Origin of the sequence: Pantoea sp. IMH (assembly GCF_000599885.1) — a bacterium.
GTDB lineage: Bacteria > Pseudomonadota > Gammaproteobacteria > Enterobacterales > Enterobacteriaceae > Erwinia.
In genome coordinates this window covers 1036302-1093262 of record NZ_JFGT01000002.1, presented here as the reverse complement: position 1 = coordinate 1093262, position 56961 = coordinate 1036302, and the positions used below count along the sequence as shown (strand labels likewise).

Annotated in this window: 52 protein-coding genes and 1 other RNA gene (2 of these 53 running past the window's edge); 25 read left to right on the top strand and 28 right to left on the bottom strand. The window is 55.7% G+C overall.

The features are described 5' to 3' along the window. A protein-coding gene (locus EA20_RS0105070) for a YggS family pyridoxal phosphate-dependent enzyme (RefSeq protein ID WP_024965803.1) crosses the window boundary here: on the bottom strand, positions 1-696 show its 5' portion. The gene continues 12 nt to the left of window position 1, outside the view; only the first 696 of its 708 coding nucleotides appear in the window; it begins with the start codon at positions 694-696; the stop codon falls past the left edge of the window. Positions 697-711: 15 nt separating this feature from the next. Between EA20_RS0105070 and EA20_RS0105065 the strand changes: the two genes are divergently transcribed. Next, a complete protein-coding gene (locus EA20_RS0105065; protein ID WP_024965802.1) occupies positions 712-1707 on the top strand; it encodes a type IV pilus twitching motility protein PilT in 996 nt (331 codons plus the stop codon). A 2-nt stretch (positions 1708-1709) separates the two neighbouring features. Here EA20_RS0105065 and exuR read toward each other — a convergent pair whose 3' ends face one another. The 4 genes from exuR to EA20_RS0105045 all read right to left on the bottom strand — a co-directional run bounded on the left by exuR (position 1710) and on the right by EA20_RS0105045 (position 5475). Further along, positions 1710-2501 (bottom strand): transcriptional regulator ExuR, encoded by a 792-nt coding sequence (gene exuR, locus EA20_RS0105060; protein WP_038381526.1) that lies wholly within the window; start codon positions 2499-2501, stop codon positions 1710-1712. A gap of 116 nt (positions 2502-2617) precedes the next feature. Next, positions 2618-3919, bottom strand: coding sequence for a TRAP transporter large permease (locus EA20_RS0105055; protein WP_024965800.1), 1302 nt, complete (start codon positions 3917-3919; stop codon positions 2618-2620). Further along, on the bottom strand, positions 3919-4440 hold the full coding sequence (locus EA20_RS0105050) for a TRAP transporter small permease (protein WP_024965799.1): 522 nt from the start codon (positions 4438-4440) through the stop codon (positions 3919-3921). The genes EA20_RS0105055 and EA20_RS0105050 overlap by 1 nt, the downstream gene beginning before the upstream one ends. Before the next feature lie 45 nt (positions 4441-4485). Beyond that, positions 4486-5475 (bottom strand): TRAP transporter substrate-binding protein, encoded by a 990-nt coding sequence (locus tag EA20_RS0105045; protein ID WP_024965798.1) that lies wholly within the window; start codon positions 5473-5475, stop codon positions 4486-4488. A gap of 423 nt (positions 5476-5898) precedes the next feature. Between EA20_RS0105045 and uxaC the strand changes: the two genes are divergently transcribed. The 4 genes from uxaC (at position 5899) to EA20_RS0105020 (ending at position 11021) form a co-directional block, all read left to right on the top strand. Next, entirely contained in the window at positions 5899-7311 is a 1413-nt protein-coding gene (uxaC, locus tag EA20_RS0105035; protein ID WP_024965797.1) for a glucuronate isomerase, read from the top strand. Between the two features lie 119 nt (positions 7312-7430). After that, complete coding sequence (locus EA20_RS0105030; RefSeq protein WP_024965796.1) at positions 7431-8882, top strand: tagaturonate reductase; 1452 nt, start codon at positions 7431-7433, stop codon at positions 8880-8882. Positions 8883-8892: 10 nt separating this feature from the next. Further along, entirely contained in the window at positions 8893-10383 is a 1491-nt protein-coding gene (locus EA20_RS0105025) for a UxaA family hydrolase (protein WP_024965795.1), read from the top strand. A gap of 77 nt (positions 10384-10460) precedes the next feature. Then, the gene (locus EA20_RS0105020) at positions 10461-11021 is read left to right on the top strand and encodes a YgjV family protein (protein ID WP_024965794.1); all 561 of its coding nucleotides are present in this window, start codon (positions 10461-10463) and stop codon (positions 11019-11021) included. 11 nt (positions 11022-11032) lie between these two features. On the opposite strand, the gene ruvX is transcribed toward EA20_RS0105020, so the two are convergent. The 8 genes from ruvX to metK form a co-directional block, all read right to left on the bottom strand. Next, the gene (gene ruvX / locus EA20_RS0105015; protein WP_024965793.1) at positions 11033-11455 is read right to left on the bottom strand and encodes a Holliday junction resolvase RuvX; all 423 of its coding nucleotides are present in this window, start codon (positions 11453-11455) and stop codon (positions 11033-11035) included. Next, complete coding sequence (locus EA20_RS0105010) at positions 11455-12018, bottom strand: YqgE/AlgH family protein (protein WP_024965792.1); 564 nt, start codon at positions 12016-12018, stop codon at positions 11455-11457. Before EA20_RS0105010 ends, ruvX begins: the two co-directional genes overlap by 1 nt. A gap of 94 nt (positions 12019-12112) precedes the next feature. Further along, positions 12113-13057, bottom strand: coding sequence for a glutathione synthase (gene gshB, locus EA20_RS0105005; RefSeq protein WP_024965791.1), 945 nt, complete (start codon positions 13055-13057; stop codon positions 12113-12115). A 202-nt stretch (positions 13058-13259) separates the two neighbouring features. Next, the gene (gene rsmE / locus EA20_RS0105000) at positions 13260-13991 is read right to left on the bottom strand and encodes a 16S rRNA (uracil(1498)-N(3))-methyltransferase (protein ID WP_024965790.1); all 732 of its coding nucleotides are present in this window, start codon (positions 13989-13991) and stop codon (positions 13260-13262) included. 74 nt (positions 13992-14065) lie between these two features. Continuing rightward, a complete protein-coding gene (gene endA / locus EA20_RS0104995) occupies positions 14066-14779 on the bottom strand; it encodes a deoxyribonuclease I (protein WP_024965789.1) in 714 nt (237 codons plus the stop codon). 106 nt (positions 14780-14885) lie between these two features. Continuing rightward, entirely contained in the window at positions 14886-15410 is a 525-nt protein-coding gene (locus EA20_RS0104990; RefSeq protein ID WP_024965788.1) for a SprT family zinc-dependent metalloprotease, read from the bottom strand. Positions 15411-15479: 69 nt separating this feature from the next. Beyond that, a complete protein-coding gene (locus EA20_RS0104985) occupies positions 15480-16877 on the bottom strand; it encodes a sugar porter family MFS transporter (protein WP_024965787.1) in 1398 nt (465 codons plus the stop codon). A 413-nt stretch (positions 16878-17290) separates the two neighbouring features. Further along, positions 17291-18445, bottom strand: coding sequence for a methionine adenosyltransferase (gene metK / locus EA20_RS0104980; protein ID WP_024965786.1), 1155 nt, complete (start codon positions 18443-18445; stop codon positions 17291-17293). A gap of 830 nt (positions 18446-19275) precedes the next feature. Between metK and speA the strand changes: the two genes are divergently transcribed. Next, positions 19276-21252: a biosynthetic arginine decarboxylase gene (gene speA, locus EA20_RS0104970; RefSeq protein WP_024965785.1), complete on the top strand. Its 1977-nt coding sequence runs from the start codon at positions 19276-19278 to the stop codon at positions 21250-21252. 387 nt (positions 21253-21639) lie between these two features. Continuing rightward, a complete protein-coding gene (gene speB / locus EA20_RS0104965) occupies positions 21640-22563 on the top strand; it encodes an agmatinase (RefSeq protein ID WP_024965784.1) in 924 nt (307 codons plus the stop codon). 62 nt (positions 22564-22625) lie between these two features. Here the strand turns inward: speB and EA20_RS0104960 are convergent, their stop codons facing one another. Beyond that, entirely contained in the window at positions 22626-23378 is a 753-nt protein-coding gene (locus tag EA20_RS0104960; protein ID WP_024965783.1) for a M48 family metallopeptidase, read from the bottom strand. Positions 23379-23660: 282 nt separating this feature from the next. Here EA20_RS0104960 and tkt point away from each other — a divergent pair, with 282 nt between their 5' ends. The 7 genes from tkt (at position 23661) to EA20_RS0104925 (ending at position 32222) form a co-directional block, all read left to right on the top strand. Beyond that, positions 23661-25652 carry a transketolase gene (gene tkt / locus EA20_RS0104955; RefSeq protein WP_024965782.1) on the top strand — a complete coding sequence of 664 codons (1992 nt, stop codon included), beginning with the start codon at positions 23661-23663 and terminating at the stop codon, positions 25650-25652. Between the two features lie 285 nt (positions 25653-25937). After that, complete coding sequence (gene epd, locus EA20_RS0104950; protein WP_024965781.1) at positions 25938-26957, top strand: erythrose-4-phosphate dehydrogenase; 1020 nt, start codon at positions 25938-25940, stop codon at positions 26955-26957. 50 nt (positions 26958-27007) lie between these two features. Continuing rightward, on the top strand, positions 27008-28168 hold the full coding sequence (pgk, locus tag EA20_RS0104945) for a phosphoglycerate kinase (protein WP_024965780.1): 1161 nt from the start codon (positions 27008-27010) through the stop codon (positions 28166-28168). 94 nt (positions 28169-28262) lie between these two features. Next, the gene (gene fbaA, locus EA20_RS0104940; RefSeq protein WP_024965779.1) at positions 28263-29342 is read left to right on the top strand and encodes a class II fructose-bisphosphate aldolase; all 1080 of its coding nucleotides are present in this window, start codon (positions 28263-28265) and stop codon (positions 29340-29342) included. 184 nt (positions 29343-29526) lie between these two features. After that, entirely contained in the window at positions 29527-30420 is an 894-nt protein-coding gene (gene mscS, locus EA20_RS0104935; protein WP_024965778.1) for a small-conductance mechanosensitive channel MscS, read from the top strand. A gap of 144 nt (positions 30421-30564) precedes the next feature. Beyond that, positions 30565-31185, top strand: coding sequence for an arginine exporter ArgO (argO, locus tag EA20_RS0104930; protein ID WP_024965777.1), 621 nt, complete (start codon positions 30565-30567; stop codon positions 31183-31185). Between the two features lie 326 nt (positions 31186-31511). Next, the gene (locus tag EA20_RS0104925) at positions 31512-32222 is read left to right on the top strand and encodes an oxidative stress defense protein (protein WP_255342930.1); all 711 of its coding nucleotides are present in this window, start codon (positions 31512-31514) and stop codon (positions 32220-32222) included. A gap of 67 nt (positions 32223-32289) precedes the next feature. Here the strand turns inward: EA20_RS0104925 and EA20_RS0104920 are convergent, their stop codons facing one another. Next, a complete protein-coding gene (locus tag EA20_RS0104920) occupies positions 32290-33186 on the bottom strand; it encodes a LysR family transcriptional regulator ArgP (RefSeq protein ID WP_024965775.1) in 897 nt (298 codons plus the stop codon). Positions 33187-33390: 204 nt separating this feature from the next. Between EA20_RS0104920 and rpiA the strand changes: the two genes are divergently transcribed. Together rpiA and serA are read left to right on the top strand one after the other, a co-directional pair. Further along, positions 33391-34050 carry a ribose-5-phosphate isomerase RpiA gene (gene rpiA / locus EA20_RS0104915; RefSeq protein WP_024965774.1) on the top strand — a complete coding sequence of 220 codons (660 nt, stop codon included), beginning with the start codon at positions 33391-33393 and terminating at the stop codon, positions 34048-34050. Positions 34051-34442: 392 nt separating this feature from the next. Next, on the top strand, positions 34443-35678 hold the full coding sequence (serA, locus tag EA20_RS0104905; RefSeq protein ID WP_024965772.1) for a phosphoglycerate dehydrogenase: 1236 nt from the start codon (positions 34443-34445) through the stop codon (positions 35676-35678). A 58-nt stretch (positions 35679-35736) separates the two neighbouring features. Here the strand turns inward: serA and EA20_RS0104900 are convergent, their stop codons facing one another. The 3 genes from EA20_RS0104900 to zapA form a co-directional block, all read right to left on the bottom strand. Further along, positions 35737-36375 carry a 5-formyltetrahydrofolate cyclo-ligase gene (locus tag EA20_RS0104900; protein ID WP_051516331.1) on the bottom strand — a complete coding sequence of 213 codons (639 nt, stop codon included), beginning with the start codon at positions 36373-36375 and terminating at the stop codon, positions 35737-35739. A gap of 98 nt (positions 36376-36473) precedes the next feature. Further along, positions 36474-36657: non-coding RNA, 6S RNA (gene ssrS, locus EA20_RS20100), on the bottom strand. 41 nt (positions 36658-36698) lie between these two features. Then, on the bottom strand, positions 36699-37028 hold the full coding sequence (zapA, locus tag EA20_RS0104895) for a cell division protein ZapA (protein ID WP_024965770.1): 330 nt from the start codon (positions 37026-37028) through the stop codon (positions 36699-36701). A gap of 171 nt (positions 37029-37199) precedes the next feature. Between zapA and EA20_RS0104890 the strand changes: the two genes are divergently transcribed. The 5 genes from EA20_RS0104890 (at position 37200) to yacL (ending at position 42352) form a co-directional block, all read left to right on the top strand. Then, positions 37200-37778, top strand: a complete 579-nt coding sequence (locus tag EA20_RS0104890) for a YecA family protein (RefSeq protein ID WP_038381486.1) — start codon at positions 37200-37202, stop codon at positions 37776-37778. A gap of 43 nt (positions 37779-37821) precedes the next feature. Next, a complete protein-coding gene (gene pepP, locus EA20_RS0104885) occupies positions 37822-39138 on the top strand; it encodes a Xaa-Pro aminopeptidase (RefSeq protein WP_024965768.1) in 1317 nt (438 codons plus the stop codon). Next, complete coding sequence (gene ubiH, locus EA20_RS0104880; protein WP_024965767.1) at positions 39135-40313, top strand: 2-octaprenyl-6-methoxyphenyl hydroxylase; 1179 nt, start codon at positions 39135-39137, stop codon at positions 40311-40313. The genes pepP and ubiH overlap by 4 nt, the downstream gene beginning before the upstream one ends. Positions 40314-40327: 14 nt before the next feature. Next, entirely contained in the window at positions 40328-41530 is a 1203-nt protein-coding gene (ubiI, locus tag EA20_RS0104875; protein WP_024965766.1) for an FAD-dependent 2-octaprenylphenol hydroxylase, read from the top strand. A 459-nt stretch (positions 41531-41989) separates the two neighbouring features. Beyond that, on the top strand, positions 41990-42352 hold the full coding sequence (gene yacL / locus EA20_RS0104865; protein WP_024965765.1) for a protein YacL: 363 nt from the start codon (positions 41990-41992) through the stop codon (positions 42350-42352). 75 nt (positions 42353-42427) lie between these two features. Here yacL and EA20_RS0104860 read toward each other — a convergent pair whose 3' ends face one another. The 5 genes from EA20_RS0104860 to EA20_RS0104840 form a co-directional block, all read right to left on the bottom strand. Further along, on the bottom strand, positions 42428-43774 hold the full coding sequence (locus tag EA20_RS0104860; RefSeq protein ID WP_024965764.1) for an Nramp family divalent metal transporter: 1347 nt from the start codon (positions 43772-43774) through the stop codon (positions 42428-42430). 131 nt (positions 43775-43905) lie between these two features. Beyond that, positions 43906-45225 carry an MFS transporter gene (locus tag EA20_RS0104855; protein ID WP_024965763.1) on the bottom strand — a complete coding sequence of 440 codons (1320 nt, stop codon included), beginning with the start codon at positions 45223-45225 and terminating at the stop codon, positions 43906-43908. Between the two features lie 84 nt (positions 45226-45309). Continuing rightward, the gene (locus tag EA20_RS0104850) at positions 45310-46260 is read right to left on the bottom strand and encodes a phosphoglycerate dehydrogenase (protein ID WP_024965762.1); all 951 of its coding nucleotides are present in this window, start codon (positions 46258-46260) and stop codon (positions 45310-45312) included. Between the two features lie 50 nt (positions 46261-46310). Continuing rightward, positions 46311-47195, bottom strand: coding sequence for a dihydrodipicolinate synthase family protein (locus EA20_RS0104845; protein ID WP_024965761.1), 885 nt, complete (start codon positions 47193-47195; stop codon positions 46311-46313). A 17-nt stretch (positions 47196-47212) separates the two neighbouring features. Next, positions 47213-48361, bottom strand: a complete 1149-nt coding sequence (locus EA20_RS0104840) for an iron-containing alcohol dehydrogenase (RefSeq protein WP_024965760.1) — start codon at positions 48359-48361, stop codon at positions 47213-47215. Between the two features lie 209 nt (positions 48362-48570). On the opposite strand from EA20_RS0104840, the gene EA20_RS0104835 reads away from it, so the two are divergent. Genes EA20_RS0104835 through EA20_RS0104825 form a run of 3 tightly spaced genes read left to right on the top strand, consistent with a single transcriptional unit; the run spans position 48571 to position 51619 of the window. After that, complete coding sequence (locus EA20_RS0104835; RefSeq protein ID WP_024965759.1) at positions 48571-49878, top strand: four-carbon acid sugar kinase family protein; 1308 nt, start codon at positions 48571-48573, stop codon at positions 49876-49878. Next, a complete protein-coding gene (locus EA20_RS0104830; RefSeq protein WP_024965758.1) occupies positions 49871-50851 on the top strand; it encodes a D-threonate 4-phosphate dehydrogenase in 981 nt (326 codons plus the stop codon). Before EA20_RS0104835 ends, EA20_RS0104830 begins: the two co-directional genes overlap by 8 nt. 6 nt (positions 50852-50857) lie before the next feature. After that, positions 50858-51619 carry a DeoR/GlpR family DNA-binding transcription regulator gene (locus tag EA20_RS0104825; protein WP_024965757.1) on the top strand — a complete coding sequence of 254 codons (762 nt, stop codon included), beginning with the start codon at positions 50858-50860 and terminating at the stop codon, positions 51617-51619. A gap of 49 nt (positions 51620-51668) precedes the next feature. Here the strand turns inward: EA20_RS0104825 and speD are convergent, their stop codons facing one another. From speD to EA20_RS0104810, 3 genes are all read right to left on the bottom strand, one after another. Beyond that, positions 51669-52478, bottom strand: a complete 810-nt coding sequence (gene speD, locus EA20_RS0104820; RefSeq protein ID WP_024965756.1) for an adenosylmethionine decarboxylase — start codon at positions 52476-52478, stop codon at positions 51669-51671. A 27-nt stretch (positions 52479-52505) separates the two neighbouring features. After that, complete coding sequence (gene speE / locus EA20_RS0104815) at positions 52506-53363, bottom strand: polyamine aminopropyltransferase (protein WP_024965755.1); 858 nt, start codon at positions 53361-53363, stop codon at positions 52506-52508. Between the two features lie 113 nt (positions 53364-53476). Continuing rightward, on the bottom strand, positions 53477-53824 hold the full coding sequence (locus EA20_RS0104810) for a YacC family pilotin-like protein (protein ID WP_024965754.1): 348 nt from the start codon (positions 53822-53824) through the stop codon (positions 53477-53479). 190 nt (positions 53825-54014) lie between these two features. Here EA20_RS0104810 and cueO point away from each other — a divergent pair, with 190 nt between their 5' ends. Continuing rightward, positions 54015-55625, top strand: a complete 1611-nt coding sequence (cueO, locus tag EA20_RS0104805; protein ID WP_024965753.1) for a multicopper oxidase CueO — start codon at positions 54015-54017, stop codon at positions 55623-55625. Positions 55626-55857: 232 nt separating this feature from the next. On the opposite strand, the gene EA20_RS0104800 is transcribed toward cueO, so the two are convergent. Together EA20_RS0104800 and EA20_RS0104795 are read right to left on the bottom strand one after the other, a co-directional pair. Continuing rightward, positions 55858-56313, bottom strand: a complete 456-nt coding sequence (locus tag EA20_RS0104800) for a hypothetical protein (protein WP_369699776.1) — start codon at positions 56311-56313, stop codon at positions 55858-55860. Between the two features lie 172 nt (positions 56314-56485). Next, positions 56486-56961, bottom strand: partial view of an amidase gene (locus tag EA20_RS0104795; protein ID WP_038381485.1) — the final stretch only. Its footprint extends 838 nt past the window's final position; the window shows 476 of its 1314 coding nt (coding positions 839-1314); its start codon lies beyond the right edge, outside the window; the stop codon is at positions 56486-56488.

The following is a 56961-nucleotide window of genomic DNA, read 5'->3' as shown; positions in this document are numbered from 1 at the left end:
GTGGGCGGCGCCATAGTCACGTGCGCCAAAAATCGCGGTGCCAATGCGCACCATCGTACTGCCTGCCGCGATTGCGGCTTCCATATCATCACTCATACCCAGTGAAAGCGTATCAACGGTCGGATACGCTTTTTTCAGCCGGTGGTACGTCTCCGCCATTTTCTGGCAAACGGCCAGCTGACGGTCATAATCCGCCTCCGGCGCAGGGATTGCCATCAGCCCGCGCAGCGTTAAGCGCGGCAGGCTGGCAATGCTCTCCGCCAGCCCGTCCAGCGCCTCCAGCATGATGCCAGATTTACTCTGCTCATCGCTGATATTTATTTGGATCAGCACATTGAGCGGCGGAAGCGACCCGGGACGCTGTTCGTTGAGTCTTGCCGCAATTTTCAGCCGATCGACGGTATGGCACCAGGCGAAGTTTTCCGCAACCAGTCTGCTTTTATTGGATTGCAGCGGTCCGATAAAGTGCCAGATAAGGGCGGGATTCGCCAGCGTCTGCACTTTATCAACACCTTCCTGCACGTAATTTTCACCAAAGCAGCACTGTCCGGCGGCGAACGCTTCTTCGACCGCGCCCGCAGGTTTTGTTTTGCTCACTGCAAGCAGCGTAATTTCTTGTGGATCGCGGCCGCAGCGTGCCGCCGCAGCTGAGATCCGCTCACGAACATACTGTAAGTTGTGCTGAATCGAAGTCATAGTCAGGGAGAAATTATGCGTATTGAGGAGTTAGTGGCCCTTAGTGTAAAGCATAACGCCGGGGATCTGCACCTTTGCAGTGGCCATTCTCCGTTCTGGCGGCGAAACGGCCGGCTGGAAAAGATCCCGTCACACCCCGCCATTGAGGGGAGCGCGCTGGAGGCGCTGGCTGCCGTCTGGCTTAACAGTGCGCAGCAGGCGCTGCTTGAACACGCAGGTCAGATTGACTTTGCCATCACATCAGGTGGTGAGACGCGTCTGCGCGCCAACTTCTTCCGGCAGCGAGGCGGGTTGTCGCTGGCGCTCAGGCTGATAGCCAGCCACACGCCATCACTGGCCGACCTTAAGCTGCCTCCGGTCGCCGGAGAGCTGCTCAGACTGGCAGATGGTCTGGTGCTGGTCACCGGCGCGACCGGCAGCGGAAAGTCCACCACCCTGGCCGCCCTGATCCATGCCCTGAATCAGCAGCAGGATCGTCACATTATCACGCTGGAAGATCCGATCGAATTTCTGCATCACAGTCAGCTTTCGCTGATTCAGCAGCGTGAAGTCGGGCAACACTGTCGCTCGTTCAGCGACGGACTCCGGGGCGCGCTACGGGAAGATCCTGATGTGATTCTGTTGGGGGAGCTGCGAGACGGTGAGACCATTCAGCTTGCGCTGACGGCGGCAGAGACCGGGCATCTGGTGCTGGCCACCCTGCATACGCGCGGTGCCGCGCAGGCGGTTGAGCGACTGGTGGATGTCTTTCCGGGGGCGGAGAAAAATCTTGTCCGCAGCCAGCTGGCTGGCAGTCTGAAGGCGGTAATTGCCCAGAAGCTGGTGCCGGGCAGGGATGAGAGCAGGGTGGCGCTGTTCGAGATACTGGTTAACACGCCCGCGGTCGCCAATATGATCCGCGAGGGAAAAACGCATCAGCTACCGGGACTGCTGCAAACCGGTATGCAGGTGGGGATGCAGACTTTTGAACAAAGCCTGCTGGAACGGCGCAGGCAGGGGCTGGTGCAGTGAGGTTATTTCTCTTTTGTTAATGAGGGATCAAGATGCACAACCGGGTTCTCGGCATAGAGATAGCGATCGACATTGAACTCAAAGTCATCGCTGGTGGCACGGAACAGCATCAGTTTGGTATTTTCCAGATGCTGCCACATCGCCAGCTTGGCGGCATGAGGATCGCGGCGGATCAATGCTTTCAGGATCAGATCGTGCTCTTCACACCAGCTTTCAATCGATTTTTCATCAATATGCTCATGCAGTTTTATCCAGTAAGGATTATGCAGGCGCTGGCTCCACATTTTTTCAACGATAATGGCCAGCGCGCTGTTCTGCGTCGCCTGCGCCACCTGCACGTGGAATTTTAAATCCCACTCTGAGTCACGGAAACGATCTTCCTGGCGGGCATGCTCCTGAATTTCCATCAGGCGCATAATGTCCTGTTTGTTCACCTGGGTTGCGGCAAACTCGGCGATATTACTCTCAATCAGCTGGCGTGCCTGCAGCAGCTCGAAAGGACCTGCGGTATCAAAGTCGTGGCTGTAATCAGAAGTCACCAGGTGGCGCTGCTGATTAGAGATCACATGAATGCCTGAACCTTTGCGCACTTCCACGTAGCCCTCGACTTCGAGCATGATAATGGCTTCGCGTACGACCGTGCGGCTGACATTCATCTCTTCAGCGATAAGCCGCTCCGCCGGCAGTCGTTTACCTACCTCATAAAGCTGACTCGCGATACGATTTTTCAGCTCGGCGGCGACTTTTTGATAGAGCCTTTTCGACTCGAAGAGATCTTCATTGTTGTCACTCACTTCCAGGCCTCTTTTGTTGCGAATGCCGGGCATGGCGCCCGGCATGGATAACTTGTTATACCAATTTAACGCAAAATTAACGAATGAGCCAGCGGCTCACCCGTTAACCTGTCAACTCAGTGCATACCAAACAGACCTGGCAAAGAGAGGCTCAGAGCAGGGATATAGGTCACGGCCAGCAGGCCCAGCAGCAGCACGAAGAAGAAGGGGAGCATGGGCCGGATAAGCGCCTGCAATTTTACGCCAGAGACGGAGCAGCCTACAAACAGGGCGCTGCCTACCGGTGGCGTGCACAGGCCGATGCAGAGGTTGAACACCATCATGATGCCGAAATGCACCGGATCCATACCAAGTTCGGAGACAATTGGCAGGAAGATAGGGGTAAAGATAAGCACTGCGGGGGTCATGTCCATAAAGACACCGACAATCAGCAGGATGACATTGATAATAAGCAGGATAACGAGGGGGTTATCGGAGATATTCATCAGGGCATCGCTGATAGCGTAAGGAATATCGGCGTTGGTCATAGCCCATGACATGCCCACCGAGATGCCTATCAGCAGCAATACGATGGCGGTCGTCACCACCGAATCGAGCATGATGGCTGGCAGATCCTTGATTTTGACCTCGCGATAGATGACCACTGAAAGCAAAAAGGTGTAAACCACGGCAATGGCGGAGGCCTCGGTCGCGGTGAAGATGCCGCCGAGTATACCGCCCATCACAACCACAACCAGAAGCAAACTGGGGATGGCATCCAGGAAGGCGCGCACCACCATGGCGAACGTGGGGCGCTCGGCGACCGGATAACCGCGGCGTCTGGCGATGATGGTGCCGACGGCCATAATGCTTACCCCCATCAGGATGCCGGGCACATAGCCCGCCATAAACAGCGCTGCCACCGAGATACCGCCTGCTGTCAGGGCATAGATGATCAGCACGTTGGAAGGGGGAATCAGCAAACCGGAAATGCAGGAGGTGACGTTGATGGCGGCTGAGTAGGCGGGGTCATAGCCCGCCTTCTTCTGCATGGGGGCCATGGTGCCGCCCACTGCCGCCGCCGCCGCCACCGCAGAACCGGAGATGGAGCCAAACAGCATGTTTGCCATAACGTTGACGTGACCGAGCGAGCCTGGCATACGCCCTACCAGCACCTGGGAGAAGTTGATAAGGCGTTGGGCAATGCCGCCACAGTTCATCAGGGTTCCCGCCAGGATGAAAAAGGGGATCGCCAGTAGCGAGAAGCTGTCGAGGCCGGTCGCCATCTTCTGACCGACCACCGCTAATATGGTTTCCAGAGGCAGCATCATCATGCCGGAGGCCAGCGTCGCCAGACCGATGGAAAAAGAGATAGGCACGCCAGCAAACACCAGCACGAAGAAAGAGCCGAACATGACCAGAGCAATGGTCCAATCCATCAGATGTTCTCCTCTGAAGGGGAAATACCCGGAAGTGGAGCCAGGCTGTCGAGCAGCGTCTCCGCTATGTAGAGCACACAGTAGTAGCTGATGATAAGGCCGCTGATCGGCAGCACCATATAGATATAGGCCATGGGCAGCTGCATCGCAGGCGACACCTGGCCCGAGCTGTAGACCTTGGTCACCAGGGTTAAACCGCCCCATACCATGGCGCTGCTGGCAAACAGCAGCACGCAGAGATCCACGAAAATCTGGTTGATCAGTTTTCGGGTACCCTGCAGGTTGGAGACAAACAGATCGATACTCAGATGACGGCGTTTGCCGGTCGCATAGGCAGCGCCGAGCAGACCGACCCAAATCATACTGAAACGGGCTATCTCATCTGTCATTGTACTGGGTTGCGACAGCACATAACGGCTGAAAACCTGCCATACCACGCAGACAACCAGCAGAAACATCACGGTAACGGTGAACAAGGCGAGTAGCCTGTCTACGGGTCGCTTGAACTTTTCAAGACGCATTGCTCTTCTCCCGGGAGGGCGACAAAGGCCGCCCTCCGCTCATGATTACTGGGCCGCTTCGTTCTCGATTTTGCCGAGCCACTCGCCCCGCACCGGATCCTTACGGAAATCGTCATACAGAGGGGCCAGCGCTGTGCGGAAGGCTTCCTTGTCGACCTGAATGAAGGTGGCACCTGATTCAGTGGCCTGCTTACGCGATGCCGCGACTTCTTTTTCCCACAGTTCCTGCTCATAGGTTTCGGAGTGTTTGGCCGCCGTTTCCAGCACCTGTTTCTGCTCGTCGGAGAGCTTGTCCCACACTTTGGTCGAGATCACCAGGAAGTCCGGAACCGAGGTGTGCTCATCTTCGGAATAGAATTTGGCTACTTCCACGTGGCGGGTCTGCACATAAGAAGGTTCATTATTTTCGGCGCCGTCGATCACGCCTTGCTGGAGCGCGGTATAGACTTCACCGAAAGGAATGGGAGCCGGGGCGGCGCCGAGCAGTTCGATCAGCTTATTGGTGGTCGGGGTGGAGACAACCCGGATCTTCATGCCCTTCATGTCTGCCGGTGTACGAATAGGTTTATTCGCATAAAAGCTGCGGGTTCCGGCCACATAGGCGGCGATAGAGACGAAGCCCTTATCACGCGTATCGGCCATCATGGCACGGCCGATCGGACCATAGATCACTTTGTTGAAATGGGCCTGATCCTTGAACAAATAAGGCAGGCTGAAGATGGAGAAGGCTGGAGAAAAAGGCTCCATTTCGCTGGCACTCGCCTTAGTCATGTCCAGCGCGCCGTTTTGCAACAGTTCCAGCGTTTCGCGCGGGCCGCCCATCTGACCACCCGGATAGATACGCAGCTTCATTTTGCCGTCAGAAGCGGTACTGATCTCTTTAGCCATCTCGGCCAGCGCCTGATGAACTACGTGTTTGGTATCAAGATTATGAGCCAGCTTCAGGGTGATTCTGTCCATGGCATGGGAAGAGAAGGCGGCCAGAGCCAGAGGGGCAGCCATCAGGATGGCGGCGGTGAGCGTTTTCATCTTCATTGGAGCGAAACCTCAAGTATGTGTGTTGTTATCTGCCAGACCGCTCCCGTGAGGATTCAGTCTTAATGTCCTACATCTTCGAGGGGGCAACTGTAATTGGTAGAACATCTGTGGTTATTGAGAGCCATCACAAAAAATGAATACCCCTACGGAATGGATGTCATAAACCCAACGCAGGTCACATTTTATGCTGTTGATAATGGCTGAAAAGCGCGAAAAGCTGTTGATAAATTCTCAGCGCGCCCGGCCTGGTGCTCTCTGGAGCTTAATAACGGCACTCAAGGTTCCTGAGCGCAATCAGAATGATTTTGTGACCTGAGCAGGGTTTTTAGCGCAAGATGACTGGACGAGGTGTCTGGCAAAGCGAATAATTGGTCCAACAACTCTTCTTCTCACCGAGAACCCTAGTACGGAGTAAGCCGAATGACCGCCTTCATAACAGATGACTTTCTGCTGGACACCGAAATGGCTCGTCGCCTTTATCATGAGTTTGCCAAAGACGAACCTATTTTCGATTATCACTGCCATCTCCCTCCAGAGCAGATCGCGCAGGATTACCAGTTTAAAAATCTCTATGACATCTGGCTGAAAGGCGATCACTACAAGTGGCGCGCCATGCGCACCAACGGCGTCGCTGAACGTCTGTGCACCGGGGATGCCAGCGATCGTGAAAAGTTTGACGCCTGGGCCGCCACCGTACCTCACACTATTGGCAATCCGCTTTATCACTGGACGCATCTTGAGCTGCGCCGTCCGTTTGCTATTACGGACAAATTACTCTCTCCGGCAACGGCGGATGAGATCTGGACGCGCTGTAACGCGCTGCTGGCTCAGGATAATTTCAGCGCCCGTGGCATTATGAAACAGATGAAGGTGAAGATGGCGGGAACGACCGACGATCCCATCGATTCACTGGCGCACCATAAGACCATTGCCGACGACAGCAGCTTCGATATCAAAGTGCTGCCAAGCTGGCGTCCCGACAAGGCCTTTAATATTGAAGCGGAAACCTTCAATGACTATATCCAGAAGCTGGAGGCGGCGGCAGATGTCTCCATCCGCCGCTTCAGCGATCTCTGTGAGGCGCTGAAAAGGCGACTGGATCACTTTGCCGCGCACGGCTGTAAAGTGTCCGATCACGCGCTGGATGTCGTGGTATATGGCGAAGCAGACGAATCGACGCTGGACGCCATTCTCTCCCGTCGCCTGAGTGGCGAGATGCCAGACAAAGAGGCCATCGCTCAGTTTAAAACCGGCGTTCTGCTCTATCTGGCATCGGAATACCATTGCCGTCAATGGGTGCAGCAGTATCACATCGGCGCCCTGCGTAATAACAATACCCGCATGTTCCAGCTGCTTGGCGCCGACGTCGGCTTCGACTCCATCAACGATCAGCCCGTAGCTGAGCCTTTATCGAAGCTGCTTGGCGCGCAGGGCATGAACGGCGGCCTGCCAAAAACCATCCTCTACTGCCTGAACCCAGGCGATAACGAAACGATCGCCACCATGGTGGGGAATTTTCAGGGTGAGGGGATGCCGGGCAAGATGCAGTTTGGCTCCGGCTGGTGGTTTAACGATCAGAAAGATGGCATGCAGCGGCAGATGACCCAGCTCGCCAACCTGGGCCTGCTGAGCCGCTTTGTCGGCATGCTGACCGACAGCCGCAGCTTCCTTTCCTATACGCGTCATGAGTATTTCCGCCGCGTACTCTGCCAGATGATTGGCCGCTGGGTGGAGGATGGCGAGGCGCCTGCGGATATCGAACTGCTGGGCAGCATGGTGAAAAACATCTGTTTCGATAACGCTAAACGTTATTTCCAGATTGAACTGAATTAATCCACGAAGGCGCTGACTTCTGCGCCTTCGTTAACAAGAACAAACCCAACAGAGCACGACGGCTGATGGACGACCCGTCCTCAAAGACCGGCACTTGGGTAAATTAAGGTGAATGTAAAATGCAAAGGCTGAATCGCCGTGACTTTCCCGGGCGCCAACATCCCGACAAAATTATTCAGTTCGGTGAAGGCAACTTTTTGCGGGCGTTTGTGGACTGGCAGATCGATCTGCTTAATGAACATACCGATCTGAATGCCGGCATCGTGGTCGTCCGCCCGATTGATACCGACTTTCCCCCTTCGCTCAGCGAGCAGGATGGCCTCTATACCACCATCATCAGCGGCCTGAACGAACAGGGCGAAAAGGTGCGTGAAACCCGCATCATTCGTTCGGTAAATCGTGAAATCAACATCTACAGGCAGTTTGATGACTATCTTGCGCTGGCGCGCGATGCCAATATCCGTTTTGTCTTTTCCAATACCACCGAGGCGGGTATCACCTACATCGAAAGCGATCGTCTTGATGATGCGCCACCGTCCAGTTTTCCAGCCAAGCTGACCCGCCTGCTGTATGAACGCTTCACACATTTTTCCGGTGCGGCTGACAAGGGCTGGGTGCTGCTCCCCTGCGAGCTGATCGACTACAACGGCGACGCCCTGAAAGAACTGGTGCTGCGCTATGCGACACAGTGGGCGCTGCCAGCCTCATTCAGCGAGTGGCTGGAAAGCAGCAATACGTTCTGCTCCACGCTGGTTGACCGCATTGTTACCGGCTATCCGCGCAGCGAGGTAGAGAGCCTCGAAAAAGCGCTGGGCTATCAGGACAGTTTTTTTGACAGTGCAGAATACTTTTACCTGTTTGTTATCCAGGGACCAGCAAGCCTGGCGCAGGAGCTACGTCTGGATCGGCTGCCGCTGAATATCCGGCTGGTGGATGAGATTAAGCCTTATAAAGAGCGCAAGGTGGCGATCCTTAACGGTGCGCATACCGCGCTGGTGCCGGTGGCGTTTCTCTGTGGGATCAACACCGTTGGTGAGGCGATGAACGATGAGCAAATCAGCCGCTTCGTTGAGCTGGCCATCGCAGAGGAAATTTCTCCGGTGCTTGATTTGCCACAGGCGGAACTGCGCTCGTTTGCTCAGGCGGTGCTGAGCCGCTTCCGCAATCCGTTTATTCAGCATCAGCTCTTGTCGATTGCGTTAAACGGCATGACCAAATATCGCACCCGTATTCTGCCGCAGCTGCTTGCCAGCCAGAAAAAATATCAGATCCTGCCGCCGCGTCTGACATTTGCCCTGGCGGCCCTGCTGGCTTTTTACCGGGGCGAACGTCAGGGGGAAATCTATCCGTTACAGGATGATGCGCACTGGCTGAGTCGTTTCTCCGGACTGTGGGGCAGCGTACGCAGCGGCGAAATATCCCTGGCGGCACTGGTAGAAAGCGTCCTGGCTGATGCGGCGCACTGGGGAGAGGATTTAAACAGCGTACCAGGTCTGGCCGCTAAAGTAACCGAACAACTGCAGGCGATTGAAGCGCACGGAATGCGCGCTGCGCTGGCGGCTTACAGCTAAGAGAGCAACCATGCAAAGAATTATCCAGATTCATCCTGACGATAACGTCGCCGTAGCCTTGTGTGATATCAGCGAGGGCGAACAGGTAGACGCCGGCGGCCACACCGTGATCCTGCCGCAGCCGGTGGCGCGCGGTCATAAGTTTGCCCTGAGCGCCATTACCGCCGGAGAGAACATAATTAAATATGGTTTGCCAATCGGGCATGCGCTGGCCGATATCGCACCGGGGACACATATCCATTCGCAAAACAGCAAGACAAACCTGAGCGATCTGGATAGCTATCACTATCAGCCTGAACAAGTGACGTTACCGGCGCAGATGGCCGATCGCGATGTGCAGGTCTTTCGCCGCAAAAACGGTGAAGTTGGCATCCGCAACGAGCTGTGGCTGATCCCTACCGTGGGCTGTGTTAACGGTATCGCCCGACAGATTCAGACTCGTTTTTTAAAAGAGACCAATGACGCAGAAGGCATCGACGGCGTTCATCTTTTTACGCACCCCTTTGGCTGCTCTCAGCTGGGCGACGATCATATAAATACCCGCACCATGCTGCAAAATATGGTGCGACATCCCAATGCGGGGGCGGTACTGGTTATCGGTCTCGGCTGTGAAAATAACCAGGTGGACGCCTTCCGGGAAACGCTTGGCGAGGTTGATGATGAGCGCGTTCGCTTTATGACGCTGCAAAAATTCGACAATGAGGTGGAAGCGGGGCTCGAACGCCTGCGGGAACTCTACGCCGTGATTTGTCGTGACCGGCGTGAAAGCGCTAAGCTCAGCGAGCTGAAGTTTGGCCTGGAGTGCGGCGGCTCTGACGGACTTTCCGGCATTACCGCTAATCCGCTACTGGGACGTTTTTCCGACTATGTGATCGCCAACGGTGGCACATCCGTACTCACCGAAGTGCCGGAAATGTTCGGCGCGGAACGTATTCTGATGAGCCGTTGTCGCGACGAACAGACCTTTGAAAAAACGGTGGCGATGGTCAACGACTTCAAGCGCTATTTTATTGAACACAACCAGCCGATCTATGAAAACCCCTCGCCGGGCAACAAAGCGGGAGGCATCACCACGCTGGAGGAGAAATCTCTGGGCTGTACGCAAAAAGCGGGCCATAGCCCGGTGGTGGACGTGCTGAAATATGGTGAGCGTCTCACCACGCCAGGCCTGAACCTGCTGAGCGCGCCGGGTAATGATGCCGTCGCGACCAGCGCGCTGGCGGGTGCCGGATGCCATATGGTGCTGTTCAGTACCGGTCGCGGCACGCCCTACGGCGGTTTTGTTCCCACCATTAAGCTGGCAACCAACAGCGAGCTGGCGGCAAAAAAACCGCACTGGATCGATTTCGATGCCGGACGGCTGATCCACGGCACCAGCATGGATCGTCTGCTGGAAGAGTTTGTCGATCTGATTGTGGCCATTGCCGATGGCCGTATGGCTAAAAACGAGCTGAATGACTTCCGCGAGCTTGCTATCTTCAAAAGCGGCGTCACACTGTGATCCACCCGCGTTAACGCAGGACAAGCGGCGCGCTACTGATTGCGCGTCGCGTTGCTGTAACAAGGAGATCGCTGGATATGACGTTTTACTGGTTTGCGCAGTCGGTTGGCGTGCTCGCGTTTCTGGTCGGCATCACGATGTTCTTCAACCGCAGCGACCGTCGCTTCAAACAGCAGCTTTCCGCCTATAGCGCGATTATCGGTATTCATTTTTTGATGATGGGTGCCGCGCCGGCAGGCATGAGCGCCTTGCTCAACTCGGTGCGTACGCTGGTTTCGTTGCGCACCCGCAGCCTGTGGGTGATGGTGATATTTATTGCCCTGACGCTGTTCTTCGGGTTGGGCAGGGTGGAGCATCTGATGGAGTTGTTGCCGGTTGGGGCGACGGTTATCAGCACCTGGGCTCTGTTTCGCACCAGCGGACTGACAACGCGCTGCATTATGTGGTGTTCCACCTGCTGCTGGGTAATCCATAACTTCTGGTTAGGGTCTATCGGTGGAACCTTGATTGAAAGCAGTTTCCTGGTTATGAACGGCATCAATATTATTCGCTTCCGGCGTCTGCAGCTGCGCGGCATCGATCCGTTCAAGGTGGAAAAAGAGGTTAAAGCACAGGATGAAAGTCCGTCCGTCCAGTAATCATCTGACGTTTATGACCAGGCGTTCTCAAACCAGCTTTCAAGGATAATCACTGCAGAAAGGGAATCGACGCTGCCCTTGTTCAGTGCGCGAAACCCACCGCGCGCGAAGAGATCGGCGCGTGCTTCGACGGTGCTCAGGCGCTCATCATGCAGATCCACCTGCACGCCGAAGCGGCCATGAAGACGGTTGGCAAACTTGCGGGCGCGGGCGGTCAGCGGCTGCTCGGTGCCATCCATATTCAGCGGCAATCCTACCACCACGCGATCGGGCTGCCACTCTTTCAGCAGCGCCTCGATTTTACTCCAGTCGGGAATACCATCCTGGGCCTTGATGGCGTTGAGCGGCCTTGCCGTGCCGGTCAGCTGCTGACCGATAGCCACGCCAATGCTTTTGGTGCCAAAATCAAAGGCTAACAGCGTCATCATGGACATTAAGCGTGGCCTGCGTCGTTGGTAATATTATGAATATCCACGCCGATACTTTTCGCCGCTTCGCGCCAGCGTTCCGCAATAGGCGTCTGGAAAAGGATCAGGCTGTTGGCGGAGGTGGTCAGCCAGGCGTTTTCCAGCAGTTCGCTTTCAAGCTGGCCTTTCTCCCAGGCGCAGTAGCCCAGCGCGACCAGCACATTTTCAGGCTGTTCAGGCGTGCCTAACGTCTCCAGCACGTCGCGTGAGGTGGTGATCACCGTATTATCTGAGACGCGGATACTGGAAGCAAAAGTGCGCTGTGCAGAGTGCAGAATAAATCCACGATCCTCTGCCAGCGGACCGCCTGCAAACACGGGCTTGTCGAGTTTAGCCTCGGGATCGCGCGGCGTAGGCATAATTTTAAGCTTCTTGAGAATGCCGTCGACGGTGAGGTTTTCCATCGGCTTATTCACGATCAGGCCCATGGCACCATCGTCATTATGCTCACAGATATAGACCACCGAACGCTTAAAGAGCGGATCCGAAAGCGCGGGCATCGCAATCAAAAAATGATGCTGTAAATTCATTATCAAGGTTCTGTCTTCGGGTTAACCGCCCACGACCAGCGCCGTGAGCGATGTTAACGGATTAATAGAGGGCCCGTTGACCCCGCTCAGGCTATCAGGCCAGGCGCTTCTCAATAGCATCCATCAGCATACCAGTAATGGAGATTGGGAATGCGGCCTCGATCTCACGTATACAGGTTGGGCTGGTCACGTTAATTTCGGTCAGCTTGTCACCGATAATATCCAGTCCTACAAAGATCAGACCTTTCGCTTTCAGCGCCGGGCCAACGCGGCGGGCGATTTCCCAGTCGCTGTCGGAGAGGGGACGGGCTTCGCCACGACCGCCAGCGGCCAGGTTGCCGCGCGTTTCACCTGATTTAGGGATGCGCGCCAGGCAGTAAGGCACCGGCTCGCCATCAATGACCAGCACGCGCTTGTCGCCTTCTTTGATGGCGGGCAGATAGTTTTGCGCCATGCAGTAGAAGTTACCATGCTCGGTCAGCGTTTCAATAATAACTGACAGGTTAGGATCGCCCTCTTTAACGCGGAAAATCGACGCGCCGCCCATGCCGTCGAGCGGCTTAAGGATGATATCGCCATGCTGCTGCCAGAATTCCCGTACCTGGCTTGCACTACGTGTGACCAGCGTATCTGGCGTCAGTTCCGCAAACCAGGCGGTATAAAGCTTTTCATTGCAGTCACGCAGGCTCTGCGGTTTGTTGACGATCAGCGTCCCTTTTTCTTCCGCGCGTTCCAGAATGTAGGTGGCATAGATGAATTCAGTATCGAAAGGGGGATCCTTACGCATCAGCACCACGTTCAGGTCAGCCAGGGCGATATCCTGCTCGCTGCCGAACTCAAACCATTTATCGTAGTTTTGCTCAACGCTGAGCATCCGGGTCTGTGCACGCGCTTCACCGCCGCGCAGATAGAGATCTTTCATCTCCATGTAATGGATTTCATACCCACGGCGCTGGGCTTCCAGGAGCATGGCGAAGCTGCTGTCTTTTTTAATATTGATGGAGGTAATCGGGTCCATCACAATGCCAAGCTTAATCATTTTTATTTCTCCAGTGAGCTGTCTTACTAGCTGTCTTGAACGCAGGCCGGGCACAGATAAGTTGTTACCCCCCTGACAGTGTGTGTCGGGCTGGCCGGATGGGCCAGCGCTGCGAATACTTCACGCCCGTTAAACGCAGCGGATCCTGCTTGCCAGTGTCTGTCATTCCACCCGCGGCGATACGGCGGGGAAAGCCCTCTGTTCAGCCTAAATCTCCAAACCGGACCTGAAGGGCGGTCATGGCGGTCAGCGCGGTGGTTTCCGTGCGTAACACCCGCGGCCCGAGAAGAATATCGGTGAACCCATATTGCGCCGTCATCGCAATTTCCCCTGCTGACAGGCCGCCCTCAGGGCCGATAAGCAGCCGTACGCGGCTGACGGGCAGCGGCAGTGTATTAATGCTCTGGCTGGCTCTGGGATGCAGGTTCAGCTTCATTCCCTCTTCCGGCTCCGCACACCAGGCTTCCAGCATCATCGGCGTCCGGACTTCGGGCACGGTGTTTCTGCCGCACTGTTCACAGGCGGCAATCACGATTTTCTGCCACTGCTGGACCTTTTTCGCCAGCCTTTCTGCGTCAAGCTTTACGCCACAGCGCTCAGAAAACAAGGGGGTAATCGTATTTACCCCCAGTTCGACCGCTTTCTGGATGGTGAACTCCATCTTCTCACCGCGCGACATCACCTGGCCTAAATGCAGGTGGAGCGGGGATTCCCGGCTCTCTTCGCGGCTTTCGCCCACGGAAACGCGAACGCTTTTTTTGTCAGCCTGCACAATTGTGGCTGGAAAAGTCAGATTACTGCCATCGAAGAGTTCCAGGGCCTCTCCCGGCCCCATTCTCAGCACGCGGCCTACATGATTTGCCGCGTCGTCGCAGAGGGAAATTTCACTGTCCGGGGTTAAGGGTTCGGGATGGTAAATGCGGGGTATGCGCATGGAAATCCTGCTTAAAGTTGCAGACCGTGCCGCAGCACAGCCCAGAAGATGAGCACTAGTTTAGGTCAGCGATTTTACCGCTGGCAAGCCTGCTGTACATAGGGATTATGATTTCCCTGCACGCGGGCGATGCGATCGTCGCGTTTACATTCCCACTGCGACACCGGGTACTGTTTGTTCCAGACCGTCATCAGCTGCGTTTGCTGTTTCGACATGGCAAGCTGATAGCGATCCCGCATATAGAACCAGGTGCGGGCAATAACACCTCTGGCACGGGCTGGCGGCTCTGCTTGCCTGTTTTTGAAGTCGACCTTCATTTCACACTGACCATACTGGCCTTCACCGCCTTTCCACTGGCTGTACATAAAGTTGCCGCGATCGCCATTCACTTCGCCGATAGCCGGCTGCAAGTTATGCAAATCCGTTTCCATATGACGATAAACGGGATCTTTTGCGCACTGCTTCCTGCCGCCGTTCTGCCAGCACTGGCGCTGATGGCCAAAGGACCAGGCCGGCACAATATGTTCCCACTCAATCCGGCTTGCCCGGTTAGCATTCTTGCGGACCTGATAGCCACAAGATGCGAGGTCGGGAACGCCTTTCTTCCCTTTCCACGCAATAGTACAGCCGCAGTAAACCGTACCGGGCGCATCTGCGTTGATCTGAGCAGCATAGGATTTGGCCTGGGAGAAGCTGTTTTGACGGTAATTATCCAGGCTGAGGCCGTGGGCATAAAAGACGGGAACGAGCAGGGAAAGGCCAAGGCAGCCAATAATTTTGCGAAGCATAATCCAGAATATCGGTAACAAAACGAGGCGGCGAGAGTAACAGAAGCGGCCTGTTTTCGGAAATGCGTGTGGTTAAAATGGCGCTAATTTTCCGGATATTGTGCTGTTACAGCGCATTTTCAGATAAGACGTAGTCGCCCGGCTGCAAGCGTTCGCCGCAGTAGACGCAGCGATACTCACTTTCACCGCGCAGGATGCGGTTATGGCGGCGCACGGTAAGTTGATGCTGCTGACAGCGGCAGCGATACGGGAAGCTGCGGCTGCGCACCGAAGCGATCTCAAACTGATGCGTCCGGCGTGCCGGCACGTCCAGCACGCTTTCCATCATCCATTTCCACTCTTTACCGTGTGGGGCCACCCGGCCAAAGTGCTTCCAGACCAGCAGATGCGCAAGCTCGTGCGGTACTACTTCACTGATAAACGCCTGCTGATTCTCGAGCAGCAGCACGGGATTCAGGCGGATTTCCCAGCTCTGTAGCCAGGCGGTGCCCGCAGCGGTGCCGCGCTGCTGATAATGCAGCGCCGGTTCCGGATAGTTACGGTCCAGTCGTTGATTAGCCAGCTGGAGTTTTTCACGCAGCGAACGCATCACGGCCTGCTGAAGCGCAATAGGAAGTCTGAGGGGTTTCATAATGCTGAGAATACGATGGCAACGCGGGGATAGCAATGAGGCTGGCCGGGTTTCCCCGGCCAGATTGACTTAGTCGCGCTGACCGATGTCACGCAGCTTTTTGCCGCCTAACAGGTTGCGCTCAATGTGTTCCAGAGAAACGTTTTTGGTTTCCGGGATCAGCATGATGGTCAGCAAGATAAAGACCACGTTCAGGCCCGCATAGACCCAGAAGGTATTAGCGTTACCCAGGGTGTTCAGCATGGTCAGGAAGGTGGCGCCGACGATCATGTTGGCAATCCAGTTGGTCGTGGTGGAGACGGTGATACCGAAATCACGCCCTTTAAGCGGCTGGATTTCAGAACAAAGTACCCAGATCAGCGGACCGGCGCTCATGGCAAAACCGATGATAAACATCAGCAGCATAGCGACCGCAAAATATTGCGCGCTCACTGAGTTGATGCCGACATGCAGCATGGTGCCGAGGATACCCATTCCGGTTGCCATTACCATAAAGCCCAGAATCAGGGTTGGCTTACGGCCCCAGCGGTCAACCAGGCCGATCGCGATAAAGGTCGCCAGCACGTTGATCAGACCAACGATAACGGTTCCCCACATCTGCTCGGTAGTATTGGAAAAGCCCGCAATTTCAAAAATCTTCGGCGCGTAGTACATGATGACGTTCATGCCGGTGAACTGTTGCATAACCTGCAAAAGCACGCCCAGATAAACCGCACGACGGAAGTTACTGTTGTCTTTGAACAGGCTCCAGCCGGACTGTTTGATCTTCAGGCTTTCACGGATTTCGTCCAGTTCGCGCTTCGCCTGCTCGCTGGTATCACGCAGACGATCGAGAACGCGCTGCGCATCGCGGAAGTCACCACGGGCAGCCAGCCAGCGTGGACTGTTCGGCAGGAAGAAAACACCGACCAGCAGCAGCAGGGCAGGGATAGTAATAATCCCCAACATCCAGCGCCATGAGCCGGTGTAGCTGAAAGCAGTATCGGAGAGATAAGCGCCCAGGATCCCGATGGTAATCATCAGCTGGTACAGGGAAATCATACTGCCGCGGATCTTCTCAGGAGCAATTTCTGAGAGGTAGAGCGGGGCGGTATAAGAAGCGACACCAACGGCCAGGCCCAGCAGGACACGGGCAACGATCAGCATTTCAGGGTTCGGTGCCATTGCCGACCAGAGCGATCCAATAACAAACAGGACAGCGCCGATCATCAGGCTCTTTTTGCGGCCCAGGCTTGAGGACATCCAGCCGCTGCCGACAGCACCGACTGCAGCACCAAACATCATCGAACTGACAATCCACTCCTGCTGATGCGCAGTCACATTAAATTCATCTGCGATAAAGGGCAGCGCGCCGGCAATAACACCGATGTCCAGACCAAACAGCAGACCGGCAAGGGCTGCAAGAAAACAGACAAAATAGGTCATCGCCTTGTTCGATGTTCTGCTCTTCTTTTTATTTTCAGGCATAAAGCCTCCATAGTAAGTAGTACGACCTGTTGTTGTTATAAATGTTAGAAAACCTTCACGCGCGAGACTGTGCGTCAGATCACAGAGGTGTAATCGGTTACACCTCAAATCTTCCGGGAAAAGTCGTGGATCATACGCGTTTACGCTTTATAACCAGTTAGACATAGCATTAAACAGTTTCTCTTAATTCCCTGGTTGTCCTCTATCGGACAGCGCTGAAAATAGCGCATTAAGGGAGGGGTTGTCAGTCCTGTAAATTCTTAATTGTAAGAAAAAACAGAATGTTTCTGACTGTAACCGTTAACACTCACAGCCGCTCAGGCCGAAAAAAGTGTAGCGAATAGCGGTAAGACTGCCAGTGAGCAGACAGTAAAAAGGGCACCCTGGGGTGCCCTTGGTCATGCCTGGAAAGTTTATTTCAGACCGGCAGCATCGCGCAGCTGGGCGGCTTTGTCGGTTTTTTCCCATGGGAAATGTTCGCGACCAAAGTGGCCATAGGCTGCGGTTTCACGATAGATAGGATGCAGCAGGTCCAGCATCTGGATCAGGCCATAAGGACGCAGGTCGAAGAATTCGCGTACCAGCAGGGTCAGCTGTTCGGTGGAGATTTTCTCAGTGCCGAAAGTTTCAACCATGATGGAGGTAGGCTCCGCCACGCCGATAGCATAGGAAACCTGAATCTCACAGCGGTCAGCCAGACCGGCGGCGACGATATTTTTCGCCACGTAGCGGGCAGCATAGGCCGCTGAACGGTCCACTTTAGAAGGATCTTTACCGGAGAAAGCACCGCCACCGTGACGGGCCATGCCGCCGTAGGTATCCACGATGATTTTACGGCCAGTCAGTCCACAGTCGCCCATTGGGCCGCCAATCACAAAGCGTCCGGTTGGGTTGATGTGGTATTTGGTATTTTCGTTGATCCACTCCGCAGGCAGCACCGGCTTGATGATGGTTTCCATCACCGCTTCCTGCAGGTCTTTCTGGGAGATCTCTTCCGAGTGCTGCGTCGAGAGCACGACTGCATCAATGCCGACGATGTTGCCATTGTCGTACTGGAAAGTGATCTGGCTTTTCGCATCCGGGCGCAGCCACGGCAACGTGCCGTTTTTGCGCACTTCAGACTGACGCTGTACCAGACGGTGCGCGTAAGTGACAGGCGCAGGCATCAGCACATCGGTTTCATTGGTGGCATAGCCAAACATCAGGCCCTGATCGCCCGCGCCCTGTTCCAGCGGATCGGCACGGTCAACGCCCTGGTTGATATCGGGTGACTGCTTGCCAATGGCGTTAAGCACTGCGCAGGAGTTGGCATCAAAACCCATATCAGAATGAACATATCCGATTTCACGCACGGTGTTACGGGTGATCTCTTCGATATCGACCCATGCAGAAGTGGTGATTTCGCCACCAACCAGCACCATGCCGGTTTTGACATAGGTTTCGCAGGCGACACGCGCTTTCGGATCCTGCTCCAGGATGGCATCGAGCACGGCATCAGAAATCTGATCGGCGATCTTATCGGGATGTCCTTCTGATACGGACTCGGATGTAAAAAGGTGTTTGGCCATTTTATTCTTTACCTTACTAAAACGGGGTTAAAATCGACTGCATAGCGCTGAAGACCGGGCACCAGCCTGCACGATCGGCATCTGGCGTATTCTCAGCGCTCCCTCAGGCAAAGCCATGAGCAGGATAGTCATGCGAAGACGCTTAGCAGTTAACCAGTATGGATGGATTAACATCTGGACGGCTATTTTAGGTTACTCATTAAGCGGATTGCCAGCCTTTTTTCAACAATGCGGCTATCTTGTCGCGGCGGAAGTGGCAAATTTTCCTGACAGGATACGCACTTCGCACATTTTGATTTTGCATTTCTTGCGCGCTGGCTGTATAAAACGCCGCTGCTTTGCACCCGACGTAACGGGGCAGGCGGCAGGCGCGTCAGCTGTGACTGCTTCACACTGACCTTTCACCCTCAGCATATTTGGTTTTCCATACGCCGTCTGGTGTGTGTGGAGGTGATAACAGTCATGATCACAGGCGTGGATAATTCCGGTCCATTACGCAGTTCTGGCGTGCCCCTTTCCCCTTCTTACTACTATGCTCATGCCCGATGTCGCTTTGCCGGCGCCGTCAGCCATCAATCTGACATTCGCGCAGGCTAATCTCTCGCAATCGCTGTCATTCGTCTCTCCCGGACTTTTCTGAGGGACGATGCCAGTAGTCGTCTGACCCGTTACCGGAGTCCGTTACGTGTTTACTGTTATACTTCAGGTAGTGATTGAGGCGGTAACCCAGCGATTTATGCTGGCTTTATCGCAGTTCGATGGGTTGTTGTTGCGGGGTATCCCTGCGATAGTAGTTAACTGTTCCGCATTATTGAAATTTGAGGCTCGCGATGTCTGACGACATGAAGACTATTAAGGGTTCGTCAGCAGGCGAACAGGGTGTACTCCGCTCAATGCAGGAGGTGGCCATGAGCGATCAAGATGCCAGCAAAATGCTGCGCACCTATAATATTGCCTGGTGGGGTAATAACTATTACGACGTCAATGAGCTGGGCCATATCAGCGTCTGTCCGGACCCGGACGTGCCGGAAGCCCGCGTCGATCTGGCGAAGCTGGTAAAAGAGCGTGAGGCCGATGGTCAGCGACTGCCAGCCCTGTTTTGTTTTCCTCAGATACTGCAACACCGCCTGCGTTCCATTAACGCGGCGTTCAAACGTGCGCGTGAATCTTACGGCTATCGCGGCGACTATTTCCTGGTCTATCCCATTAAGGTGAATCAGCATAAGCGCGTGATTGAATCGCTGATCAACTCAGGCGAGCCGCTGGGATTAGAAGCAGGCTCGAAGGCCGAGCTGATGGCCGTGCTGGCCCATGCTGGCATGACCCGTTCGGTTATCGTCTGCAACGGTTATAAAGATCGTGAGTACATTCGCCTGGCGCTGATTGGCGAGAAGATGGGCCATAAGGTCTATCTGGTGCTGGAAAAAATGACCGAAGTGAAGCTGGTGCTGGAAGAAGCGGAGCGCCTGAGTGTGGTTCCGCGTCTGGGGATCCGTGCCCGCCTGGCTTCGCAGGGTTCCGGTAAATGGCAGTCGAGCGGCGGTGAGAAATCCAAATTTGGTCTCTCTGCCACTCAGGTGCTGAAGCTGGTGGAGATCATGCGCGAAGCGGGGCGGCTTGACAGCCTGCAGCTGCTGCACTTCCACCTCGGTTCGCAGATGGCCAATATTCGCGACATCGCGACCGGCGTGCGTGAGTCGGCGCGCTTCTATGTGGAGCTGGCGAAGCTTGGCGTCAACATTGAGTGCTTCGACGTGGGCGGCGGTCTTGGCGTGGACTATGAAGGCACGCGTTCGCAGTCAGACTGCTCGGTGAACTATGGCCTGAACGAATACGCCAATAACGTTATCTGGGCCATTGGCGACGCCTGTGAAGAGCATAATTTGCCGCATCCGACCGTGATCACGGAGTCGGGACGTGCGGTGACAGCGCACCATACCGTGTTGGTTTCTAACATTATCGGCGTTGAGCGCAACGAATTCAGCGAGCCTGAAGCGCCGGCAGCGGATGCCCCGCGTCCGGTGCTCAGCCTGTGGGCGACCTGGCAGGAAATGCACGAGCCGAGTAACCGTCGCTCGCTGCGTGAATGGCTGCACGACAGCCAGATGGATCTGTTCGATGTCCATACGGGCTATTCGCAGGGGATCTACGATCTGGCCCAGCGCGCCTGGGCTGAGCAGCTTTATCTGAGTATTTGCCACTACATCCAGATGCATCTGGATCCAAGCAACCGGGCGCACCGCCCGATCATTGACGAGCTGCAGGAGCGGATGGCGGATAAGATCTACGTCAACTTCTCGCTGTTCCAGTCAATGCCGGATGCGTGGGGCATCGATCAGCTATTCCCCGTACTGCCGCTGGAAGGGCTTGATAAGTCGCCTGAACGTCGTGCGGTGCTGCTGGATATTACCTGCGACTCTGACGGCACAATCGACCATTACGTTGATGGCGATGGCATTGCCACCACCATGCCGATGCCGCATTACGATGTGGATAATCCGCCAATGCTGGGCTTCTTTATGGTGGGGGCTTATCAGGAAATTCTGGGCAATATGCATAACCTGTTCGGCGATACCGAAGCGGTTGATGTCTTCGCTTTTCCTGACGGCAGCGTAGAAGTCCAGCTCTCCGATGAAGGCGACACAGTGGCGGATATGCTGGAGTACGTGCAGCTGGATCCCCAGGAACTGTTAACGCATTTCCGCAATCAGATCAAAGAGAGCGATCTGGATGAGGATCTGCGTGCACAATTCCTGGAAGAGTTCGAGTCTGGCCTCTACGGCTATACCTACCTGGAAGACGAATAAGCAAGACAGGCTGGGTCCGTTATCAGCGCTCCGGCCTTTATCAGTGCTATTAATGGATTGAGAACGCGCTGCGGGGCGTCCTGTTTATGCATAAACGCCCTGCTGGCGTGCTTATCTGACGAGAGCGTTTTTTTCTGTTAGTGCGCACGCTGCGGAATTTTTACCTCCCCAGCAATCGCTGTTCTCCCAGCCTGGCAGGACGTTTTTCCCGCTCCCGGAAAACCAGACAGAGGCTTGCGAAGCCACGCGTTAGCGGCGATAATTTCCCACTGTGTATCAGGAAAAAATCCCTTTCCCGTCGGGCTTAACGACGGGAAAGGGATTTTTTTCATCTACTCAGGCAACTGGCTCTGCGTTTTTCCGGCACCTGTCTACAGAGGATCTTCTATGAATAACACCCTGGGCAATCAGTACGATAACTCACTGGTCTCTAACGCCTTCGGTTTTATGCGTTTCCCGGTTAATTTCCAGCCGTATGATAGCGATGCGGAGTGGGTCATTACCGGTATTCCGTTTGATGCCGCCACCTCCGGCCGGCCAGGCAGCCGCCTCGGTCCGGGCGCGATCCGTCAGATCTCCACCAACCTGGCGTGGGAAGGCTGCCGCTGGCCGTGGAACTTCGATCTGCGTCAGCGTCTGAAAGTTATCGACTGCGGCGATCTGGTCTACGCTTTTGGCGACTCGCAGGATCTCACTGACAAGCTTCAGGCGCATGCCGAAAAGCTGCTGGCCAACGGAAAGCGCATGCTGACCTTCGGCGGCGATCATTACGTTACGCTGCCGCTGCTGCGCGCCCATGCAAAATACTTTGGCAAGATGGCGCTGGTACACTTTGATGCGCATACCGATACCTACTCAAACGGCCCGACCTTCGATCACGGCACAATGTTCCACCATGCGCCGAAGGAAGGCCTGATCGATCCAACCCGTTCTGTGCAGATAGGCATTCGCACCGAGTTTGATGCGTCGCTGGGCTTTAACGTACTGGATGCGGCACAGGTAAACGATCGTTCCGTTGATGACATTATTGCTCAGGTGAAACAAATCGTTGGCGATATGCCGGTTTACCTGACGTTTGATATCGACTGCCTGGATCCGGCTCACGCGCCCGGAACTGGAACGCCGGTGATCGGCGGTCTGACGACGGATAAAGCGACCAAGCTGGTACGTGCGCTTCAGGGACTGAATATCGTGGGAATGGATCTGGTTGAGGTGGCGCCGGGTTATGACCAGTCCGATCTGACTTCACTGGCGGCGGCCACGCTGGCGCTGGACATGTTGCACGTTCAGGCCGTGAATAAAGGCGAGTAAGCTAACGCCCGTAAGGATGTTATGCGAAAAAAAGGGCGGCTGACCGCCCTTTTTCAATGGCTTTACTTACCGGCAGCAATGCGTTCTTTAATATGCTGCGCTCGTGATTCAGAAGAGGGGTGTGAGTCAAACATGCTGCTCTGGTGGCTCCCTTCCAGCTTCGCCAGTTTTTCAAAGCTGGTGACCAGTCCCTGCGGACTGATGCCCCGTTTTTTCAGCAGGTCGAACGAATAATCATCCGCCTGGCTTTCCTGGGTCTGGGAGAACTGGGCGTTAACCAGTTTCTCACCCATATCCGCCAGCTGCGACTGCGACAGCGAGGCGGCAACACCACCGACTGAGCCAACGGCGGTACGTGCCGCGGTGGTGCCGTAGGCAACCTGCATCGCTTTACGCGTGTGGCCCAGCGCAACGTGACCCATTTCATGCCCCAGGACGCCTTCCACTTCATTATCCGTCATGATGTCCATCAGACCGCTGTAGACGCGGATACAGCCGTTAGCCATCGCCCAGGCGTTGACGTCTTTGGTCACATAGACCTTATAGTTGGCGGGCGTGCCGTTGATGTTATCGCCCAGCGCTTTGGCAATTTTATCCAGACGCTGCGCGTAGACGCTACTTGCTGGCGCAATTTGCGCTTCACTGTCCATCTGTGCACAGGATGTAACGCTCAGCTCTTTGACCTGCGCGTCGCTCAGCGTGGCGGCCTGATAAGCCTGAGCGCCGGATTGCATCAGTGCATCGGTATTAAGGTTTGCGCAGCCGGAAAGCGCAGCGGTGAGAGTAAGAGCAGTAAGTGAGAGGGAGAGTTTCATGTATTTCAGCCATAAGTAATAAGGAAATAAAAACATTAACCTGCCGGAGGGCAGAAAGGCATTATTGCTGCAGCAAAAGGCGTTATAACGCCCTCTGGCGCTAATGCATAGTGGCTAAAGCCGCAAAGCGCAAGTTTGGTCCTTATTTTTTGCTCCTTTCACCATGTACACAGGCCCCGACTTTCATGTACATTGAGGGTCGACTTTTATCCCTTTGCCTGCTAACTCATTGATTAAAAAAGTTAAGTGCGGCGAAGCGTTTAATCCGACCTGGAGTAAAACATGTCTTCTCGTAAAGAGCTAGCCAACGCCATTCGCGCATTAAGTATGGATGCGGTGCAGAAAGCCAATTCCGGCCACCCTGGCGCCCCGATGGGCATGGCGGATATCGCCGAAGTCCTGTGGCGTGATTTTCTGAACCACAACCCTGCCAATCCACACTGGGCTGATCGTGACCGCTTCGTCCTCTCCAACGGCCATGGCTCTATGCTGATTTACAGCCTGCTGCACCTCAGCGGCTACGATCTGCCGATTGAAGAGCTGGCCAACTTCCGTCAGCTGCACTCAAAAACGCCGGGTCATCCGGAATTTGGCTATACCGCAGGTGTGGAAACCACCACCGGTCCGCTGGGGCAGGGCATCGCTAACGCCGTAGGGATGGCGATTGCAGAGCGCACCCTGGCTGCGCAGTTTAACCGTCCGGGACATGAAATCGTCGATCACAGCACCTACGTGTTTATGGGCGACGGCTGCATGATGGAAGGCATTTCCCACGAAGTCTGCTCGCTGGCGGGCACGCTGAAGCTCGGCAAGCTGGTGGCTTTCTATGATGACAACGGCATCTCTATTGATGGCCATATCGAAGGCTGGTTTACCGACGACACGGCTAAGCGCTTCGAAGCATATGGCTGGCATGTGATCCGTGGCATTGATGGACACGATGCCGAGGCGATTAAAAAAGCGGTAGAAGCGGCGAAAGCCGTTACCGATAAGCCTTCACTGCTGATGTGCAAAACGGTGATTGGCTTCGGTTCGCCGAACAAAGCCGGTACGCATGATTCCCATGGCGCGCCGCTGGGCGGCGATGAGATCGTGCTGACCCGTAAGCAGCTGGGCTGGGAACATGAGCCTTTCGTTATCCCATCAACGATTTATGCCGAGTGGGACGCGAAAGAGATGGGACAGGCGAAAGAAGCTGCCTGGAATGAGAAATTCGCGGCCTATGCGCAGGCGTTCCCGGAACTGGCTGAGGAATTTACCCGTCGTATGCAGGGCGAACTGCCGGCTAACTGGCAGAGCGAGTCACAGAAATACATTGAGCAGCTGCAGGCGAATCCAGCCAAAATCGCCAGCCGTAAAGCGTCACAGAACGCGCTGGAAGCCTTTGGTAAACTGCTGCCGGAATATCTGGGCGGCTCGGCCGATCTCGCGCCCAGCAACCTGACTATGTGGTCTGGTTCAAAGCCTGTCAATGAAGACGCCGCTGGCAATTATATCCATTATGGCGTGCGTGAATTCGGGATGACGGCGATTGCGAACGGCATCACTTTACATGGCGGCTTCCTGCCTTATACCGCCACGTTCCTGATGTTTGTTGAGTATGCCCGTAACGCGGCCCGTATGGCTGCGCTGATGAAAATCCGCCAGATTATGGTTTATACCCATGATTCTATCGGTCTGGGTGAAGATGGCCCAACTCACCAGCCGGTTGAGCAGATGGCGAGCCTGCGCGTCACGCCAAACATGAGCCTGTGGCGTCCTTGTGACCAGGTTGAATCAGCGGTGGCGTGGAAATACGCCGTTGAGCGCCACGATGGTCCGACGGCGCTGATCTTCTCCCGCCAGAACCTGGCGCAGCAGGATCGTAACGCTGAGCAGCTGGCAAACGTCGCCCGCGGCGCCTACATCCTGAAAGACTGTGATGGTCAGCCAGAAGTGATCCTGATCGCGACCGGTTCGGAAGTTGAGTTGGCGGTAGGCGCGTACGAACAGCTCACTGCGGAAGGCCGCAAAGTGCGTGTGGTTTCCATGCCGTCGACCGATGCGTTCGATAAGCAGGATGAAGCCTATCGCGAAGCCGTGCTGCCGAAGGCGGTCAGCGCCCGTGTGGCCATTGAAGCCGGCATCGCTGATTACTGGTACAAATACACCGGCCTCAACGGTGCGGTTGTCGGCATGACCACTTTTGGTGAGTCTGCGCCAGCCGATCAGCTGTTCAAAATGTTTGGTTTCACTGTCGATAACGTGGTGGCTAAAGCGAAATCGCTGCTGTAATTCCCCGCGATTCGCCCCGCCCCTCAGGCTGTTTCTGCACCGCCTGAGGGGCCGGTTTTTTCTGATTTTGTGACCTGGATCTAAAGATTGCTGCGGCAATTGATCCGCGTCATTCCTATTATTCCTCTCTTCTATTATTCTGGCTGAAGCGTTTCAGTTAATGATGTCTGCTGGTTTCACGCAGCATCAACGTGGTTTCAGCAAGGCGAGAATTGACTGTACAAACGACCCCGCCTGGCCCAGGCTAGGGGCTCGTTTACGACGCGATTCTGACGCAGGAGTAATATGACGATTCGCATTGCCATCAACGGTTTTGGCCGCATAGGACGCAACGTAGTGCGGGCGCTGTATGAAACCGGACGTCGTGCTGAAATTACCGTGGTCGCCATTAATGAACTGGCGGAGGCGGAGGGCATGGCGCATCTCCTGAAATATGATACCAGCCATGGCCGCTTCGGCTGGGAAGTTCGTCAGGAACGCGATTTGCTGTGGGTCGGCGAGGATACCCTTCGTCTTTTGCACCGTGCTGAGATCAGCGAGCTGCCCTGGCAGGCGCTGAACGTCGATGTGGTGCTGGATTGCACCGGCGTTTATGGCAGCCGGGCTGATGGTGAGGCGCACCTGGCCGCGGGCGCAAAAAAAGTGCTGTTCTCTCATCCGGGCGGCCACGATCTCGATGCAACGGTGGTCTATGGCGTGAATGAGAAAGCGCTGCGCGCTGAAGATCGCCTCGTCTCCAACGCTTCCTGCACCACAAACTGTATTGTTCCTGTGATAAAACTTCTGGATGATGCGTTTGGCATTGAGTCGGGTACCGTCACGACCATCCACTCTGCCATGCACGATCAGCAGGTGATTGATGCTTACCATCCCGACCTGCGACGCACCCGTGCAGCCAGCCAGTCGATTATTCCAGTTGATACGCGACTTGCCGCCGGCATCACCCGTATTTTTCCGAAATTTCATGACCGTTTCGAAGCGATTGCCGTGCGGGTGCCGACGATCAACGTGACCGCAATGGATTTGAGCGTAAGCGTGCGCGATGCGGTCAGCGCCAGCGAGGTTAACGCGCTGTTGCAAAATGCGTCGGAAGGGGCATTTAGTGGTATAGTTGACTATACGGAATTACCGTTAGTCTCCATAGATTTTAACCACGATCCGCACAGTGCCATAGTGGACGGCACGCAGACGCGGGTCAGCGGTCAGCACCTGGTCAAGACACTGGTCTGGTGCGACAACGAATGGGGCTTTGCTAACCGGATGCTCGACACCACGTTAGCCATGGCCGCAAGCGGTTTCAGGTAGGGCGCGGTTTGCGTCCGTCAAAACTTAGAGAATCAACGAGAGGATTCACCATGTCTGTAATTAAGATGACCGATCTGGATCTTGCTGGTAAACGCGTACTTATTCGTTCCGATCTGAACGTGCCAGTCAAAGAAGGGAAGGTGACGTCAGATGCACGTATTCGTGCTTCATTGCCGACCATCGAAGCGGCGCTGAAGCAGGGCGCTAAAGTGATGGTAACCTCCCACCTTGGTCGCCCAACCGAAGGTGAATATAACGAAGAGTTTTCCCTGTTGCCGGTGGTTAACTACCTGAAAGAGAAACTCTCTTCTCCGGTTCGTCTGGCGAAAGATTACCTGGACGGCGTTGAGGTGGCAGAAGGCGAGCTGGTGGTGCTGGAAAACGTCCGCTTTAACAAAGGCGAAAAGAAAGACGACGAAGCCCTCTCTAAAAAATATGCCGCCCTGTGCGACATCTATGTGATGGATGCTTTTGGTACGGCTCACCGCGCGCAGGCTTCCACGCACGGCGTGGGTAAATTCGCACCTGTTGCCTGTGCCGGCCCGCTGCTGGCTGAAGAGCTGGACGCGCTGGGCAAAGCCCTGCTGAGCCCGGCTCGCCCGATGGTGGCTGTGGTAGGTGGATCGAAAGTTTCTACCAAATTCGACGTGCTGAATTCGCTGGTGAAAATTGCCGATACGGTGATTGTGGGCGGCGGTATCGCCAACACCTTCGTGGCTATCGACAACAACGTGGGCAAATCACTGTATGAGCCTGATTTCGTGGATGCTGCGAAAAAGCTGCGTGACGAATTCAAAATCCCGGTACCAACTGACTCCCGTGTAGGTACGGAATTCTCTGAAACTGCCCCTTCCACCGTGAAAAAAGTCAGCGAAGTCAACGATGATGAAGAGATCATGGACTTCGGCGACGAAACCGCGGAAGCGATGGCTAAGCTGTTGAAAGAAGCCAAAACTATCCTGTGGAACGGCCCGGTAGGCGTGTTTGAATTCCCGAACTTCCGTAAAGGCACCGAAATCATCGCTAAGGCAATTGCAGACAGCGACGCATTCTCTATCGCCGGCGGCGGTGATACGCTGGCAGCCATCGATCTGTTCGGTATCGAAGATAAGATTTCTTATATCTCTACCGGCGGCGGCGCTTTCCTGGAGTTTGTGGAAGGCAAAACACTGCCAGCGGTTGCGATGCTCGAAGCGCGCGCAAAACAGTAATCTCTGCGGCGGGAGCAGCGCTCCCGCCAGAATTCCCCGCCTGACCATCAGGCACCGAATTTCTTAATCCGGCCGACGAAACAGGACAAAAAGCATGTCTAAAATTTTTGATTTCGTAAAACCAGGCGTTGTCACCGGTGACGACGTACAGAAAATTTTTCAGGTAGCGAAAGAGAACAAATTCGCCCTGCCAGCAGTAAACTGCGTAGGTACTGACTCCATCAACGCCGTGCTGGAAACCGCCGCTAAAGTAAAAGCGCCGGTCATCATTCAGTTCTCTAACGGCGGCGCTGCGTTTATCGCAGGTAAAGGCCTTAAGTCCGACAAGCCACAGGCGGCTGCCATTCTGGGCGCCATTTCTGGTGCACATCACGTTCACCAGATGGCTGAACATTATGGCGTGCCTGTTATTCTGCACACCGACCACTGTGCCAAAAAACTGCTGCCGTGGATCGATGGTCTGCTGGACGCAGGTGAAGCGCATTTCGAGAAAACCGGTAAGCCACTGTTCTCTTCACACATGATCGACCTGTCTGAAGAGTCTCTGGAAGAAAACATTGAGATTTGTAGCGGCTATCTGGCGCGCATGGCCAAACTGAACATGACGCTGGAGATCGAACTGGGCTGCACCGGCGGTGAAGAAGATGGCGTTGATAACAGCCACATGGACGCTTCTGCGCTCTACACGCAGCCGGAAGACGTTGATTACGCTTATGAAAAACTGAGCGCTATCAGCCCACGTTTCACCATTGCGGCCTCATTCGGTAACGTTCACGGTGTTTACAAGCCAGGTAACGTGAAGCTGACCCCGACCATCCTGCGTGATTCTCAGGATTACGTCAGCAAGAAACACAATCTGCCGCACAACTCTCTGGATTTTGTTTTCCACGGCGGTTCCGGTTCTTCTGCTGCGGAAATCGAAGAGTCGATCAGCTACGGTGTGATCAAAATGAACATCGATACCGACACCCAGTGGGCAACCTGGGACGGTATTCTTCAGTACTACAAAAAGAACGAAGGCTATCTGCAGGCCCAGCTGGGTAACCCGGAAGGGGATGATAAGCCGAACAAGAAATACTACGATCCTCGCGTCTGGCTGCGTTCAGCGCAGAGCGCAATGATCGTGCGCCTGGAGCAGGCGTTTAAAGAACTGAATGCGGTTGACGTGCTGTAAGCGTCAGTATCGCAGTTAAAAAAGCCCCGAAAGGGGCTTTTTTATTTTCCAGGCGAGGAAATTGCCTTTCCGCAACAGCAAATTTGGCAGGTCAGCGCTTTATTGGTTAACCTTGCAAGCTGAAATGTCAGTTCTGGCTGGCTGTAAGAGAATGTCCCGCTGGGAACAACAACAGGAAAATAAAATGGAAGATCTTAACGTGATAAACGGCATCAACAGTGCCGGAAGCTGGCTGGTGCAGCATCAGGCGCTGTTACTCAGCTATTCAGTCAATATCATTGCCGCAATTGTCATTCTCGTCGTCGGGATGATCCTTTCACGTATTATCGCTAATACGCTGAATAAAGTGCTGCTTGCGCGACGCCTTGATGCAACAGTCGCGGGTTTTCTTGCCACGCTGGTACGTTATGCTCTTATTGCGTTTACGCTGATTGCCGCTCTGGGCAGAGTGGGCGTACAAACGGCTTCTGTTATTGCCATTCTTGGCGCCGCAGGTCTGGCTATCGGTCTGGCGCTGAAAGATTCGCTGGCTAACCTTGCCGCTGGTGTCCTGCTGGTGACCTTCCGTCCTTTCCGTACAGGCGAATTTATTGATATCGGCGTGATGGGCACCGTACAGAATGTACAACTGTTTTCAACCACGCTGAAGACAGCAGACGGTAAAGTCGTTGTGGTTCCTAATGGCAAAGTTATCGCAGGAAATATTGTTAACTTCTCACGCGAACCTGTTCGTCGTAATGAATTCATTATCGGCGTCGCCTACGATGCAGATGTGGATAAAGTGCTTACATTACTGCGTGAGGTTGTGGATGCCGAACCACGCGTATTACAGGATATGGGCGTGCAGATTGGCCTGAACGAGATGGGGCCTTCCTCGCTCAACTTTGTGGTGCGCTGCTGGAGTAACGCCGGCGAACTGATTAACGTCTACTGGGATTTGATGAAGGCGTTCAAGCTTGCGCTGGATGCTAATGATATCGGTATTCCTTATCCGCAGATGGATGTTCACCTGCATCAGGTAAATAAACCAGAAACACCAGAGATGCCGCCAGCAACCCGTCTGGCTAAACCAGAATAAATTTCTGAACAGGAGCGAACTGCGGTTCGCTCTTCTTTTACCTGCTATGATAAGAATGGCTAATGACCGATAAGATTATTCAATTTCCTCTAATGATTGTGTCCCGATAGACTCAGCGCAACGTAATCAGGTGAGGATAATTTCATGCTGTCTGTTTTCTTCCAGGGGATGGCGCTGGGCGCTGCGTTGATCCTGCCGCTGGGGCCACAAAATGCCTTTGTGATGAACCAGGGCATCCGGCGTCAGTACCATTTAATGACCGCCGGGTTATGTACGCTGAGCGACATCATCCTTATTTGCGCAGGCGTTTTCGGCGGCAGCGCGCTGTTAACGCAGTCACCCCTGTTGCTTAACCTGGTCACCTGGGGCGGCGTGGCGTTTCTGCTGTGGTATGGCTGGGGTGCTATCCGCACGGCGCTGAGCGGCAATATCGATCTGGAAAGTGCCGAAATACGCAAACAGGGACGCTGGCGAATCATTGCCACCATGATGGCCGTCACCTGGCTGAACCCCCATGTCTATATCGATACTTTTGTGGTGCTCGGTAGCCTCGGCGGGCAGCTCCCGGCGGCGGCGCGGGTCTGGTTCGCGCTCGGTTCCGCGATGGCCTCGCTGCTGTGGTTTTTTAGCCTGGCGCTGATGGCCGCGTGGCTCTCGCCCCGTCTGAATACGACGAGAGCGCAGCGCATTATTAACGCGCTGGTCGGTGCGGTAATGTGGGCTATCGCCCTGAAACTGGCTCTCCAGGGGATGGCCTTTTTCTGACCTGTTGCCGAGGTTTTCGCGCAGGGAAATTACCTGCGCGCTTCACCCGATCGGTGACCGCTTCGCGGTGCCTGTCCTTTTACCGTACAACAGTTATAGTCGTGGTAAATGTCGCTGTGGCAAAGGGTTGCTGCGGCGGTAACCGTGGCCTGTTCGCTTTTTTTCCGGTAAAAATAGACAGCCCGGGCGTTAAAACATGTCTGCTGGCGAACTTTTTATCGAATTAAAAATCTGAACATCATCTTCAGTGCATTATAAACTGCTGGTTAAGGCAGAATGCGACTCATCATTTCCCGTCAAGGAGGAAGATTGTGAGATTAAAAGCCCTGGTTATCGCCGGATTAATGTCAACCACCGCGCTCTCAGCGACTGCTGTAGCCAGCGAGTTACCTGATGGCCCGCATGTCGTCACTTCAGGTCAGTCCAGCGTCGATGCCACGCCGGATATCGCCACGCTCTCAATTGAAGTCAGCGTCTCTTCGAAAGATGCGGCCGAAGCCAAAAAGCAGACTGACGCCCGCGTGGCGCAATACTTCGACTTCCTGCAAAAAAACAATATTGAGAAAAAAGATATCGACGCGGCCAATCTGCGTACCCAGCCAGAATATGACTATCTGAAAGATGGTAAGTCGGTGCTGAAAGGGTATCGCGCCGTGCGTCAGGTGCAGGTTACGCTGCGCCAGCTCGATAAGCTGAATGAGCTGCTGGATGGCGCGCTGAAATCAGGACTCAACGAGATCCGCTCGGTTGAGCTTGGTGTGGCTAACCCTGAGCAGTATCGTGACAAGGCGCGACAGGCGGCGATTGAGGATGCCACCCGCCAGGCTGGCCAGCTGGCAAAAGGCTTTAACGCGACGCTCGGTCCGGTCTACAGCATTCGTTATCATGTGGCCAACTATCAGCCGATGCCAATGGCGAGGATGTATAAAGCCGCCGATGCGGCACCGATGACCTCGGCAGCTCAGACCTACGAGCAGCAGAGCATTCATTTCGACGATCAGGTTGATGTGGTGTTTGAGATCCAGCGCGGTCAGTAAGGCTGGCGGCCGTTGAGGCCTTAGCCTGTTGAAAGTGAGGCCGTCCCTTAACGGGGCGGCCTTTTTGTTACTCGCCCTGGCGCAGCACGCGGCGTCCGTGAGCAAGTAAGGCGTCGGTGACTTTTCGCATCAGACGGCTCTCCGGTGCGAAGCGGTGCCAGTAAAGCATCCTGCGCTGGAAAAGGCCAGGCGTCAGATCGATCAGCTCACCTTCCGCCAGTTCACGTTCTATCTGCAGATGCGGGATCATACAGCAGGTCGTTCCCTGGCGGGCCAGCTGCACAAAGGCCTCTGATGAATTAACGATATGGCAGGGCACGCTCCCCGGCGAGAGATCAAAGTTCTGCTGTAGAAACGCCTGATGCATATCATCAAGGTGATCAAAGGCGACCGCAGGGGCTTTCAGCAAGGCGGAGCGCGTGACGCCGTTCGGAAAGTAACGGGCCGCAAAATCTTTCGAGCCGACGAACAGATAGTCCAGTGCCCCCAGCTGATCGACAAGGCAGCTGGGCAGGGGCTGTGGCTGAATACTCACCGCACCCACCACTTCGCCACGACGCAGCCTTTCCTGAGTACGGCTTTCATCTTCAACCTGAAGGTTGAGACGTACCGGGGAGTCGGTCAGCACCGTTTTTAGCGCTGGCAGCAGCCAGGTCGCCAGACTGTCGGCGTTGACCGCCAGCGACAGCAGCAGAGGCGTCGTGCCGCTGTGCTCATCACCCAGCCACTCCTCTTCGAGCAATTCAACCTGATGCAGCAGCGCCAGCAGCTTCTGCCCCTGTTCGGTCGGGCGGGGCGGCACGGTTCGCACCAGCAGCGGCTGCCCGAACATATTTTCCAGCTGCTTGATGCGCTGGGAAACGGCGGACTGTGTGATGCAAAGCTTCTGTGCGGCCCGCTCAAAGCCGCGTTCGCGAATCACCGCATCCAGCGCCTGAAGCGTTCGATAATCCGGGCGTTTCATTATTCCTTTCGCTCTCATTCAGGTGTGGATACAGCACTATGCCATATTTTTGGCATTTTGCCCTGTGCAACGGCGACTTTATGCGGCAGCGTCTTTGTGGGCTGCTTTGCAAAGTGGCAGGAAATGCGCCGGCAGGGCGGATTTTTTGGCCGGGGTTGTTTTATACTAGCCGCACACAATGGCAGCAGGGATTGTAAACATATTATGACGCAGGAAGAACTCAAAAAGGCCGTGGGCTGGGCCGCGCTGGAATACGTCAAGCCTGGCACCATCGTGGGCGTGGGTACCGGCTCAACCGCCGCCCATTTCATTGATGCGCTCGGCTCGGTTAAGCATCAGATAGAGGGTACTGTTTCCAGCTCGGAAGCCTCAACCCAGAAACTGAAAGGCCTGGGGATTCAGGTGTTTGACCTCAATGAGGTCGATTCACTGTCAATCTATGTCGATGGCGCCGATGAGATAAACGGCGCGATGCAGATGATCAAAGGCGGCGGCGCGGCGTTAACCCGCGAAAAGATTATTGCAGCCGTGGCAGAGACCTTTATCTGCATCGCCGATGAGTCAAAGCAGGTGGACGTACTTGGCCGTTTCCCTCTGCCTGTGGAAGTGATCCCGATGGCACGTAGCTTCGTCGCCCGTGAGCTGGTGAAGCTGGGGGGGCTGCCGGAGTATCGCCAGCATGTGGTGACCGATAACGGCAACATTATTCTTGATGTGCATAATCTGCGCATTCTGGATGCCGTTGCGCTGGAAAAAGCCATTAACGCCTTGCCCGGCGTGGTGACCGTCGGTTTATTTGCCAGCCGTGGAGCGGATGTGGCGCTGATCGGTACGGCATCCGGTGTTAAAACAATAGAAAAATGATCTGACACGCGTCATGCCGTGCCAGTTAATTCAGGCTAAAAAACATCTTTTCTTCACCCCCTGAAATTTAGTGACTTATGTCACACAACGGTAACCTTCAGGGGGATTCTGCTGAAGTTGAAGTGGCAGCCGTGATTATCTGTCAGGTTAGCGCGATCTTCGCTCCTGCCATGCTGACGGGGGGGCAATCGTTTGTATTGCCGCCGCCGGAAATTTTGATATTTTGGCAGAAGGCTAACTTATCTCCGGAAAGGTAAGCCGCAGCAACAAGGTATGGAGTCAGCACAACGGCAAGGGAAATGTCCCCCTTCGGCTGACTCAGCGTTGCGGGCAGGCTACCGTTTTCGTAACAAGATTAGCCACTTCTGAAGTCAGCTAAATAGGGTCGGGAAATGGCAAAGGTATCACTGGAGAAAGACAAGATTAAGTTCCTGCTGGTGGAAGGCGTACACCAGAGCGCGGTAGAAAATCTGCGCGCGTCAGGCTATACCAATATCGAATTTCACAAAGGCGCGCTGGACAGCGAAGCGCTGAAAGCATCCATCCGCGATGCTCACTTCATCGGCATCCGATCGCGTACCCAACTGACCGAAGAGATTTTTGCCGCCGCGGAGAAGCTGGTTGCCGTTGGCTGTTTCTGTATCGGGACCAATCAGGTCGATCTTGATGCGGCAGGGAAGCGCGGGATCCCGGTCTTCAACGCCCCGTTCTCAAATACCCGATCCGTGGCAGAGCTGGTTATCGGTGAACTGCTGCTGATGCTGCGCGGCGTGCCTGCGGCCAACGCTAAAGCGCACCGCGGCATCTGGAATAAGCTGGCTGTCGGCTCCTATGAAGCTCGCGGTAAGAAGCTTGGCATCATTGGCTATGGCCATATCGGTATGCAGCTGGGCGTGCTGGCGGAAAGCCTGGGCATGCATGTCTATTTTTATGACATTGAGAACAAGTTACCGCTGGGGAATGCGACCCAGGTACGCGCGCTTTCCGATCTGCTGAATATGAGCGATGTGGTCAGCCTTCACGTTCCCGAAACGGCGTCAACGCAGAATATGATCGGCGCAGCGGAGCTGTCGCAGATGAAGCCAGGTGCACTGCTGATTAACGCCTCACGCGGCACGGTGGTGGATATTCCGGCACTCTGTAAAGTCCTGGCGGACAAGCATCTGGCCGGGGCGGCGATTGACGTTTTCCCCGAAGAACCGGCAACCAACAGCGATCCTTTCACTTCGCCGCTGTGCGAATTTGATAATGTGATCCTGACGCCGCATATTGGTGGCTCCACCCAGGAAGCGCAGGAAAATATCGGTATTGAAGTGGCGGGCAAGCTGGCGAAATACTCTGATAACGGCTCCACGCTTTCCGCCGTTAACTTCCCGGAAGTGTCGCTGCCGATGCATGGCAATCAGAGCCGTCTGCTGCATATCCATGAAAACAGGCCGGGCGTACTGACCGCCATTAACAATATCTTTGCCGGACAGGGCATCAATATTGCCGCGCAGTACCTGCAAACCACGCCGCATATGGGCTATGTGGTCATTGATATTGAAGCGCCTCAGGATGTGGCCAATACCGCGCTACAGCTGATGAAAGCGATCCCCGGCACTATCCGCGCCCGTCTGCTTTATTAATATAACGGACATTCACTTAAGGCCACTCAGGTGGCCTTTATTCATTCAGCGGGACGGCTTACCACTGCCAGATCGTTGAGGGCGTAATTAACGCGGGCAGGGGAACATCCCATTCGGCGACCGGCAGCTGTGGGATTTGCTGACAGTCATGCGCCAGCCCCACCGGCAAAAAGCCGTGCTGCTGCCAGTTCTGCAGCGTGCGATCGTAGAAGCCTCCGCCCATTCCCAGCCTCTGTCCCTGGCGGTCAAAAGCGACCAGCGGCACCATCAGCACGTCCAGTTCGCTTAAGGTGGCCATGTTTCGGATATTCAGCGGCGGTTCCGGGATACGCAGACGGTTTGGCGACAGCGGCGTGTCAGCTTCGTAACGCATAAAAAGCAGTTGGCCTGGCGAGAAAGGATGAAGTACCGGCAGATAAACCTGCTGTTCCCGCTGCCAGAGACGCTCAATCAGCGGGCGGGTATTCAGTTCGCCATCAAAAGAGAGAAACAGCGCGATTTTTTTTGCCTGTTGCACCGGCTCAAAGCTCAGTGCGCGTCCGGCGGCCTGCACGGCGGCCTGCTGCTGCTGTTCTGGCGTCAGGGCACGGCGGAGATGGCGCACCTGGGTGCGGATATCCTGCCGGTCAAGAAGGTTCAGATCCAAGACGATGACTCCCGTTACGTGGAGCAATAATCCGCATAATTGGTGCCGCATTATTACGCGGAAACGCTTTCTGAAAGTGTGTCATACCAGGGAGAGAACGTCGAGCCTCTGGGGCAGAGGTCACTGCTGAGAAAAGAAAGGTAAAGAAGGGAATCTCCGAGATGCCGCCGCAGGCTGTAACCCTTGAACCCTTGGTTCAAGGTGAATGTGCCGTCGCAACCATCAGGCTTCTCGGACGGACCGAGCATGCTCACAGGTTACAGAGCGCCACACTCTGTTGGTATGAAATATCGGCTCAGGGGACTGGCCCGCTTGCAAACATCTCAGAGAATTTTTTACTTCACCGTCACTGTAGCACAGTTAACGATGACGTGTTATTCGAACTTCGGTCCTGAACGTTCCGTTATGCGACCTTGCTCAAGCAATGCCTGCTCAATGGTCTGTTGCAGCATCCGGATACGCTGTTCCATGTTGCTGGCATAATCGCGCGTTTTGACTTTTTCCTGCGCCAGCTCGTGACAAACGTTCAGGGCAGCGATAAAAACCAGCTGCTCGGTATTTGTGACTCTAGTGCGGACTTTTAAATCCTGCAACCGCTGATTAAGGTCTTCGGCAGCACTGTTCAGCGCATCTTGCTGTTCAGGCGGACAATTTACTCTTAAAGAACGACCAAAAATTTGAAGATCTACGGGTTGTGCAGACATGCCACCATCCTGACTGATTACTGCGCCGCCAATCACCCTTAACCGCACACCGGGCTGGGAGGGGCGCAACTATAACTACCCCTATTAGAAGAAACAACCCCTTTCTGGAATCGTTGAGGCACCTGGTGGTAGCATATCACGAACTTACTCAGCCAACGACGACCAAAACGTATGTCACTATCAAACACAATGCCGGGCTACGACCAGCTGGCTTCAGCACTGACGCAGCAGGGCGTGGGAATGACGCCTGCTGAAATGCACGGCCTGATCAGCGGAATGATCTGCGGCGGCAACAAAGACAGCAGCTGGCAGACGCTGGTTCATGAGTTGACGAATGAAGGCATGGCGTTTTCTCAGTCGCTGTCTCAGCCGCTTCAGCAGCTCCATCAGGGCATCGGTGATGCGCTGGAGGAGGAGGGCTTCCTTTTTCAGCTCTATCTGCCGGACGATGATGACATCAGCGTTTTCGATCGCGCCGATGCGCTGGCCGGATGGGTGAATCATTTTCTGTTAGGCCTGGGGGTTTCTCAGCCTAAGCTGGATAAAGTGAAAGGTGAAACGGGCGAAGCGATTGACGATCTGCGTACCATCGCGCAGCTTGGCTATGATGAAGATGAAGATCAGGAAGAACTTGAGCAGTCGCTGGAAGAGGTGATTGAGTATGTTCGCGTGGCGGCGCTGCTTTGCCACGACACGTTCACTCACCAACAGCCGACCGCGGTGGAAGTAAAAAAACCGACGCTGCACTAAGCGACGTCAGGATCCCAACAAGGACTGCATTCAGGAGAGGCTGATGACCCGGCAAGAATTTTTACGCCGCCGCCAGGCGCTGTTAGCGAAAATGGCACCCGCCAGCGCGGCGGTGATCTTCGCTGCCCCGGAAGTGACCCGCAGCAACGACAGCGAATATCCCTACCGGCAGAACAGCGATTTCTGGTATTTCACCGGCTTTAACGAGCCGGAAGCCGTACTGGTGCTGATTAAAAGTGATGAGAATCACCACCACAGCGTGCTGTTTAATCGTGTACGCGATCTGACGGCGGAAATCTGGTTTGGGCGTCGTCTGGGTCAGGACGCTGCGCCGGAGGCGCTATCGGTCGATCGCGCGCTACCCTACGGCGACATTGGCGAGCAGCTCCCTCAGCTGCTGAATGGACTGGATGTGGTCTATCATGCGCAGGGCGGCTATCCGGAAGCCGATCGGCTGATGTTTGACGCGCTCGAAACCTTGCGGCGCGGTTCGCGGCAAAATCTGCGCGCGCCCGCCACGATGACCGACTGGCGTCCCTGGGTACATGAAATGCGCCTGTTCAAATCTCCGGAAGAGCAGGCGATCCTTCGTGAAGCGGGGCGCATCAGTGCGCTGGCCCATCGCCGCGCCATGGAAAAATGTTCCCCGGGCATGTTTGAATATCAGTTGGAAGGGGAAATTCATCATGAGTTTACCCGCCACGGTGCACGCTATCCTGCATACAACACCATTGTGGGCGCGGGCGAGAACGGCTGCATCCTGCACTACACCGAAAACGCCTCTCAGATGCGCGATGGCGAACTGGTGCTGATTGATGCCGGCTGTGAATATCGCGGCTACGCAGGAGATATCACCCGCACCTTCCCGGTTAATGGCCGCTTTACCGCGCCACAACGCGCCATTTATGACATTGTCCTCGCCTCCCTCAATCGCTCGCTGGCGCTGTTTCGTCCGGGGACGAGCATTCGTGAAGTGAATGCGGAAGTGGTCAGAATCATGGTTAGCGGCCTGGTAGACCTCGGCGTCATGGAGGGCGACGTTGATGCGCTGATCGACGCGCAGGCGCACCGGCAATTCTTTATGCACGGCCTGAGCCACTGGCTGGGGCTGGATGTGCATGACGTTGGCTTCTATGGCAGCGATCGTGACCGCCAGCTTGAACCCGGTATGGTGATCACCGTTGAACCGGGCCTCTATATCGCGCCGGATGCCGATGTACCCGCCGAATATCGCGGTATCGGTATTCGCATTGAGGATGACATTCTTATCACCGCTGAGGGCAACGAAAATCTGACCGACAGCGTGGTGAAAGATCCCGATGAAATTGAAGCCCTGATGGCGGCAGCGAAGCGACTATGAGCATCATTATTGCAGGCGGAGGAATGGCTGGTGCCACGCTGGCGCTGGCAATCTCGCATCTGACCGGCGGCAAGGTGCCGGTGACGCTGGTGGAAGCCAGCGAACCCGCAACGCGTGCCCATCCCGGCTACGATGGTCGTGCCATCGCCTTAGCTGAAGGGACGCGTCAACAGTTCGCCGCAATCACTCTCTGGCCTGTGCTCCAGGCCTGCGCCACGGCGATTACGGACGTACACGTCAGCGATCGTGGGCACGCTGGTTTCGTTTCGTTAAAGGCGGAAGATTACGGTATTTCAGCCCTTGGACAGGTGGTAGAGCTGCATGATGTGGGACAGCGTCTGTTCGCGCGGCTAAAACAGGCCCCCGGCGTCCGGCTTTGCTGCCCGGCGAGAGTGGCTGAGGTTGAGCGCACGGCGTCCGGTGTCAGCGTGTTGCTCGATAGTGGAGAGCAGCTCCAGGCCCAGCTACTGGTCGCGGCCGATGGTTCCCGTTCGACGGTCGCCGCGGCCTGTGGCATCCAGTGGCAGAATCATGATTATCAGCAGGTGGCGGTAATCGCGAACGTGTCCACAGCGGAGGCGCATCAGGGCCGGGCATGGGAGCGCTTTACCGAACATGGCCCGCTGGCGCTGCTGCCGATGTCCGCAGGGCGCAGTTCACTGGTCTGGTGTCATCCGCTGGCAAATAAAGCGCAGGTGGATGGCTGGAGCGACGAACGCTTTCTTGACGAGCTTCAGCGGGCGTTTGGCTGGCGGCTTGGGCGCTTTACCCAGGTCGGTCAGCGTCACAGCTATCCGCTACAGCTTCAGGTGGCATCGCAGCATGTCTCCCATCGCCTTGCGCTGGTGGGCAACGCCGCACAGACGCTGCACCCGATCGCGGGACAGGGGTTCAATTTAGGTCTGCGCGACGTTATGTCGCTGGCGGAAACGGTCGCTGAAGCCTGGCGAACCGGACAGGACGTGGGCGGTTATGCTACCTTGCAGCGTTATCAGCAGCGCCGGCAGCCCGATGCCCAGGCGACTATTGGCCTTACCGACGCGCTGGTCAGACTGTTTGCCAATCGCTATACGCCGCTGGTCGTGGGGCGCAATCTGGGGTTAATGGCGATGGATTCCCTGCCGCTGATGCGTAATTTGCTTGCCGGGCGTACGTTGGGCTGGGTAGAGCGTTAAGGAGAGAGCAAGTCATGCAAACTTATGATGTTATCGTCGCTGGCGGCGGTATGGTCGGCCTTGCGGTGGCCTGTGGGCTGCACGGCAGCGGGCTGAAGGTGGCGGTACTTGAGCGTGAAGCGCCGGTTGAGCAGGCGACAGATGCCGTTCACGCGCTGAGGGTCTCGGCGATTAATGCTGCCAGCGAGCGTCTGCTTCAGCATCTTGACGTGTGGAATTCCATACTGGCGACGCGCGCCAGCGTTTATCACGGTATGGAAGTCTGGGATCGGGACAGTTTTGGCCGGATTGAATTCAATGATGCGCACCAGGGGCTGCCTCATCTCGGGCATATCATTGAAAACAGCGTGCTACATCAGGCGCTGTGGAAAAAAGCTGGCGAACTTAACGATATCACGCTGATCTCACCGGCGGAGCTACAGCAGGTTGCCTTTGGCGACAACGAGGCCTTTGTCACGCTGGCTGACGGCACAATGATGAGCGCCAGGCTGATGGTGGCCGCTGACGGCGCCAACTCCTGGCTGCGTAATAAAGCGGATATCCCGCTGGCGTTCTGGGACTATGAACACCATGCGCTGGTGGCCAACATCCGGACCGAACTGCCGCATGGCGCCGTGGCGCGCCAGGTGTTTCATGGCGACGGTATCCTGGCCTTTCTGCCGCTGAGCGATCCTCATCTCTGTTCCATTGTCTGGTCCGTATCGCCCCAGGAAGCGACGCGCCTGCGGTCGATGCCAAAGGCGCTGTTCGATCAGCAACTCTCGGTCGCTTTTGATATGCGGCTCGGTCTCTGTTCGGTCGAGAGCGAGCGCCAGACGTTTCCGCTGATGGGCCGCTATGCGCGCAACTTTGCGGCGCACCGGCTGGCGCTGGTAGGCGATGCCGCGCACACCATTCATCCGCTGGCCGGGCAGGGCGTCAATCTCGGCTTTATGGATGCCGCCGCGTTAACGGGTGAGATCCGGCGCCTGCATCAGCAGGGCAAAGATATCGGGCAGCATCTCTATCTGCGTCGCTATGAGCGCAGCCGTAAGCACAGCGCGGCGATGATGCTGGCCGGCATGCAGGGCTTCCGCGAGCTGTTTAACGGCACTAATCCGGCGAAAAAACTGCTGCGCGATATCGGTATCAGCCTGGCGGATACGCTCCCCGGCGTGAAACCCCGCCTGCTTCGCCAGGCGATGGGGCTCAACGATCTGCCCGAGTGGCTGCGCTAAGCGTCTCTTGACCACCTGTAGCGAACCGGTATTTCGCTACAGGTGAGTAATAACGCGTCGGCCCCGGAAACCGGGCCAGTCCGTAAAGGCGCAAGAATCCTCGTTTCTGATTCCCGCTCCCGCGTCGTCCATGACGTGGGAAGCATTACTCTCTTCCCTGTTCCTCTTGCTTTAGCTTTATCATCTGCCTGTAGCGACCCAGTAATTCATTTTGTCGCTTCCGCCGCGCTATTCCTTTCTGCTCTGCTTCTCACCTTATCGCGACCGGACTGTTTTCACTTTCCGGGCGGCTGATGCAAACAGAGCCAGACAAATGCGCTAAAAGCGCGCAGCCAGCCTGAAATCATGCGGAACCCGCTCTGATATCGCTGTTTTTCGCCAGTGGGGCTGCGATAATAGAGAAATACGCTTTTCAATCTGCTGGATACCAGACGTATGGGCTGGTACGGAGATCTCACCATGGAATATGAATTTTTGCGAGACGTGACGGGCAGCGTGAAGGTGCGCATGTCGATGGGACATGAGGCGGTCGGTCACTGGTTTAACGAGGAAGTGGAAGGGAATCTCGCTTTACTTGATGAGGTGGAAGCGGCCATCGACAGCGTCCGGGGCAGCGAACGGCAGTGGCAGCGTACTGGCCGTGAATACACGCTGTGGCTGGATGAAGAGGAGGTGATTATCCGCGCCAACCTGCTCAGCGTCGAGGGCGACGAGATGGAAGAAGGCATGAGTTACTATGACGAAGAGAGCCTCTGTTTCTGCGGCGTGGAGGATTTCCTGGCGGTGATCGCCGCCTACCGGGCTTTTTTGCAGGGGCGATAAAACAGGGAGCGGATAGCCGCCCTCTGTCTGTTCTGTTATCACGGCTTACGCGCAGAGCGCGCCGAAACCTGCGTCTCAGAGAATATGCAGCATCTGACGGAAGAAGTTGCGCACAATTTCGAACGTCGACCAGATACCAATCAGAGAGATAATCCCCAGCAGCGCCTGCTCCCAGAGACGGTTTGCCTGGCCTGCCAGCATAAAGGATTTGCGGCTGGTCATGATAAACAGCCCAATCAGCAGCGGTGGCAGGACCAGCGACGTCGCCACGCTGGTGCCCAGGATATTCAGCACCACTAAATCCGGCGCGCCTGGCAAGGTGACGATCACCGGCAGAATAATATAGACCGCAATCTGGACCCGCTTGAACCAGGGGTTATCGTCCGGCGTGGCATACCGTTCGCTCAGCTTGCCTGAATGATGCACGCAGCTGAAAATCAGGGAGCAAAAGCCCCGGGCCTGAGAAGGGAAGCTGGTAAAGCTGGCAAGGAAGATGCAGGTCCAGAGTAGATAAGGTCCGGCTGGCCCCACCACGCTGGACATCATGGCCGACAGGTCATTTTCATCCGCGATAGTGTTGCCGGAACCATGCACAACCTCCGCCGCCACGCTCCAGAACAGCACGTTGATCACCAGCATCGGCAGCATGCCAAACAGCAGATCGAGCTGCTGAAGCTTACGGTATTTCGGACCGGTCCAGCCCTTATCACGCATAAAACCGGGGTAGAGCAAATTGCTGGTGGATCCTCCGATGGCGCCGATGGTGGAGACGGCGATAAACACCGCAAAGAAGGGGCCGGCATTTTCCGGCAGGCCGAAGGTCAGCCCGTTCATAAAGCCGCTGAAATCAAAATGGCCGACTTTGTACATCGCAAACAGGAATGAGCCAATCATGATCACCGAAGCGATGCGCGCCAGTGTTTCCAGATGGCGATACTGATTGCGGGTCATCATCATTAGCAGCGTGATGGCCACAATCACCACGCTCCACAAAAAGACGCCCCAGCTCTCTCCGCCTGTCTTATTGAACAGTTGATAGAGACCCACCGCGCCCGCGCGCAGAAAACTCATCTGTACGACCAGCGCCACAATGGCGATCAGGATACCGAAAAACAGGGGGAAGCCGCGCCAGACCCGCTTGTAACCCTGCACGATATCGTTATCACCAAAGCGGTTCATCAGCGTGTATTTGGCGATATAAGAGATCATAAAACCGCGGGCCAGCAGGGCGATCACCAGCGTCCAGAGCAGATCGTAGCCATAGTTGGCGCCCGCCACGGTGGAGGCGACGAGATCGCCGGTGCCTAAAAAGGTCATGGCCAGCACTAATCCTGGCCCAAAGCTGCGCACGTAGCCGCGCACGGTGGTAGGCAGCTGGTGATCGGCCGCCGGGATGTTCACTTCCTGTTGCGATGTACTCATGGTGACACCTCACTATGAGGGTGAACGGCATGGCATTGTGCTCTTTTGTCGTTCACGGTAGGGGTTAAAGTAAGAAAGCGCTACAGAGTAGCGCTGTGGGTGTAGTGGGGAATATTTCAGTTCAGGAGCGATCAGACTCCGCTGGTCACCGCCTGATGTTTATGAACCTGCTCGTGGTCCACGATAGGTTCGACTTTGCCCAGCAGGAACAGGTAGTTAAGGATGCCGCCCACCACCAGCGCGGCGGAGAAGACCAGTGCCCAGGTGAAGGAGCCGGTGGCGGCAACGATAGCTCCGGTGACGATAGGGCCAATAGCGCCGCCCATATTGGAAACGGTATTTTGCAGACCGGCGACGATAGAGACGCTGTTCTGCGGCGCTACGTCGCCTGGCAGTGCCCAGACCTGAGAGGCGGCAACGGTAGTGCCGGACTTGGCAATACAGAGCAGCAGCACGGTCATAAAGACAGAGTCGGTGAACGGCGCGAAACCGATGCAGAGCGCCATCAGCAGACCAATGGTCAGGAACAGCTTACGGGTAGCCGTCAGCGACAGGAGCTTTTTATGCACGATACGGTCAGATGCCCAGCCAGCAATCACCTCAATCACCATGCCACACAGCAACGGCAGCGCGGCGATCATCCCCATCTTAATGAAGTCCATGCCTTTCTCTTTCACCAGATAGGTTGGTAACCAGGTGATAAAGAAGTAGGAGGTGTAGTTGATGGTAAAGAAGCCAATACACATCGCCCAGATATTGCGGTAGCGCAGCAGCTTGTACCACTTCATGGGCCGGACGCCTTTGTCGCCATGCTTGCGCACCTGACCGTCACGGATCAGCCGCACCTCCTGCTGGCTGATGCTCTTGTGCTCTTCCGGGTTCTCAGAGTAGATAAAGTACCAGGCAATAACCCAGAACAGGCCGACCGCCCCAATAATCAGGAAGGTCAGACGCCAGTCAAACATGTAGATCATCCAGACGATCAGCGGCATAGCCACGGCGCCGCCGAACTTAGAGGCGCTGTCAAACAGGCCGGAGACGGTTGCCCGCTCTTTGTCCGGGAACCAGCGCGCGGTGATCCCGGCATTGCTCGGATAGGCCGCCGCTTCGCCAACGCCCAGCGCCAGACGCAGCGCCAGCAGCGATTTGAAGCCGGTGGCCAGGCCCATCATTGAGGTAGCGATTGACCACCAGGCCACGGCCAGGCCGAGACCTTTCTTCTGGCCAAAGCGGTCAGCAAACCAGCCTGCCGGAATTTGCAGCAGCGAGTAGGACCAGAAAAACGCGGCCATGATAAAGCCCATCATCTCCGGATCCAGGCTGAGTTCATCAATCAGATGAGGCGCAGCGGCGGAGAGCACGGTACGGTCGATATAGTTAATGGCGATCGCCAGCCACATCAGGCCTGCGATCCACCAGCGGATACGGGTGTTACCTGCTTGAGTCTTCATAGTTATAGCCCGGTACAGAGATTATTATTGGCTGAATCGTTGTTCAGCTTTCTTGCCGGGAGCGGGAACGGCGCTCCGGGATCGTTAAAGCGAATTCATCACGTTTGGCGGACGCTGCTGCTGCTTAACAGAGTGAATAATCTGCTGCACGCAGCGCTCGCCAATGGCGCTGATCGCCCCGTCGGTATAACCCGCGATATGGGAGGTCGGCGTAAAGTTTGGCAGCGAGAAGAGAGGATGTTCCGCCAGAGGCTCATGGTCGAACACATCGGCTGCGGCACCGGCAATAACATTGTCTAGCAGCGCCTGATAAAGATCGGTTTCGCTGACTACGCCGCCGCGTGAGACGTTAATCAAAAACGCCGACTTCTTCATCTGCCGGATGCGGGCGGCATCAAACAGGTTACGGGTTTCATCGGTCAGCGGCGTGTGCAGCGTGATAAAGTCACTCTGTGCGGTCAGCTCATCCAGGGTGACGAACTCAATATTGTGTTCAGCAGCAAACTTTTCGTCCGGGTAAAAATCAAAAGCGATAACTCGCATAGCGAAGCCGCTGGCGCGTAGCGCGACCTGCTTGCCAATGTTACCGAGGCCGATGATCCCTAACGTTTTGCCATACACATCGGTGGCAAAGATACGCGGCCAGTTGCCCGCCCGGGTTTCCGTCGCCGCGGTGGTAATCTGGCGGGCGGCGTTGAGGATCAGGGCAAAGGCAAAGTCAGCGACCGCATGCTTGTTGGCATCCGGCACGTTGGTGACAAAGATCTCTCTGGCCTGCGTAGCCTTCAGGTCGATGTTGTCGACGCCCACGCCGTGCTTGCAGACAATCTTCAACTGCGGCGCCAGCGCCAGCAGCGCCTCGTTAACCTCGGTAAACGCCACTATCATTGCCACGGTATCGGGCAGATGCGGCGCCAGTGCGCTGAGCGGAGCATCGGCAGGCAGGGCGATCAGTTCAAATCCCTGCGCCTGCAGATCCCTGATCGGCTGGTCGTCATATTTAGCGAATGAGGGTGAAGTACAGATCACTTTCATTAGAGTGTTCCCTGGTGTCAGGCAGCCAGCGCCTGCGCGCTGGCGCAAAATTATTGGGTATACTGATTAACGATCTGGCGAATACGCTGTTCTTCTTCAGCGCTGAAGCGCACGGCATAGCGGCTTTCACCCACATCATGGCCCATTAACGCCACAGCTTTTTTCACCGCGGCAGGGGAGAAGGCGACGCTGTAGAGATCGGTACGCAGGCCGGTGACGTTCTCCTGCGCCTGGCGTGACCCTTCAATATCCCCGGCGCTGAAGCGCGCCCAGATAGCGTTGATTTCTTTGGGGGCGACGTTAGCCAGCCCGGAGATGCAGGCGGAACAACCCTCGACAAAGCCCTGATGAATCAGCGAATCGGGGCCGTTGAGCACGTCGAAATTCTCCATGCCTTCTGCCGCCTTCAGGAAGCCGCTCAGGCTTTCATAGCTGCCCGCGCTGTCTTTGATGCCGATGATGTTCGGGTGCGCGGCCAGTTTGCGGACTGTGTCTGGCTGCAGCGTATTGCCTGTACGAGCAGGAATGTTGTAGAGGAAGAGCGGCACATCCAGCGCGTCTGCCACCGCTTCGTAATGGGCGATCAGCTCTTGCTGTTTAAGCGGAACAAACCAGGGCGTAATGACTGACACGGCATCGACGCCCAGCGCCGCCACCTGCCTGCCAAGGCGAATTGTTTCACGGGTGGAGATCTCGCCAATGTGCGCTACAACAAAGGCTTTTCCTGCCACCTCTTCCACGCAGGTTCGGGTGACGGCCAGCTTTTCCTGCTGATTCAGTACGAAAAACTCGCCGTTGGTGCCGCCGCAGAAAATGCCGTTGCCTGCCGCCAGCTGACGCTGAATCTGCTGGCGCATTGCCGGTTCGTTGTAGTCACCTTCCGCAGTGAACGGGGTGACGATAGCGGTCAGCACGCCGGTAATTTTTTTGCTCATGGTGTCCTCGTAATCGGTTAGTGGGTCGGGGTCGGGAACAGCGTCAGGTAGACGTCGCGGACGTCGCTGGCGGTGACCGGAGCCGGAACATTTTTCATCAGACGCTGCACCTCCAGCGCTGCTTCGACCAGATAGGGCAGATGATCGGCATTGATACCCAGTTCATCCAGGCTGGCAGGGAGCTTCAGCCGTTTCACCAGCGCGGAGAAATAGTCCACCAGCGCGACAGATTTCTCTTCTTCACTCAGCGAGAGATCTGCCTGAGGGATTAGATCGTATGCCTGAGCGAATTTGGCTACGGCGGCCGGACGGACAAACCGCATGCAGGAGGCCAGCAGGATGGCATTCGCCACGCCGTGCGGAATGTGATATTTGCCGCCGAGCGGATAGGACATGGCATGCACCAGATGCGTTCCGGCATGGGCAATTGCTGCGCCGCCATAATAAGAGGCCCAAAGCATATCCAGACGTGCCGCCAGGTTGTGCGGTTCGGCCACCGCCGTCTCAAGGCTGGTAAACAGCTTTTTCAGGCCAATCAGCGCATAGTTATCGCTGACCGGATTAGAGACCGTTGCGGTAAAGCATTCGATCAAATGGCACAGCGCATCAATGCCGGTGGAGGAGGCGATATGGGTAGGCATACTGGTGGTCAGCTCGGGTGCCAGCACCACGTAATCAGGCAGCATCACCGGAGAGATAATCCCGACCTTGGTCTCTTTTTCCGGAATGGCGAGAATCGCGTTTGGGGTGGCTTCTGAACCGGTGCCTGCCGTCGTCGGGATCAGTAAGGAAGCGGTGCGGCTCTGCGGTTTTTCACCCGCCAGCAGCGCTTCCAACGTTGGAGGCTGCTCCACGCACAGCACGGAAAGCAGTTTGGCCACGTCCAGGACGCTGCCGCCACCTACGCCGATCACCATATCAACGCCCTGGGCGTTCAGGGTGGCGAGAATAGCGGCGACATCGTGCTGGCTCGGTTCTGGCGGCACGGAATCGATCAGTTTGACCGTTGCCACTTTAGCGCCGATCTGTTTGATCAACGCCTGTACGACCGGGATCCCGGCAATGTTTTTGTCCGTCACTAACAGGACGTGCTGTTTATGCTCAAGCAGATAGCCAATATCATTGAGCGTCTGATAGCCACTGATTACCGTGCTGTTGATATTCATTCATCTTACCTTGTCTCTGCCCACGCCCCGAAGGTGCCGGGTGATTGCATTTTGTCATTTACTCGCCTTGTTCTCACGAGCAGTGCCTAAATTTATAGGGCAAATCGATTTCGGTTAATTTGATCTTGCTCACATATAATCAATCGTGATTGAATATAATCATAACAGGTCGGGGCGACTCTCGCTCAGCCAGGATTGCAGGAGAAGAAATGTTGCAGCAGTGGAGCACACCGGTGCTGGTAGTCGCTGATGACTTTACCGGTGCCAACGATGCCGGCAGCGGGTTTGCCAGAGCGGGCGCAAGCGTTAACGTCCTGTTTGACGTTGCTACGCAGGCTGCGGGCGAGCAGGCCGACGTCTGGGCGATTAGCACCGACAGCCGGGCTGTCAGTGGCGGGATAGCGGCTGAACGGACCCGGTCTGCGGTAGAGCGCTGGCAGGCTATCGCCCGGGCGGGCTGGATATTCAAGAAAATGGACTCCACGCTGCGCGGTAATCCGGGCGCGGAAATTGAAGCAGCGCTGCTTGCCAGCGGGGCGCCTGCTGCACTGGTGGCGCCCGCTGTACCTAAGCTGGGGCGCACCACGGTAGCCGGTCAATGCTTTATCCATGGCGTGCTGCTGACCGAAACGGAATATGCCAGCGATCCTAAAACCCCGGTCCTTCATGCCAGCGTCAGCAAGCGGCTGGCGGAGCAGAGCGGGCTTGTCAGCGGGCGGATTTCTTTGCAACAGGTTCGCCAGCCCGATCTCTGTCACGCCCTCGCCAGTGCGATAGCGCGTGGCGAACGGTTTATCGTGATCGACGCCGAAAGTGAAGAAGATCTGCAGCGCATCATGGCAGCGGCAGCAGAACTTCCTCAGCGTCCCTTGCTGGCGGGGGCTGCCGGGCTGAGCGATGCCCTGAGTCTTTCTCTGTCGGGCGGAGGGCACGAGGCCCCTGTGGTGATGCCCGCGATCGGGCGCGCGCCCGTGCTGGCTGTTATCGGATCGATGAGTGAGATCTCGCAACGGCAGATAGCCAGCCTTGATGCACATCATCCCTTTACCGTCGTTGATGTTGATATCCGGCAACTTTTTACCGGCTGGCCGGATGCCGGACGCTGGCGACAGAGAGCGTTGAGCGCCCTGCAGCGCGGGGAGCACTGCGTGATCCGCACCTGCCAGCAGTCCGGCCAGCGGCAGGAAATTACCGCACTCTGTGAACGCTATAACCTGAGCCGCCAGCAGCTGGGCGACCAGATTTGCGCCTTTCTTGCGGACTCAACGCGTGAGCTGCTGCAGGCGTTTTCCCCCTCCGCTCTCTATCTCTCAGGCGGTGATGTGGCTATCGCTGTCGCTAAAGGTTTAGGCGCAGAGGGCTTTCAGATTAAAGGGCAGGTGGCTGGCTGCGTGCCGTATGGCCATCTGTTGAAGGTAAGAGACGATCTGCTGGTGCTCACTAAGGCTGGCGGCTTCGGTGATGACACCACTCTGGTGGACGTTTTTCGTTTTATTGAGGAGAAGGCGAGTGAGTAAAATTATTGCGGTTACCCTGGGCGACCCGGCGGGCATTGGCCCGGAAATCATCATCAAATCACTGGCTGAAGGCGAGCTTTCCGGGGCGCCAGCCGTAGTGGTAGGCTGCGCCAGTACGCTGCGCCGCATCATGGCAATGGGCATCACTCCGCAGGCAGAGTTACGCGTGCTGGATAAGATCGGCGACGCCCATTTTGCGCCAGGCATTATCAACGTCATCGACGAGCCGCTGGCCGATCCGGAGGCGCTGAAGCCCGGCGTTGTGCAGAGAGAAGCGGGCGATTTAGCCTACCGCTGCGTAAAACGCGCGACAGAGCTGGCCATGGCGGGGGAGGTTCAGGCGATCGCTACCGCGCCGCTGAACAAAGAAGCGCTGCACTCTGCCGGGCATATCTATCCGGGACACACGGAGCTGCTGGCGCAGCTCACCAACAGCAAAGACTATGCGATGGTGCTCTATACCGACCGTCTCAAGGTCATTCACGTTACTACCCATATTGCGCTGCGTAAGTTCCTGGACACGCTGGGCCGCGAGCGCATTGAAACGGTTATCGGCATGGCAGACACCTTCCTGAGGCGCGTCGGATTTGAAAATCCCCGCATTGCCGTCGCAGGCGTCAACCCGCATGCTGGCGAAAATGGCTTGTTTGGCGACGAGGAGATCAAGATTGTTGCCCCATCGGTGGAAGCGATGAAAGCCAAAGGGCTGAACGTGGCTGGACCCTGCCCACCGGACACGGTTTTCCTGCAGTGTTATGAGGGACAGTATGACATCGTGGTGGCAATGTATCACGACCAGGGGCATATCCCGCTGAAGCTTCTGGGCTTCTATGATGGGGTGAATATCACCGCCGGACTGCCGTTTATCAGGACCTCCGCAGACCACGGAACGGCCTTTGATATTGCCTGGACAGGTAAAGCGAAGTCTGAGAGCATGGCAATTTCCATTCAGCTAGCTATGCAGCTCGCATAAGGACCTATGAAGGGACAAAGTCGCCTCGAACAGATTATGGACTATCTGAAAAGCCATAACCTGGTGACCGTCGAACAGCTGGTGAGCGCGATTGCTGCGTCCCCAGCCACCATCCGGCGGGATTTGATTAAGCTCGATCGCGAAGGGGTGATCAGCCGCACCCATGGCGGTGTTACGCTGAACCGCTTTATCCCTTCACAGCCGACCACGCTGGAAAAAATGCAGCGTAATCTGCCGGAAAAGCAGGCTATTGCGCAGGCCGCCGCCAGCCTGGTCAGCGCGGGCGACGCGGTGCTGCTGGATGCGGGCACCACAATGCTTGAACTGGCGCGCCAGCTGACGCATCTTCCGCTTCGGGTTATCACATCGGACCTGCATATCGCGCTGTTCCTGTCGGCGTTCAGGCAGATCGAAGTCACTATCATCGGTGGACGTATCGATGAATCCAGCCAGTCGTGCATTGGCGATCATGGCCGGCGCCTGCTGAGGAAGCTCAATCCCGATGTGGCTTTTGTCAGCTGTAACACCTGGAGTATGGAGAAGGGAATTACCACGCCAACCGAGGAGAAAGCGGGCCTGAAAGCGGATCTGCTGCTTAACGCCCGCCGCCGGGTATTGCTGGCGGACAGCAGTAAATATGGCGCCTGGTCGCTGTTTTGCGTGGCGCCGCTGCAGGAACTCACGGATATCATCACCGATTCCCAGCTCAGCGAAGAGGCGCGAGAAGCGCTGCGGGATGGCGCATTCCGCCTCACGCTGGCGCAGTAACCAAAACGGGCCGCCCTGAGGCCGCCCGTTTTCTGTCGCTCAAAAAGCGTTACAGCGTTTTTATGCCGATGGCGGGAATATTACGACCGTAGTAAATCTCACGCATCTCTTTCCAGAGTAAATCGGTAATGCGCTTATGCTCCTGGGGGCTCAGCTCTTCCGGTTTGGTATTGAAAAGATAATGTTTAAGGTCGAACTCTTTCAGCAACATCTTGGTGTGGAACATGTTTTCCTGATAGACGTTAACATCCATCATGTCATACATCGACTTCATATCCTCTGACATAAAGTTCTGTATGGAGTTAATCTGATGATCGATGTAATGCTTCACGCCGTTCACATCGCGGGTAAAGCCGCGCACGCGATAGTCGATGGTGACGATATCGGATTCAAGCTGGTGGATCAGGTAATTTAACGCCTTCAGCGGTGATATTACGCCGCAGGTGGAGACTTCGATATCTGCGCGGAAGGTGCACAAACCGCCTTCAGGATGGCTTTCCGGGTAGGTATGGACGCAGATATGGCTCTTATCCAGGTGCGCCACTACGGCGCTCGGCAGCGGGCCGGGATGCTCGGAGTTATCGATATCCTTAGGATCGACCGGCTCTTCGCTGACCAGGATCGTCACGCTTGCGCCCTGGGGTTCATAGTCCTGACGGGCGATATTCAGCACGTTTGCGCCGATTATCGAACAGGTTTCGCTGAGGATCTCCGTCAGGCGGTTAGCATTGTACTGCTCATCAATGTATGCAATGTATCCGTCACGCTCTGCATCGGTATTCGCGTAACAGATATCGTAGATACAAAAACTCAGGCTTTTGGTCAGGTTGTTGAAGCCATGTAGTTTAAGCTTTTGCAATTTCGTTCACCCCCTTAAAATGCCCGGTCAGTCGGCCAGCGCATTCAACAGATATTGTGGCAGGGCAAAGCTGCCAGTATGGATCGCCGGATTGTAGTAGCGGCAGTTCAGGCCCGCGTCAGCAAAGCGCGTCGCCAGCGTCTCCGCATCAATCTGGCGCAGCGCCGGATTATCACTCGCCCAGGCAAAGGTCATGATGCCGCCGTAATAGGTCGGGATCGCGGCCTGATAAAAGCTGACGTCCTTGAAATAGTGGCTCAGCTTACGGTGGCTGTTGATCGCCTCATCCTGCTGCAGGAAGCAAACGCCATTCTGCGCCACAAAGATGCCATTTTCATTAAGGCAGCGACGGCATCCCTCATAAAACTCAGAGGTAAACAGGCTCTCTCCCGGACCGATAGGATCGGTACAGTCGGAGATGATGACATCAAACTTATCGCTGCACTGGTTGACGAAATTTACCCCGTCATCGATCACCAGCGTGAAGCGCGGATCGTCATAGGCACCTGCGCTGTGATTTGGCAGGTATTGCTTACAAAAGGTCACCACGCCAGCATCGATCTCCACCATTGTGATCTGCCCGATGTTTTTGTGGCGGCTCACTTCACGCAGCATGGCACCGTCGCCGCCGCCAATAATCAGCACGCGCTTCGCGTTACCGTGCGCCAGCAGTGGAACGTGCGTCATCATCTCGTGATAAATGAACTCATCACGCTCGGTGGTTTGTACCACGCCGTCCAGCGCCATCACGCGGCCTAAAGCGGCATTTTCAAAGATGATCAGATCCTGATGCCCGGTCTTCTCCCGGTACAGGACATTATCGACAGAGAAATACTGTCCAAACCCGGCATGAAGCGTTTCATGCCACATTTCTTGTTCGGCCATGGTGGGGGCTCTCCTTCCTCATAACAGCCACGAAAAATGGGCGCGACATAATAGCTAACTCTGACCGTGGTTGCACGGTCAAATTATCAGCAGGGGGCGGATCGGGTGGGAGGTTACTTCACGTAGGCGAGCAGACTCAGGGAATCCCGGGCCAGTGACTTACATTTGGTATCGTTAGGCACGGCGATGCCGCTCAAATCGCGATAGCTCTCCTCACCCAGCACTTTCATATCAAAACTGCCGTAGTTGCTCAGATCCCAGCGGTTTTGCTGGGCAAAAAAGATTAGCGCGCGACGGATTTGCCCGTCAGGCAGCTCCTGGTAGCCGCAGTCGTTTTTCAGATAGACAAAAACGGCGGTCAGATCCGCCAGATCTTCCGCTTCAGACTCGCTCAGCGCAAAACTTGTCGATGAGACGCTAAAGAGACTCAGCAACAGCAGAGCCTTGAGGCTTTTCTTCATAACTGTTCTCAACAATTTCCGGTTGCCTGACGTTAGCACAGTTATCGGCCCGCTTCCGACAATTTTGCGGGAAAAAGCGGCCCGCCGCTGCCCGGCCCCTGTGCAATGAAAGCAGAGATGAGGCTTGACCTTCCCGTTAGGGGAAGGGGGATGCTTCCAGCCTGTTGGCCACAGGATGAGGACAGAAACCATGCAACGTCGTGAATTTATTAAGTTGAGTGCCGCCATGGGGGCAGCCAGCGCGTTACCACTCTGGAGCCGTTCGCTGATGGCGGCGCAGCCCCGCGTCAGCCTGCCGCTGCCGAAAACCCTGACGGCGGATGCGCAGGGCGTGATCAATATCACCGCCCAGCAAGGGAAAACAGTCTGGCAGGAGAAGACGGTCTCCACCTGGGGCTATAACGGCGATCTGCTGGGCCCGGCGATTGTGCTCGACAGCGGCACGCCCGTTACCATCAATGTACGGAATACGCTGCCAGAGGCGACCACCGTCCACTGGCATGGACTGGCGCTGGCGGGCGACGTAGATGGCGGCCCGCAGGCGCTGATTGCGCCCGGCGCCACCCGCACCGTCAGCTTCACGCCCAACCAGCCTGCCGCTACCTGCTGGTTCCACCCTCATCAGCATGGGCGAACCGGCTATCAGGTGGCGCAGGGACTGGCCGGTCTGGTACTGGTTCGCGACGTCGCCAGTGAAAAGTTACTGCTGCCCAAACTCTGGGGTGTGGATGATATTCCCGTCATCCTTCAGGACAAAAGGCTCAACGAGGCGGGCGATGAAATCGACTATCAGCTGGACGTGATGAGCGCCGCGGTAGGTTGGTTCGGCAACATCATGCTGACCAACGGCGCTATCTATCCGCATCACGCCGCACCGCGCGGCTGGCTGCGCCTGAGATTACTCAACGGCTGCAATGCGCGTTCGCTCAACCTGAGCGCCAGCGACAACCGCACCTTATATGTTATCGCCAGCGACGGCGGCCTGCTGGCTGAACCTGTCGCCCTGAAGCAGCTACCTATGCTGCCGGGCGAACGTTTTGAAGTGCTGGTGGATACCCGCGATGGCAAAGCCTTCGATCTGCAAACCCTGCCTGTGCAGCAGATGGGCATGACGCTGGTGCCCTTTAACCAGCCGCTACCGCTATTAAGCATCCAGCCTTTACGCATACTCGCCAGCGGCACTCTCCCGGATAAGCTGGTGGATGTGCCTGCGCTCCCTTCACGGGAAAACGTTAACAGCCGCCTGCTGCAACTCACTATGGACCCCGAACTGGACCGCCGTGGGATGCTGGCGCTGATGGAAAGATACGGCCACGCGGCGATGGCGGGCATGAGCGGTGACGGCCACGGAAATGGCGCAGCAGACCATGCCAGCGGTCACCAGGGCCATGGTGGTGCGATGAGCGGGATGGATCACGGCAAGCCCGCCGGGCAAGTGGATTTCCACAACGGGAATAAGATCAACGGCAAGGCTTTTGATATGACGACGCCGTCGTTTAACGTGAAGCGGGGCGAACTGGAGAAATGGACCCTTTCCGGCGAAGGCGATGCCATGCTTCATCCGTTCCATATTCACGGCGCGCAGTTTCGTCTGCTGTCAGAAAACGGCAAACCTCCGGCCCCGCATCGTCGCGGCTGGAAGGATATGGTCAGCGTGGAAGGGGCGCGCAGCGAAGTGCTGATCCGCTTTGATCATACCGCGACAAAAGAGCATGCCTATATGGCGCACTGCCATCTTCTGGAACATGAAGATACGGGGATGATGCTGGGCTTTACTGTGGGTGAGACCGACGAGGCGTAAAACCGGGCGGCTGACCTGCTGCTGTTAAGGACGACATTTTGATGCCAGAGGCGTGAGATTCTGGCATCAAAGTGACTGGCTTAAAAATCGGTAAGTTTGCTTTGAGTGAGCAGTTGCAGTTTCACTTAGGACAACGGAGTATTTTCACTAGCATGAACCTAACATCTTTTATGTGTCAGGTATGAAAAAGCCCGTTAACGCGAGCCTTCATCGCCAGTGTCATTCAGAAGTATTATCGCTGTTTTTCACTCATAATCTCATAACATTGCTGCTGATCTTCGCTGATAGCGGCTTTCTCCTGAGCACTAAGCTTCTGCCAGGTGCTGAGCATCTTTTCACCAAGTTCAGGAATATAGTGAGACTGGCGTAACGCGTAACCAGAGTTTCCATCCTCCACAAGTTTTTCCATGTCACGCAAGAACACCTGCGGATCGCTGTGATCGATGGTGCAGAATACCGAGCGATGGTAGCTTTCTTCTTCTGCGGAGTAGTGCGGCATAAGCCAAAACGCAATAACGCCGGTTAGCGCAAGCAATGGGATGATGAAACGTAACGTCTTTAACATCGGTGAGTTCAGCGAATAAAGTGGAGCGGGTAGTGTACCAGCTACGAAGAACGAATGTAAAAACGAAGGCCGGGGAGAAGCCTCATGTGTAACATGATTTCCCATTACATTCCGTTGCGACATCAATCGCTCCTGAAATGTTAATACTAAAACGGTAAGCTTAAAGCCTTCCCGGAAGCCGAAGCAAAGCTTGCGATAAACACCCTCCTGGCTCGCAATTCATACTTCCTCCCCAACACGCCATCCCCATCCAGCCCCCGACCACGCCTTGCCCCTTGCAGCGAGAAACCTGGACTCACTCCCCCTGAAAAACGCTTTCGCACCCCAGGGCTAAAGCGAGTAAAAAGGACTCATCCCGCGTTTTCGCCATCAATTCCAGGCCGACCGGTAAGCCATTTTCCGCCTGACCGCAGGGCAGCGTGATGGCAGGCAATCCGCTGATCGCTGCCAGCTCAGGAGCGCTACCCGGCGGCATTTTTTCAAGGCTGACCGGCTGGCGGGCGACGGTGGGATAGAGAAAAGCATCAATACGATGGTGCTCTGCGCTGTGGTTCAGATTCAGGCTCAGACGGCGCTGAAAGCGGCGGCTATTCAGCCATTCAGGCGTTTTCAGGCTGCGCCACATAAGCATCTGCTCCAGCAGCGGCAAAAATTCAGGGAGGCAGTCGCCGGAGGCGATAATCGCCTGCAGGCAGGCTGGCCCATTTTGCTGTTGCTTTAGCCAGCCGTTGATCGCCACCTGAAATTCATACAGGCTCAGGCAGTGCTGAG

Excerpts from the sequence above, each read along its gene's own strand:
- pgk (WP_024965780.1), top strand. The coding sequence starts at position 27,008 with ATGTCTGTAATTAAGATGACCGATCTGGATCTTGCTGGTAAACGCGTA.
- endA (WP_024965789.1), bottom strand. The coding sequence starts at position 14,779 with ATGCTTCGCAAAATTATTGGCTGCCTTGGCCTTTCCCTGCTCGTTCCC.
- EA20_RS0104825 (WP_024965757.1), top strand. The coding sequence starts at position 50,858 with ATGAAGGGACAAAGTCGCCTCGAACAGATTATGGACTATCTGAAAAGC.
- speA (WP_024965785.1), top strand. The coding sequence starts at position 19,276 with ATGTCTGACGACATGAAGACTATTAAGGGTTCGTCAGCAGGCGAACAG.
- rpiA (WP_024965774.1), top strand. The coding sequence starts at position 33,391 with ATGACGCAGGAAGAACTCAAAAAGGCCGTGGGCTGGGCCGCGCTGGAA.
- EA20_RS0104835 (WP_024965759.1), top strand. The coding sequence starts at position 48,571 with ATGTTGCAGCAGTGGAGCACACCGGTGCTGGTAGTCGCTGATGACTTT.
- zapA (WP_024965770.1), bottom strand. The coding sequence starts at position 37,028 with ATGTCTGCACAACCCGTAGATCTTCAAATTTTTGGTCGTTCTTTAAGA.
- EA20_RS0104920 (WP_024965775.1), bottom strand. The coding sequence starts at position 33,186 with ATGAAACGCCCGGATTATCGAACGCTTCAGGCGCTGGATGCGGTGATT.
- speE (WP_024965755.1), bottom strand. The coding sequence starts at position 53,363 with ATGGCCGAACAAGAAATGTGGCATGAAACGCTTCATGCCGGGTTTGGA.
- EA20_RS0104960 (WP_024965783.1), bottom strand. The coding sequence starts at position 23,378 with ATGAAACTCTCCCTCTCACTTACTGCTCTTACTCTCACCGCTGCGCTT.
- speB (WP_024965784.1), top strand. The coding sequence starts at position 21,640 with ATGAATAACACCCTGGGCAATCAGTACGATAACTCACTGGTCTCTAAC.
- mscS (WP_024965778.1), top strand. The coding sequence starts at position 29,527 with ATGGAAGATCTTAACGTGATAAACGGCATCAACAGTGCCGGAAGCTGG.
- EA20_RS0105065 (WP_024965802.1), top strand. The coding sequence starts at position 712 with ATGCGTATTGAGGAGTTAGTGGCCCTTAGTGTAAAGCATAACGCCGGG.
- EA20_RS0104810 (WP_024965754.1), bottom strand. The coding sequence starts at position 53,824 with ATGAAGAAAAGCCTCAAGGCTCTGCTGTTGCTGAGTCTCTTTAGCGTC.
- pepP (WP_024965768.1), top strand. The coding sequence starts at position 37,822 with ATGACCCGGCAAGAATTTTTACGCCGCCGCCAGGCGCTGTTAGCGAAA.
- EA20_RS0105050 (WP_024965799.1), bottom strand. The coding sequence starts at position 4,440 with ATGCGTCTTGAAAAGTTCAAGCGACCCGTAGACAGGCTACTCGCCTTG.
- EA20_RS0104840 (WP_024965760.1), bottom strand. The coding sequence starts at position 48,361 with ATGAATATCAACAGCACGGTAATCAGTGGCTATCAGACGCTCAATGAT.
- yacL (WP_024965765.1), top strand. The coding sequence starts at position 41,990 with ATGGAATATGAATTTTTGCGAGACGTGACGGGCAGCGTGAAGGTGCGC.
- fbaA (WP_024965779.1), top strand. The coding sequence starts at position 28,263 with ATGTCTAAAATTTTTGATTTCGTAAAACCAGGCGTTGTCACCGGTGAC.
- EA20_RS0104860 (WP_024965764.1), bottom strand. The coding sequence starts at position 43,774 with ATGAGTACATCGCAACAGGAAGTGAACATCCCGGCGGCCGATCACCAG.
- EA20_RS0104845 (WP_024965761.1), bottom strand. The coding sequence starts at position 47,195 with ATGAGCAAAAAAATTACCGGCGTGCTGACCGCTATCGTCACCCCGTTC.
- cueO (WP_024965753.1), top strand. The coding sequence starts at position 54,015 with ATGCAACGTCGTGAATTTATTAAGTTGAGTGCCGCCATGGGGGCAGCC.
- EA20_RS0105025 (WP_024965795.1), top strand. The coding sequence starts at position 8,893 with ATGCAAAGAATTATCCAGATTCATCCTGACGATAACGTCGCCGTAGCC.
- uxaC (WP_024965797.1), top strand. The coding sequence starts at position 5,899 with ATGACCGCCTTCATAACAGATGACTTTCTGCTGGACACCGAAATGGCT.
- ruvX (WP_024965793.1), bottom strand. The coding sequence starts at position 11,455 with ATGTCCATGATGACGCTGTTAGCCTTTGATTTTGGCACCAAAAGCATT.
- EA20_RS0105055 (WP_024965800.1), bottom strand. The coding sequence starts at position 3,919 with ATGGATTGGACCATTGCTCTGGTCATGTTCGGCTCTTTCTTCGTGCTG.
- EA20_RS0104800 (WP_369699776.1), bottom strand. The coding sequence starts at position 56,313 with ATGTCGCAACGGAATGTAATGGGAAATCATGTTACACATGAGGCTTCT.
- ubiH (WP_024965767.1), top strand. The coding sequence starts at position 39,135 with ATGAGCATCATTATTGCAGGCGGAGGAATGGCTGGTGCCACGCTGGCG.
- EA20_RS0105045 (WP_024965798.1), bottom strand. The coding sequence starts at position 5,475 with ATGAAGATGAAAACGCTCACCGCCGCCATCCTGATGGCTGCCCCTCTG.
- EA20_RS0104985 (WP_024965787.1), bottom strand. The coding sequence starts at position 16,877 with ATGCCTGAAAATAAAAAGAAGAGCAGAACATCGAACAAGGCGATGACC.
- EA20_RS0105030 (WP_024965796.1), top strand. The coding sequence starts at position 7,431 with ATGCAAAGGCTGAATCGCCGTGACTTTCCCGGGCGCCAACATCCCGAC.
- EA20_RS0104850 (WP_024965762.1), bottom strand. The coding sequence starts at position 46,260 with ATGAAAGTGATCTGTACTTCACCCTCATTCGCTAAATATGACGACCAG.
- ubiI (WP_024965766.1), top strand. The coding sequence starts at position 40,328 with ATGCAAACTTATGATGTTATCGTCGCTGGCGGCGGTATGGTCGGCCTT.
- EA20_RS0105020 (WP_024965794.1), top strand. The coding sequence starts at position 10,461 with ATGACGTTTTACTGGTTTGCGCAGTCGGTTGGCGTGCTCGCGTTTCTG.
- serA (WP_024965772.1), top strand. The coding sequence starts at position 34,443 with ATGGCAAAGGTATCACTGGAGAAAGACAAGATTAAGTTCCTGCTGGTG.
- EA20_RS0104890 (WP_038381486.1), top strand. The coding sequence starts at position 37,200 with ATGTCACTATCAAACACAATGCCGGGCTACGACCAGCTGGCTTCAGCA.
- tkt (WP_024965782.1), top strand. The coding sequence starts at position 23,661 with ATGTCTTCTCGTAAAGAGCTAGCCAACGCCATTCGCGCATTAAGTATG.
- EA20_RS0104900 (WP_051516331.1), bottom strand. The coding sequence starts at position 36,375 with ATGCGGCACCAATTATGCGGATTATTGCTCCACGTAACGGGAGTCATC.
- EA20_RS0105010 (WP_024965792.1), bottom strand. The coding sequence starts at position 12,018 with ATGAATTTACAGCATCATTTTTTGATTGCGATGCCCGCGCTTTCGGAT.
- metK (WP_024965786.1), bottom strand. The coding sequence starts at position 18,445 with ATGGCCAAACACCTTTTTACATCCGAGTCCGTATCAGAAGGACATCCC.
- EA20_RS0104990 (WP_024965788.1), bottom strand. The coding sequence starts at position 15,410 with ATGAAACCCCTCAGACTTCCTATTGCGCTTCAGCAGGCCGTGATGCGT.
- argO (WP_024965777.1), top strand. The coding sequence starts at position 30,565 with ATGCTGTCTGTTTTCTTCCAGGGGATGGCGCTGGGCGCTGCGTTGATC.
- gshB (WP_024965791.1), bottom strand. The coding sequence starts at position 13,057 with ATGATTAAGCTTGGCATTGTGATGGACCCGATTACCTCCATCAATATT.
- rsmE (WP_024965790.1), bottom strand. The coding sequence starts at position 13,991 with ATGCGCATACCCCGCATTTACCATCCCGAACCCTTAACCCCGGACAGT.
- EA20_RS0104855 (WP_024965763.1), bottom strand. The coding sequence starts at position 45,225 with ATGAAGACTCAAGCAGGTAACACCCGTATCCGCTGGTGGATCGCAGGC.
- epd (WP_024965781.1), top strand. The coding sequence starts at position 25,938 with ATGACGATTCGCATTGCCATCAACGGTTTTGGCCGCATAGGACGCAAC.